General features: G+C 69.9%; 33 protein-coding genes (1 of these 33 cut by a window edge). 10 read left to right on the top strand and 23 right to left on the bottom strand.

The window, feature by feature from the left end; translation table 11 throughout:
- Positions 1–212 precede the first annotated feature (212 nt).
- The 16 genes from ACFHVL_RS14440 to ACFHVL_RS14365 form a co-directional block, all read right to left on the bottom strand.
- A complete protein-coding gene (locus ACFHVL_RS14440) occupies positions 213–974 on the bottom strand; it encodes a GntR family transcriptional regulator (protein WP_416551059.1) in 762 nt (253 codons plus the stop codon).
- 119 nt (positions 975–1,093) lie between these two features.
- The gene (locus ACFHVL_RS14435; RefSeq protein WP_416551060.1) at positions 1,094–2,107 is read right to left on the bottom strand and encodes a hydroxyacid dehydrogenase; all 1,014 of its coding nucleotides are present in this window, start codon (positions 2,105–2,107) and stop codon (positions 1,094–1,096) included.
- Entirely contained in the window at positions 2,104–3,144 is a 1,041-nt protein-coding gene (locus ACFHVL_RS14430; RefSeq protein WP_416551061.1) for an Ldh family oxidoreductase, read from the bottom strand. Before ACFHVL_RS14430 ends, ACFHVL_RS14435 begins: the two co-directional genes overlap by 4 nt.
- Before the next feature lie 63 nt (positions 3,145–3,207).
- The gene (locus ACFHVL_RS14425; RefSeq protein WP_416551062.1) at positions 3,208–3,984 is read right to left on the bottom strand and encodes a fumarylacetoacetate hydrolase family protein; all 777 of its coding nucleotides are present in this window, start codon (positions 3,982–3,984) and stop codon (positions 3,208–3,210) included.
- The gene (locus ACFHVL_RS14420) at positions 3,981–5,708 is read right to left on the bottom strand and encodes a thiamine pyrophosphate-binding protein (protein ID WP_416628284.1); all 1,728 of its coding nucleotides are present in this window, start codon (positions 5,706–5,708) and stop codon (positions 3,981–3,983) included. Before ACFHVL_RS14420 ends, ACFHVL_RS14425 begins: the two co-directional genes overlap by 4 nt.
- A gap of 83 nt (positions 5,709–5,791) precedes the next feature.
- Positions 5,792–7,315 carry a tripartite tricarboxylate transporter permease gene (locus tag ACFHVL_RS14415; RefSeq protein ID WP_416551064.1) on the bottom strand — a complete coding sequence of 508 codons (1,524 nt, stop codon included), beginning with the start codon at positions 7,313–7,315 and terminating at the stop codon, positions 5,792–5,794.
- Between the two features lie 2 nt (positions 7,316–7,317).
- Positions 7,318–8,010, bottom strand: coding sequence for a tripartite tricarboxylate transporter TctB family protein (locus ACFHVL_RS14410; protein WP_416628283.1), 693 nt, complete (start codon positions 8,008–8,010; stop codon positions 7,318–7,320).
- Positions 8,010–9,986 carry an aconitate hydratase gene (locus ACFHVL_RS14405; RefSeq protein ID WP_416628281.1) on the bottom strand — a complete coding sequence of 659 codons (1,977 nt, stop codon included), beginning with the start codon at positions 9,984–9,986 and terminating at the stop codon, positions 8,010–8,012. The genes ACFHVL_RS14410 and ACFHVL_RS14405 overlap by 1 nt, the downstream gene beginning before the upstream one ends.
- A 4-nt stretch (positions 9,987–9,990) precedes the next feature.
- Positions 9,991–11,541, bottom strand: a complete 1,551-nt coding sequence (tcuA, locus tag ACFHVL_RS14400) for an FAD-dependent tricarballylate dehydrogenase TcuA (RefSeq protein WP_416551069.1) — start codon at positions 11,539–11,541, stop codon at positions 9,991–9,993.
- Positions 11,542–11,654: 113 nt separating this feature from the next.
- Positions 11,655–12,653, bottom strand: a complete 999-nt coding sequence (locus tag ACFHVL_RS14395) for a Bug family tripartite tricarboxylate transporter substrate binding protein (protein ID WP_416551071.1) — start codon at positions 12,651–12,653, stop codon at positions 11,655–11,657.
- Between the two features lie 121 nt (positions 12,654–12,774).
- Positions 12,775–14,304 carry an FAD-dependent tricarballylate dehydrogenase TcuA gene (gene tcuA, locus ACFHVL_RS14390; RefSeq protein ID WP_416628280.1) on the bottom strand — a complete coding sequence of 510 codons (1,530 nt, stop codon included), beginning with the start codon at positions 14,302–14,304 and terminating at the stop codon, positions 12,775–12,777.
- Between the two features lie 37 nt (positions 14,305–14,341).
- Complete coding sequence (locus ACFHVL_RS14385) at positions 14,342–15,256, bottom strand: 5-dehydro-4-deoxyglucarate dehydratase (protein ID WP_416628279.1); 915 nt, start codon at positions 15,254–15,256, stop codon at positions 14,342–14,344.
- Between the two features lie 245 nt (positions 15,257–15,501).
- The gene (locus ACFHVL_RS14380; RefSeq protein WP_416628277.1) at positions 15,502–16,278 is read right to left on the bottom strand and encodes an IclR family transcriptional regulator; all 777 of its coding nucleotides are present in this window, start codon (positions 16,276–16,278) and stop codon (positions 15,502–15,504) included.
- A 71-nt stretch (positions 16,279–16,349) separates the two neighbouring features.
- Complete coding sequence (locus tag ACFHVL_RS14375) at positions 16,350–17,567, bottom strand: MFS transporter (protein ID WP_416628276.1); 1,218 nt, start codon at positions 17,565–17,567, stop codon at positions 16,350–16,352.
- Positions 17,564–20,494, bottom strand: a complete 2,931-nt coding sequence (locus ACFHVL_RS14370) for an FAD-binding and (Fe-S)-binding domain-containing protein (protein ID WP_416628275.1) — start codon at positions 20,492–20,494, stop codon at positions 17,564–17,566. The genes ACFHVL_RS14375 and ACFHVL_RS14370 overlap by 4 nt, the downstream gene beginning before the upstream one ends.
- Positions 20,495–20,561: 67 nt before the next feature.
- Positions 20,562–21,980, bottom strand: a complete 1,419-nt coding sequence (locus ACFHVL_RS14365; protein ID WP_416628274.1) for an aldehyde dehydrogenase family protein — start codon at positions 21,978–21,980, stop codon at positions 20,562–20,564.
- A 177-nt stretch (positions 21,981–22,157) separates the two neighbouring features.
- Between ACFHVL_RS14365 and ACFHVL_RS14360 the strand changes: the two genes are divergently transcribed.
- Positions 22,158–22,388: a hypothetical protein gene (locus tag ACFHVL_RS14360; RefSeq protein WP_416628273.1), complete on the top strand. Its 231-nt coding sequence runs from the start codon at positions 22,158–22,160 to the stop codon at positions 22,386–22,388.
- A gap of 279 nt (positions 22,389–22,667) precedes the next feature.
- On the opposite strand, the gene ACFHVL_RS14355 is transcribed toward ACFHVL_RS14360, so the two are convergent.
- Positions 22,668–23,900 (bottom strand): RCC1 domain-containing protein, encoded by a 1,233-nt coding sequence (locus ACFHVL_RS14355; RefSeq protein ID WP_416628272.1) that lies wholly within the window; start codon positions 23,898–23,900, stop codon positions 22,668–22,670.
- A gap of 299 nt (positions 23,901–24,199) precedes the next feature.
- Between ACFHVL_RS14355 and ACFHVL_RS14350 the strand changes: the two genes are divergently transcribed.
- Both ACFHVL_RS14350 and ACFHVL_RS14345 read left to right on the top strand, forming a co-directional pair.
- Positions 24,200–24,397: a hypothetical protein gene (locus ACFHVL_RS14350; protein ID WP_416628271.1), complete on the top strand. Its 198-nt coding sequence runs from the start codon at positions 24,200–24,202 to the stop codon at positions 24,395–24,397.
- Between the two features lie 244 nt (positions 24,398–24,641).
- Positions 24,642–25,322: a LysE family translocator gene (locus ACFHVL_RS14345; RefSeq protein ID WP_416628270.1), complete on the top strand. Its 681-nt coding sequence runs from the start codon at positions 24,642–24,644 to the stop codon at positions 25,320–25,322.
- A gap of 236 nt (positions 25,323–25,558) precedes the next feature.
- Here the strand turns inward: ACFHVL_RS14345 and ACFHVL_RS14340 are convergent, their stop codons facing one another.
- The 4 genes from ACFHVL_RS14340 to ACFHVL_RS14325 form a co-directional block, all read right to left on the bottom strand.
- Positions 25,559–27,601 carry an ABC transporter ATP-binding protein gene (locus ACFHVL_RS14340; RefSeq protein WP_416628269.1) on the bottom strand — a complete coding sequence of 681 codons (2,043 nt, stop codon included), beginning with the start codon at positions 27,599–27,601 and terminating at the stop codon, positions 25,559–25,561.
- A gap of 85 nt (positions 27,602–27,686) precedes the next feature.
- The gene (locus tag ACFHVL_RS14335) at positions 27,687–28,688 is read right to left on the bottom strand and encodes a serine/threonine-protein kinase (RefSeq protein ID WP_416628268.1); all 1,002 of its coding nucleotides are present in this window, start codon (positions 28,686–28,688) and stop codon (positions 27,687–27,689) included.
- 81 nt (positions 28,689–28,769) lie between these two features.
- Positions 28,770–29,621: a cytochrome c biogenesis CcdA family protein gene (locus ACFHVL_RS14330; protein WP_416628267.1), complete on the bottom strand. Its 852-nt coding sequence runs from the start codon at positions 29,619–29,621 to the stop codon at positions 28,770–28,772.
- 1 nt (position 29,622) lies between these two features.
- The gene (locus ACFHVL_RS14325) at positions 29,623–30,198 is read right to left on the bottom strand and encodes a redoxin domain-containing protein (protein ID WP_416628266.1); all 576 of its coding nucleotides are present in this window, start codon (positions 30,196–30,198) and stop codon (positions 29,623–29,625) included.
- A 97-nt stretch (positions 30,199–30,295) separates the two neighbouring features.
- On the opposite strand from ACFHVL_RS14325, the gene ACFHVL_RS14320 reads away from it, so the two are divergent.
- Positions 30,296–30,814 (top strand): hypothetical protein, encoded by a 519-nt coding sequence (locus ACFHVL_RS14320; protein WP_416628264.1) that lies wholly within the window; start codon positions 30,296–30,298, stop codon positions 30,812–30,814.
- Here the strand turns inward: ACFHVL_RS14320 and ACFHVL_RS14315 are convergent.
- On the bottom strand, positions 30,796–32,100 hold the full coding sequence (locus ACFHVL_RS14315; protein ID WP_416628262.1) for an NYN domain-containing protein: 1,305 nt from the start codon (positions 32,098–32,100) through the stop codon (positions 30,796–30,798). The two genes, ACFHVL_RS14320 and ACFHVL_RS14315, sit on opposite strands and share 19 nt — an antisense overlap.
- A 94-nt stretch (positions 32,101–32,194) precedes the next feature.
- On the opposite strand from ACFHVL_RS14315, the gene mltG reads away from it, so the two are divergent.
- The 4 genes from mltG to ACFHVL_RS14295 all read left to right on the top strand — a co-directional run bounded on the left by mltG (position 32,195) and on the right by ACFHVL_RS14295 (position 37,246).
- Complete coding sequence (gene mltG, locus ACFHVL_RS14310) at positions 32,195–33,478, top strand: endolytic transglycosylase MltG (protein ID WP_416628260.1); 1,284 nt, start codon at positions 32,195–32,197, stop codon at positions 33,476–33,478.
- Between the two features lie 109 nt (positions 33,479–33,587).
- Complete coding sequence (locus ACFHVL_RS14305) at positions 33,588–33,881, top strand: metal-sensitive transcriptional regulator (RefSeq protein WP_416628258.1); 294 nt, start codon at positions 33,588–33,590, stop codon at positions 33,879–33,881.
- Positions 33,882–33,987: 106 nt separating this feature from the next.
- The gene (locus tag ACFHVL_RS14300) at positions 33,988–34,896 is read left to right on the top strand and encodes a hypothetical protein (RefSeq protein ID WP_416628257.1); all 909 of its coding nucleotides are present in this window, start codon (positions 33,988–33,990) and stop codon (positions 34,894–34,896) included.
- Positions 34,897–34,906: 10 nt separating this feature from the next.
- Positions 34,907–37,246: a heavy metal translocating P-type ATPase gene (locus tag ACFHVL_RS14295; protein WP_416628255.1), complete on the top strand. Its 2,340-nt coding sequence runs from the start codon at positions 34,907–34,909 to the stop codon at positions 37,244–37,246.
- 68 nt (positions 37,247–37,314) lie between these two features.
- On the opposite strand, the gene ACFHVL_RS14290 is transcribed toward ACFHVL_RS14295, so the two are convergent.
- Positions 37,315–37,524, bottom strand: a complete 210-nt coding sequence (locus tag ACFHVL_RS14290; RefSeq protein WP_416628253.1) for a heavy-metal-associated domain-containing protein — start codon at positions 37,522–37,524, stop codon at positions 37,315–37,317.
- 263 nt (positions 37,525–37,787) lie between these two features.
- Here ACFHVL_RS14290 and ACFHVL_RS14285 point away from each other — a divergent pair, with 263 nt between their 5' ends.
- Together ACFHVL_RS14285 and ACFHVL_RS14280 are read left to right on the top strand one after the other, a co-directional pair.
- On the top strand, positions 37,788–39,668 hold the full coding sequence (locus ACFHVL_RS14285) for an adenylyl cyclase (RefSeq protein WP_416628252.1): 1,881 nt from the start codon (positions 37,788–37,790) through the stop codon (positions 39,666–39,668).
- A gap of 153 nt (positions 39,669–39,821) precedes the next feature.
- Positions 39,822–40,845: the 5' portion of a low temperature requirement protein A gene (locus ACFHVL_RS14280; protein ID WP_416628250.1), read on the top strand. It continues 293 nt past the right edge of the window; the window shows 1,024 of its 1,317 coding nt (coding positions 1–1,024); the start codon lies at positions 39,822–39,824; the stop codon falls past the right edge of the window.

Below are 40,845 nucleotides of genomic sequence, written 5' to 3'. Positions count from 1 at the left end.
GCGTCGGCGGGCGACCTACCCACCATTTTCACGCCTGCGCGGCGTCCTCCCCAAGGGGACCGGGTGACTTGTACGTCCCCGTGCCACCGATCTGGTCGCACAACACGGCGATCACGCGACCACTGTCGGCCATACCCATGACGATAAGCAGCAGGTCCCCGATCATCCGCTCGTGACGCAGACCCGACGGGGCATACAACGCCTCGGTCGCCTCACACGACGGTGGTTGCCTCGCTAGCCTGGGCAAGCACCCCGGCCGGCTCGACAACGTCGATCCCCAGGTGGACGAGGAGCGGGTCTGCCCAGGTCGTCGGCACCTGCTCGCCGCTGACCTCGGCCACCTGCCGCATCAGCAGGGTTCCGGTGCGGACGATGTGTCCACCCATCCGAGCGGCCGCCGCTGCCGGGTCCCCGGCGGCAAGCGCGTCGAGGATCGGCGCGTGCTCGCGTTCGATCTCCGCCAGGTCCCGGGAACGGTGCACGGTTGACGCGCCCCGCGCCTGAGTGGCGTCCCGCAGTGCGGCGACGCCGGCCGAGAGCCGCCGGTTGCCCAGCACTGAACTGATCGCGTCGTGCAGCGCCCGGTCATGCTTCATGAACCGGGCTTCGTCGTTGCCCCGCGCCGCCTCGTGCATCGCCGCGAGCTGCTCCCGGAGGGCTGCCTGGAGTTCCTCGCCGCCGTACACCGCCGCGTACGACGCCGCCGGAACCTCCATGATCAGACGGAGTTCGAAGACCTCCCGGATGTCGTCGACCGTGACGCCACGGATCCGGATGCCCCGGTTGCGCTCGACCCGGACCATGCCCGTGTCGGCCAGCCGCAGGACCGCTTCGCGGACCGGGGTACGGGAGACTCCGTAGGCGTCGGCGAGCTTGTAGACGGAGTGCAGCGATCCCGCCTTCAGTTCACCAGAGATGATCGACTCCCGCAGCATCGCGTGTACGCGATCCGTGGTGTTGACCCGATCAGCCATCACGTTCCCCCCCGGGATGAGGAGATCCCAGCGTCATCGTCTCTCCACTCGGCGTACCATCCTGGTGGGAGAATCCCCACGAGAAAGATACCGACCCGGCCTCCGCGGCATTGCATCGGCTAAGCCCCGCCCGGGCCGATTTCGGCCTCGTTGACCGCGCCCGCCGCGCCCGCACCCCCCAGAACGTCGACGATCCGGCGGACCGCCAGGTCTCCCTGTCGTCGGGTGGCGTCCCGGGTCCGCCCGGCCCGGTGTGGCGACAGGACCACGTTCGGCAGCGCGAAGAGAGGATCGTCATCCGGCGGCGGTTCCGCGGCAAAGACGTCGATACCGGCGCCGGCCAGACGCCCCGACGCGAGTGCCTCGTGGAGCGCCACCTCGTCAACCACACCACCGCGCGAGACATCGACCAGCACCGATCCCTCCCGCATGACGGCGAACTGCGCCGGGCCGAGCAGGTTGCGGGTGCCCGCCGACCGCGGCACGTGCAGGGAGACCACGTCACTGCGGCTCAGCAGGTCGGGCAGGCCGAGGGCCGCCTCGGCGCCCCGCTCGGTGATCCAGCTCGCCGGCCGGGTCGGGTGGTAGGCGAGCACCTCCATACCGAAACCGTGCCGGGCCGTACGGGCGACCTCGACTCCGATGTGGCCCAGGCCGACGATCCCCCACCGCTTCCCAGAGAGTTCACCACCGGGATCCTGTTCCCGGTCGGCGAACCGTCCCTCGCGTACGGCCCGGTCCCACCGCGGGATCTGCCGTAGCACCGCCAGCGCCAGGGCGAAGGTCAGCTCGGTCACTGATCGGGCGTTGGATCCGGCGGTGTTGAAGACCGGCACCCGAGCGGCACTGGCCGCCGCAACGTCCACATTATCCAATCCTACGCCGACCCGGCAGATCACCCGGAGCCGTCGGGCCCGGCGCAGCAGCGCCGCGTCCAGCTTCTCGGTCCGGATGAGCAACCCATCCACGCCCTCGATCACGTCGGCGAGCCGCTCGGCCGCCGATCCGAAGCCGAACCGGAGATCGGCCCGGCCGGCTAGCCAGGTCAGGGCCGTCTCGTCGATCGGCTGGGTGACGAAGACGGCTGGCCGGCCGGCGGGCGAAGGCGGCCGCGGAGTCGGCTGCTGCGTCATCGGGACAGACCGAGGTCGTCGAGCAGGCCGAATAGGCCCTGCCAGGTGGCGTCGTCGATCTCGATGCCCGACTCGCGGCGCCGCGCAGCGGTCCGGAGCTCCAACTCGCCCGGGTAGAGCACCTCGTCGAATCCCTCGGCGACCGGCGTCTGCTTGAGGTAGTCGATGAAGTCGGCGACGGAGCGCTGGAAGTCCGCCAGGTCCCGCAGGCGGGCGACGTCGAAGACGGCGATGAAGATCCCGTCGTTGTGCCGGCCCTTCGGGTCGATGCCGAACCCGAGTCCGGTCAGCAGACCGCAGAACATCTCCACTACGAAGGAGAGGCCGTAGCCCTTGTGCGCCTGGTCTCCGCCGAGCGGAAGCACGGTGCCGCCGTCGTAGTAGTCGTTCGGATCGGTGGTCGGCTTGCCGTCCTTGTCGAGGATCCAGCCGGTCGGGATCTGGTCACCCCGGCTGCGGGCCACGTGCAACTTGCCGATCGCGACCGCCGACGTCGCCATGTCCAGCAGAACCGGACCGTCGCCATCGCTGTTAGGCGCGGCGAAGCAGATCGGGTTGGTACCGAGCCGAGAGGTGCGTCCGCCAAAGGGCGCCACCGACTTCGGCCCGAGACCGGAGTCGGCCATCATCATGGCGATCATGCCCTCCTCGGCCGCCATCGTGGCGTAGCCGCCGAGCCGGCCGACGTGGCTCTGATGGTGAACGGTCGCCATCGCGACGCCGCTCTCGCGGGCCTTGCCGATCGTCTCCCGCATCGCCCGCTCGGTGACCACGAACCCGAAACCCCAGTTGCCGTTGATCACGGCCGACGTCGGGATCTCCCGCTCGATCTCGTACCTCGCGCCAGGAACGATGTGTCCCTTGTCGATCGCCGCCGCGTACGCCATGGTCCGGATGACCCCGTGCGAGTCGTGGCCGACCAGGTTCGCCTCCACCTGGTGCCGGGCGACCGTCGCCGCCTCCTGCGGCGTTGCCCCCTTGGCCTGGTAGATCTTCTCAAGGACGTCGCGTAGTTCCTGCTCGCTAAAGGTTGGCATTGTCGTCTCCTTCTCGGACTGGCTGCGCAATCGGGCGGTCCGGGTGACCACCCCGGGCGGCGGTCACGGCCGAGGGGAGGCGACGACGTGGTGGCGCAGCACGCCGACCCCACCGACCTCGATCTCTACCTCATCGCCGGGCACCAGCGCACCGGTGCCACCAGGCGAACCGGTCAGCAGGACGTCCCCGGGCAAAAGGGTCGTGAACTGCGAGATGTAGCTGACCAAGAACCGGACGCCGAACGTCATCTGGGTCGTCGACCCCTCCTGACGCAGGTCCCCGTTGACCCGGCACCGCACGTCGACACCGGTGTCGATGTCAATGTCGGTCCCGATCCAGGGGCCGATCGGGCAGAACGTGTCGAAACCCTTACCCCGGGTCGGGTGCGGGTCGGCGCGCTGCAGGTCCCGGGCGCTTACGTCGTTGGCGCAGGTATAGCCGAGGACATGATCAAGGGCGTCGGCCTCCGACACGAAACGGGCGGCCCGGCCGATCACGACGGCCAACTCCGCCTCGTGCTCGACGTGGGTGCTCATCGTCCGGGGCGGCAGTACCACCGCGTCGCCGGGACCGACCAGGGTGGTCGGCGGCTTCATGAAGATCGACGGCACACCTTCATTGGTGAACCCCATCTCGGCCCGGTGCGCCTCGTAGTTCTTGCCGAGGCAGAGCAGCTTTGACGGGGTGACCGGGGCGAGCAGTTGCGCCGCCGCGACCGCGACGACCTCACCGGTTTCCCGGTACTCCCGGTACGGGTCGGTGTCGATGTAGTGCAGGTTGTCGTCGCGGACGATGCCCCAGGCCGGACCGTCGGCACCACGTACGCGGGCGAATCTCATGCCTCTTCCTCTCGTGTCGCCGTCGCCGCCGCTCGTACGGCGCCGAGCCGGGTGTCCGGGGTCGACTGGTCGGCATCGGTGACCAACTCGATCAGAGCTGCCCGCCCGGCCTCGCGCGCCCTGCGCAGCGCGGCGGGGAAGTCCTCGGTCCGCCGCACCTGCTCGGCGTGCGCGCCGAACGAGTCGGCGAAGGCCACGAAGTCCGGGTTTCGGAGTTCGGTGCCGATCACCCGGCCGGGGTAACGCTTCTCCTGATGCAACCTGATCGTGCCGAACTGGTTGTTGTTGGCAACTATGACGATGACCCGCAGGTCGTACTGCATGGCCGTGGCCAGCTCCTGGCCGGTCATCATCAGGCAGCCGTCACCGGCGAAGGCGACCACGGTCCGGTCCGGAAAGACGATCTTCGCGGCGAGGGCGGCGGGCAGGCCGTACCCCATGGCACCGCTGGTCGGACCGAGCTGGGTCGGATGCTCGGTGAACTCGTAGAAACGGTGACACCAGGCTGTGTAGTTGCCGGCGCCGTTGGTGATGACGGTGTCCCCCGGCACAGTCCGGCTCAGGTGCGCGACCACCTGCGCCAGATCGACGGCGAGCGCCGACGGGCCGGGGGTCGAGCGCTCCAGGTGGGCGGCGCGGGCCTCCTCGCGCCAGGCCGCCCACGGTGGCGACCATGTCGTACGCGGTGGTCGCAGCGCGGCGAGCCGCGCGCTGAACTCACGCGGACCGGAGTTGATCGCCAGGTCCGGCTGGTAGACCCGCCCCAGCTCCTCCGGGCTGGCGTGCACGTGGATCAGCCGCTGCCGCGACCGTGGCGCCTCGACCAGCGAGTAACCCGCTGTCGTCATGTCGCCGAGCCGCGCGCCGACCACGACCAACAGGTCCGCCTCACTGATCCGGCGGCCGAGTTCCTGGCCGGCACCGGGGCCGAGGCTGCCGACGTAGCACTCCGAGCGGTGGTCGACGAGATCCTGTCGGCGAAACGAGGTCGCCGTCGGAATGTCCCACTCCCGCGCGAACCGGGTCACCTGGCCGGCCGCCGCCTCGTTCCAGCCGCCGCCGCCGACCACCAGCAGCGGGCGGCGCGCCGCGACGAGGGCATCGGTCAGGCTGGCCAGGTCCGAGCTGGCCGGGTTCGCCTGGACCCGCTGGTAGCGGCGCGCGTCCGGCACCCGGACCAGCGCCGAGAGGACGTTCTCCGGCAGCGCCACGACGACCGGGCCGGGCCGGCCCGAGGTCGCAGTCACGAAGGCCCGGTGCACGATCTCGGGCAGCCGACCGGGATCGTCGACCTGGGTGGCCCACTTCGCCAGGCCGGAGAAGACCTGCCGGTAGTCAAGCTCCTGGAACGCCTCCCGACCGATGTGCCCCAAGCTGACCTGGCCGACGAAGAGGATCATCGGCGTGGAGTCCTGCTGCGCGGTGTGCACCGCGATGCTGGCGTTGGTGGCTCCCGGCCCCCGGGTCACGAAGCAGATGCCCGGCTCGCCGGTGAGCTTGCCGTACGCCTCCGCCATTGTCGCCGCACCACCCTCGTGGCGGCCGACGTAGAGCGAGATGGCGTCACCGGCGTCGTAGATCGCGTTGGTGGCGGCGAGGTAGCTCTCGCCGGGTACGCAGAAGACGGTGTCGACACCGTGGAGCAGCAACTGATCGACGAGCACCTGCCCACCGGTCCGCTCCCCTGAGGCGACGGCCCCGGAGTTCTCCTCGGCGATGTTCATGTGCGTTCATTCCTTCCCGTTGAGCGGTCCGGTCACGAGTCCGTCGAGCGATCCGGTCACGGCCCCGTGCGGGTGTGATCCGGTCACGCCTCGACCCTGCTGTGCTGGCGAGCCCGGACGGTACGTACGGCCCGCTGGGTGAGCGGCAGCGTGGCGACGGCGAGGGCGAGCAGCATGATGACCCGGGAGGTCGGGGACCCGACGAAGATCGTCCAGTCACCCCGGGATGCGGTGAGTCCTCTGCCCCACTGCTCCTCCATCAACGGACCGAGCACCAATCCCAGGACGGCCGGTGCCAGCGGGAAGTCGCAGATCCGCAATACCAGCCCGACCATGGCGAATATGATCATCAATTTGAGATCGGTGGCGTTGCGGGCGAGGCTGAAGACGCCGACGGTGGAGACGACCAGGATCATCGGGTAGAGCAGTGCGGTCGGCACGCTCAGCAGCCGGACCCAGAGTCCGATCAGTGGGATGTTGAGGACGATCAGCATCAGGTTGCCGACGAGCATGCTGGCGATGACGGCCCAGACGAAGTCGGGGTTGTCGCGCAGCAGCAGCGGTCCGGTCTTGACCCCGAAGCCCTGCAACGCGCCGAGCATCACCGCCGTCGCCGCTGACCCCGGGATACCGAGCGCGAGCAACGGAACCAGGGAGCCGCCGGCCGCCGCGTTGTTCGCCGCCTCCGGACCGGCGAGCCCCTCGATCATTCCCTTGCCCCGGCCGAACATCTCCGGGGTCTTGCTGATGTTGCGCTCCACGCCGTACGACAGGTAAGAGGCGACCGTGGCGCCAGCACCGGGAAGCGAACCGACGGCGAAGCCGAGCGTGGCTCCCCGCAGCCACGGTCCGACGCAGCGGCGCCACTCCTGCGCCGTCATCAACAACTTGCCGACAAGCGCCCGGCCCCGGGATTTACCGGAGCGGCGGACCGCGCCGAGGACGAAGAGCACCTCGACGACGGCGAAGATCCCGATCGTGACGAGTTCGAAGTCGATGCCGTTGTAGATGGCGAGGACCCCATACGTGAACCGGTTGGTCCCGCTGACCGCGTGGATGCCGATCGTGCCGATCGCCAGGCCGAGCAGCGCGGAGAAGGCGGCCTTGAGCGGCCGGCCACCGAGCATGCTCGTCGTGGCCAGGGCGAGTACGGCAAACGCGAAGTACTCCGCTGGCCCGAAGGTGAGCGCCACCCGGGCCAGCGGTTCGGCAACCAGCGCCAAACCGAAGGTGGCGAGGATGCCGGCGACGAACGACCCCATGGCGGCGGCGAGCAACGCCGCCCCGGCCCGACCAGAGAGCGTCATCCGATAGCCGTCGAGGACCGTGACCACGGAGGAGGACTCCCCCGGGGTACTGAGCAGGATCGAAGTCGTCGCGCCGCCGTACATGGCGCCGTAGAAGATTCCGGCGAACATGATGATTGCACCGGTCGGATCGCCGAGGGCGAAGACGACGGGCAGCAGCAGGGCCATCGTGACCGACGGGCCGAGGCCCGGCAGCACGCCGACAGCCATCCCGATGGCGGCGCCGATCAGCGCGTAGAGCAGGTACTCCGGCTGCAGGACCGTGCCGAAGGCGGCGAAGAGGTTCCCGAAGGCGTCCATGATCAGATCAATCCGGTGAGGATGCCGGCGGGCAGCTGGACCCCGAGCAGCTCGGTGAAGATCAGGTGCACCGCGCCAGCGAAGAACACCGCGACGATGACGTTACGCGGCCACTTCTTCGGGGTCAGGTAGGTGGAAAGGCCGGCGAGGAAGAGCGCCGTCGAGACGAGGAAACCGAGCGTCGAGAAGAGCATGATGTAGGCGACCAGGGCTGCGACGGTGGCCCAGGCGTCCCGCCAGGAGGTGATCCGGTCCGTTTCGTCGTCCACGTCGTCGGCCACCTCCGTTCCGGCGGCGCGGGCCCGGCGGTCTCGATGAATCTTCAGGAGTTCGGTTCCTGCGATGGCCACCGTCACGATCACCATCAGTACGCCGAGCAGCGTCGGAAATCCCCGTGGCGAGACGATCAGGGTCCGGGCCGGCAGGGTGATCGTCATCGCCTGCCAGAGGTAGATCACCGAGAACGCAGGCAGGACACCAATCAGGCAGGCCCGCCGGATGATCGCCGCCACCGGCCCCAACGGCGGCAGCTTCTCGCCCGACGAGGTGTCCTTCAGCTGGTCGGCCGGGGCCGGGTCAGCCGGGGCCGGGTCAGCCGACGGACCGGTCACCGGCGCCAGATTCCGCCCCGGCACCGAGACCTGCGTCGGCGTCGTTCCGCCATCAGCGGCCTTGGGTTCGGGTTCTCCCCGCATCAGCTTTCCTCTGAGGTCTGTGGCTGGCTGGCCGTACGCACCACGTCGAGCAGACTGCCCGCGAGAACCATGGCGACCTGCTCGCCGTCGAGTCGATGCGTGGTCAGGAACGTGGTGGCGCGGGTGAGATTCTGGACCGTGATCGGTCCGCCCTCGGCGAGTGCCCGCCGGGGTTGGTCGAGGGCGAGCAGGTCACCCTCGGTGATGCCGTCGTGGTCACCGGCATCAACGAACTCGAGGGCGAGCACCCCGAAGTTCGCCAGGTTCCGCCAGTAGATCCGCGAGTAGCTCTTGGCGATCGTGACTCGTAGGCCGAGGTAGCGTGGCGCGAGGACGGCGTGCTCCCGCGAGGAGCCCTGCCCGAAGTTCTCCCCGGCGACGACGAGGTGCCCGCCGGCGGCGGCCCTGGCCCGGCCGACGTAACCGGGGTCGATCCGCTGGTAGGTGAATTCGGCGGTGGCCGGGATGTCGGAACGCAGCGGCAGCACCCGCTGACCGCCGGGGAGGATCTCGTCGGTGGAGACATCGTCGCCGAGTTTGAGCAGTACCAGCCCTTCAAAGGACTCCGGCAGGCCGGTGAAGACGGGCAGGGACTTGATGTTCGGCCCCTTCGTCAGCGATTCCCGTACCCCGCCGGGCGGCGGCGGCCGCAGGAGAACCTGGTCGTTGACGACGTAGCGCCCGGCGGGTGGTTCGACGTACCGGGGACAGTCGATACCGAGCAGATCGGGCAGTTCCCTCGGGTCGGTGATCCGCCCGATCAACGCCGAGGCGGTCGCCGTCTCCGGTGAAACCAGGTGGACCAGGTCGTCGCGGGTGCCGGAACGTCCCGCGAAGTTGCGGGGGGTGGTCCGCAGCGAGGGCAACCCGGAGGCCGGCGCCTGACCCATCCCGACGCAACCGTTGCAGCCGGCCTGGTGCAGCCGGGCGCCAGCCTGCAACAGCGGCGCCAGCAGACCCTCGCCGACGAGGGTCTGCAACGTCTGCCGGCTGGCCGGGTTGATGTCGAAGCTCACCCCGGCGGCGACCTGCCGGTCGCGGACCAGCAGCGCCGGCACGGCCAGGTCACGCAGCCCGGGATTCGCCGACGAGCCGAGGTACGCCTGCCCGATCGGCGCCCCGGCGACCTGGGCCACCGCGACCACGTTGCCGGGACTGGGCGGGAGGGCGATCAGCGGTTCGAGCTGGTCGAGCGCGATCCGCTCGTACGCGTCGTAGCCGGCGTCCGGATCGGCGCGCAGTTCGGTGTGGTCGGCCCCGCGTCCCTCCCGCTCCAGGAACCGGCGGACCTCCTCATCGGCGGGGAACACGCTGGTGACCGCGCCGAGCTCGGTGCCCATGTTCGCGATGACGTGCCGGTCCATGGCGGTGAGGGCGGTCAGGCCGGGGCCGTGATATTCGATCACCCGGCCTGCTGCGCCTGCCACACCGTGCCGGCGCAGCAGCTCCAGGATCACGTCCTTGGCGGAGACCCATTCCGGCAGCGCTCCGGTCAGCTCGACGCCCCAGACCTCGGGCATCCGCAGCGGCAAGGGTCGACCGGCGATCGCCAGCGCGACCTCGAGGCCGCCGACCCCGATCGCGAGCATGCCGAGGCTTCCCGCGGCGGGCGTGTGTGAGTCGGCGCCGACCAGGGTCCGGCCGGGTACGCCGAAGCGCTGCATGTGGACGGCGTGGCTGATCCCGTTCCCGGCCGGGGAGTACCAGAGACCGAAGTGCCGACAGGCGGACCGGAGAAACCGGTGGTCGTCGGCGCTGCGCTCGTCAATCTGCAGCAGATTGTGGTCGACGTAGACGGCTGAGAGCTCGGTTCGCGGGGCGACCAGCCCCATCGCCTCCAGCTCCAACATGACGGTGACCCCGGTCGTGTCGGGGCAGAGGGTCTGGTCGATGCGGAGCGTGATCAGGCTGCCCGGAATGGGCTCACCCGTCACGAGGTGGCCGGCGATCAGCTTCTGGGTCAGGTTCAGGCCCACTGGATCACACCGCCGCCGACTCCCGGGCCTCCGCGGTGCCCTCCGCCGAGGCACTCTCCACGGCAGTGCTCTCGACAGCAGCGGAGGTGCCGGCCCGGCGCCCGAAAACGGACCCTGCGGTGAGGCCGGTGCCGGCCGGGTAGTTGTGGTAGAAAAGCCCGCCCACCAGTTCGCCCGCGGCGAAGAGGCCGGGGATCGGCCGGGAACGCCGGTCCAGAACCCGCCCGCCATCGTCAATACGGAGCCCGCCGTAGGTGAAGGTGATCCCGCAGGTGACCTTGTAGCCGTAGAAGGGAGCGGTGTCCAGCGGCAGCGCCCAGTTCGACTTCGGCGGTTCCAACCCGACGGTGCCGAGACCGTCCTTGACTGCCGGGTCGAACGAGCCCTCGCGGGTGGCGGCGTTGTACTCCTCGACGGTCGCCTCCAGCGCGGCCGGATCGAGCCCGAGTTCTCCGGCCAGTTCGGCGATGGTCCGCGCCTCGAAGCCGGAGACCGAGGCGCCCTCGTACTGGTCGGCACGGAGTAACGGCCGGGTCTTGGCGTCGAAGAGCTGGAAGGCGAGCGCGCCTGGCTGGCGCAGGATCGCGCCGCCGTACTCGGCGTAGGTCAGACCGCGGAAGTCCGCGCCCTCGTCCAGGAAACGCCGGCCCCGGGTGTTCACCACGATGCCCAGCGGATACATGTGCTTGGTCAGCGAGTACGCGAGTTCCCGGTCGCCGCCGTCGGCCGGCGCGGCGGCGTCCCAGGCGACGGCGTGCGCGCCGCTCCAGTGGCCGTACGGCGCGGCGCCGAGGTCGAGCGCCATCCGCAGCCCGTCACCGGTGTTGAACGGCGTACCCCGGACCTTCGCCAGGTCCCATCCGGGGCCGAGGTACTCGGCTCGCATCCTCGGGTCGGCCTCGAAGCCGCCCGATGCCAGCACCACGGTGTTGCCGTCGATCTCGAACCGGCCGTCGGTTCCGGCGCACCGGACCCCGGTGACGCGTCCGGTCCCGTCGGTGCACAGCGCCTCGGCCTGGGTGTCGTAGCGGATCTCGATCCCGGCGGCCTCGGCCGCGGCGAGGTGCTGCCGGACCAGGCCCTTGCCACCGTCGACGGTGCCGAGGTAGAGGCCGCCCCAGAACTTGGCCCGACCGTCCTTCTGGAACGACTGGCCCTGGTACATCAGCGTCCAGCGGATTCCCTTGCCGTGCAGCCACCGGATGGTCTCGGCGGACTCCTCGACGAGGATCCGGGTGAGGGCCGGGTCGCAGCGCCCCTTGGTTTGGGTGTACATGTCCTTGAGGAACATCTCGGCGCTGTACGGCGGCAGGTCGGTGGCATTCGCGCGGTCGTCGTCGACCCCGTCCAGGATGGGCCGCAGCGACTCCAGACTCTCCACCACCGCCCGGAAACCGCCGACGGTGAAGTAGCTGTTGCCACCGGCCCACTCCGCTGGCGCCTTCTCAAGGACGACGACGCTGGCACCACGGTCGCGGGCGCCGTGCGCCGCTGAGAAGGCGGCGTTGCCGGCTCCGATGACGATGACGTCGTACTTCTCGCTCGTGCTCTTCACTGCACACCTCTCCCCGGCGTCAGGACGTCCACTGCGGCTTCTGCTCCTCGGGTGCGGAGTTGGCCGCGGGAGCTGACGCCGTTGTCAACTCCCGCGCCCGGCGGTGGCGGCTCCTAGGTGACGAGGCCGAGGTCGGTGAGGATTCGGCGCAGGTTCTCCTCCTCCTCGCTGAGGAAGGTGGAGAACTCCTCGCGGTTCAGGCCCGTGGTGTCCCAGACGTTCTGGTCCGCGATCGCCTGCCACTGCGGCGTCTCGACCATCTCCATGAGCTTGGTGCTCCAGTACTCCACGGCGTAGTCGGGCATGTTGGGCGGGCCGAACACGCCGCGCCAGTTGGCCTGGGTGACGTCGTAGCCGGACTCGATGATCGTCGGGATGCTCGCCACCCGCTCGACGGTGAGCCGCTCGGGTGCGCTCACCGCGAGCACCCGGGCGTCGCCGCTCTCCACCAGGTTCAGCAGGTCCGGTCCGCCGAAGGAGACGTCGATCTGGCCGCCGAGCAGGTTACTGGCGTTCTCGTCGCCGGGCAGCGGGATGTAGGCGAGGTCCTCGAACTTGACGCCCACGCCGCGGGCGAGTTCGGCGACGACGATGTTGTCCGCACTGCCGAGCGACGCTCCGCCGATAATGACACCACCAGCGTCGGCCTCAATTTCGGACACGATTTCGCCGAGCGACTGGAAGGGCGAGTCATTGCGAACGTATACATAGGTGTATTCGGCGTAGAGACCGGCCAGCGGTACCATTTCCGACAGCCCAACGTTCTGCGACTCCTGCACTGTTGCCGACAGGTTGCTGACGCTCGTCAACAGCAACGTGTCGTCAGCGCCGTCGTGGTTCGAGGCGAGCGTCGCGGTCGCCACCATGCCGGACCCGCCGGGCAGGTTGCTCAACCGCATCTGGGCGTCGACCAGGTCAGCCTCTTGCAGAGCCTGCATCACGCTGTTGATGGCGAGGTCGATGCCGCCGCCCGGCGGGAACGGGGAGTAGATCGTCATCTGGGATTCGGGGTAGGCCGAGCCGGCCTCCTCACCCTTCTCGGATCCGCCAGAGTTGCACGCTGAAAGAGCGAGCACGCACGCCCCAATTCCAGCTATCACTGCCTTGCGCATGTAGAAGCTCCTCGCCATACGTCGATGTTTGTGAGTAGCCAATAAGTATGTCGGACATGGCTGGCGAAATGAGTAGCACGCTACCGGGTGAGTAGCACGCTACCGCTGAACCCAAGCCTCGTCAACGGCCCGAGACGATTGTGTTACCCAGGCGTTTCCCGGCTTGGGGAACGCCCCGTGGCACCGCCGCCGCCGCTCCAGCGGTACGGCCCAGCACCGCACCGCTGGTGAGACCCGAGCCGCCGGGGTAGTTGTGGTAGAACAGCCCACCGACCAGCTCCCCCGCCGCGTAGAGCCCGTCGATCGGCCGATGCCCGGTGTCCAGGACCCGCCCATCGCCGTCGGTACGCAGCCCGCCGAAGGTGAAAGTCACCCCGCAGGTGACCGCGTACGCCTCGTAGGGCGGGCTGTCCAACGGGTTCGCCCAGTTGGACCGGGGTACCGGGAGTCCTGGTGCCCCCCGCCCGTCCCGGATATGCGGCAGGAAGGGCACCTCGGTCTGGACGGCGGCGTTGTACCGCTCGACCGTGCGCAGCAGCCCCGCCGGGTCGACCCCGACCATCCGGGCGGCGAGATCGTCGAGGTCCGCGGCCCGCACCCGGGTGACCTGGCGGATCCGGTACTCGTCGCGCAGCAGCGGGGCGGTGCGCTGGTCGAAGATCTGCCACGCCACCAGGCCGGGCTGGGCCAGGATCGCCCGGCCGTACGCGGCATAGGGGTAGTCGCGGTAGTCGGCGCCCTCGTCGACGAAGCGCTCACCCCGGGCGTTGACCATGATCCCGTACGGGTAGCTGCACTTTTTGAACTGGTCGCCGACGGCGAGCTCGCCGAACTCTGGCGCGTTCGCCTCCCAGGGCACCGCGTGGCAACCGGACCACTGGCCCCGAGGGCTGGCACCGATGGCGAGCGCCATCCGGATGCCGTCGCCGTTGTTGAATCGGGTGCCCCGCACCCGGGCCACGTCCCACCCCGCACCCAGATACCGGGTACGCCACTCCGCGTTGGACTCGAATCCACCCGAAGCCAGGATCACCGAATCCGCCGGCAGGACCAGATCACCGTCCGGCCCGAGCGCACGTACGCCGGTGACCCGGCCCCCCTGCCGGAGCAGCGCCTCGACCCGGGTCTCGTAGCTGATCCTGACACCGGCCCGCTCACAGGCGAGGACCAGGGCGTCGACAAGTCCGGGTCCACCGCCGGAGACCGCCACCAGGGGCGCGTTCACCGCCCCCTGCCCGGCACCGCCTGCCGAGGACGGCGGTGTCAGGACCGGGACGAACCTGACGCCAGCCGCCCGCATCCACCGGGCCGTGTCGAAGCTGCGCGACACGACCTGGTCGGTCAGGTCCGGGTCGCACTGGTAGTTGCTCATCCGGGCCAGGTCGTCGTAGAACTCCTCCGCTGGGTACGGCCGATTGTCGATCTGCTCGGCCTGCTCCGGCGGAAGGTCATCGACCAGGGTGCCGAGTTCGGCGCCTCCGGTGATCTCCACCCGCATCGTGCCTGCGGCGAAGGCGGTGTTGCCACCCCGGTCAGCTCGGGGCGCGCACTCCATGACGGTGACGTCGGCGCCGTGTTCCCGGGCCGAGAGCGCCGCGCAGAGTGCCGCGTTGCCGGCGCCGACAACGATCACCCGGATCGGGCCGCTCATCGGGACACCGCAGGGTGGCGTGGGCCGACAGTTTCGGTCATCGGGGGGCGCCGACGAGGTCGAGGCCGTGCGAGATCAGCTCCGCCAGCCGTTGCGTGTGCCCGGCGGAGGGCTCGGTCAGCGGCGGTCGGACCGAGCCGACCTGGCGGCCCCGGATCCGCAACCCGGCCTTGATCAGGGAGACCGCGTAGCCGCTGCCCTGGTCCCGCAGATCGGCGAAGGGCAGGTAGAACTCCCGCAACAGCAGGTCCCGCCGCTCCCGATCGTTGGCCTGGACGCTGCGGTGGAAGGCGACCGCGACCTCGGGAAGGAAGGCGAAGACCGCCGAGGAGTAGCTGGAGACCCCGAGCCCGGCGAAGGCCGCCTGGGAGAGTTCGGCGGTGGGCATGCCGTTGAAGTAGGCCCACCGGTCGCCGCCGGAGAGCCTGATCCGCTGGATCCGTTCCAGATTGCCCCGGCCGTCCTTAAGCCCCACGATGGTGTCGAGTTTGAGCAGCTCGGCGACGGTCTCGGTGGCTAGCTCCACCTGATCGCGGTGGTAGATGATCAACGGCAGTGGGCTGCTAACGGCCACCTGCGAGTAGTGGGCGAGCAGGCCGACCTGGCCGCCGACCACGCCCGGCGGCGGGAACAGCAGCGCCGCGTCAGCACCGGCCCGCTGTGCCCGGGCCAGGAACTCGGCGGCGAGCGCCGCGCCGTAGCCGAGTCCGGAGACCACCGGCACGGCACCTCCGACCACCTCGGTAGCCGTGGCGACCAGGCGTTCGTACTCGTCCAGACCGAGGGCGAAGAACTCTCCGGTGCCGCAGCCGACGAAGACGCCGCCTGGCGAGTGGGCAAGGCCGGCGGCCAGGTGTGCCCGGAAGGCCGGCAGGTCGAGCGCGCCGTGCTCGTCGAACGGGGTGACAGGAAAGAAGAGCAGAGCGTTCTCGCCGATCTCGGCGACAGACATCGACACAATGAATCCTCTCAGCGAGTTCATATATATGAACTAGTTTTCATATCTAGACGACAACGTAAGCGCAGCTCAGAGCCCCGTCAAGGAATGATCACATCGAAGAATGCCCACTTATGATGGATTCGGCCCGGCAGCTCACCGAGCGTCGGCGCATGGCCAGATGGGAGAGTGGAGCGGCGGCCGGCGCAGGAAAGACCGGTGCGGTGCGGGATCTGCAGCGGCGCGGCGCGGGACCGGGGTCAGACCAGCGGTCGGAGCCGGGCCAGCAGCGCCTGACGCGCCGCGAGCAGCGACCTAGTCGTGGCCCGCACCTTCGCCTCGTCCAGTCGGGCCACCGGCACCGAACAACTGATCGCCACCAGCGGGAGGTCGTCGTGGCACAGCGCCACCGCGAAGCAGCGCAGCCCGACCGTGCCCTCCTCGCCGTCGATCGCGAAGCCCCGTTCCCGGGTCTGCGCGAGATCCGCCAGAAGACGGTCGGCTGAGGTCAGGGTCTGCGGGGTCAGGGCGATGTACTCCGCCGGCAGGGACGCCTCAAGCTCCGGCACGGGCAGGGTCGCCAGCATCGCCTTACCCAGCGCCGTGACATGGGCCGGCATCCGTCGGCCGGGGCGGAAGTGCACCCCCAACGCGTGCCGGGAATACTTGGAAAGCAGGTATCGGACGTTCTCCTCCTCCAGCCGCGCCAGGTGGATAGTCTCGTTCAGGCTGTCCCGCAGGCCCTCCATGACATCCTCGGTCAGGCCGATTACGTCCGACTCGTCCAGTCCGGAGAGCCCCATCGCCCGGGCCCGATAGCCGAGGACGAAACCGCCCCGACGGTCGGTGGCCACCCAGCCCTGCCCACCCAGCGCCGCCAACATGGCGTGCAGACTGCTCTTGGGCATCCCGAGAGCTCGTTGCAGCTCCATGAAGGACTGCGGTTCCCGGCCGGTGAGCAACTCCAGCAGGCGCAGGGCGCGCTCGGCCGACTTGACCGACGGTGCCGCCCACGCGACCCTCTCCTCGCCGCCCACGTATCACCTCAGTCGCTCTCGTCGAGCCGTGCCCCCGGTCACCCGGCGTCGACCGATTGTCGATCGCGAGGCTACCGCCTCGGCGAGCCGGGTGGCTCCGGCTCCGCTGGGGGCGACCTCGGAACGCCCACCGCCGAGGCCACCAGGAGCAGACCGAGGAACGGGAAAGCCCAGGACGCGCCGGCGGCACCAGTCGCCACCCCGATCCCGGCCGGCACCAGGACCTGCCCGATCTTGTTGCCCATGATCCGGATCGACAGAGCCGCCCCCCGGGTCCGCGCCGGCACCGCCTGCACCACCAGCGCCATCGTCAGCGGCTGACCGATCCCGAGAAAGAAGCCTGCAGCGACGAGCACCAGCCCGAGCAGCCAGATCCGATTGGTAAGGGGCAACAACGCCATCAGCACCCCCGAGCCGAGAGTGCTCATCAGCAGCAGGCGGACCCGGCCCCACCGGGCCAGCATCGGTGGAATGAGCACCCGGGAGGCGACCGAGGCCGCAGCCCGCAGACTCAGCAGCGCCCCGATCGTCGCCGCACCGATGCCGCGTCGCTCACCGAGCAGCGGCAGGTACGCCACCAGCACATCCACCGCCGTCAGTAGCGCAAGACTCGCGAACATTCCGCCGAAGACGCCCGGCAATCGGAGAATCCGGATCGGTCCGGGCGCCACCTCGTCGCCAGGCGGTCCCGGTCGGGACCGCCGGTCCGAGTCTGCGAAGCCCCAACAGAAGATCAGCGCCACCGCGCTCAGCAGGGCCCCGATGACGAACGCCCGGGTCGTGGTCACCTCGCGGGCCGCCCCGCCACTCAACACCGCACCACCCAGGGTCGGCCCGATCATCTGCCCGACCGAAGCGGCGGCACTGATCAGACCGAAGTCCCGGTCCAGGCTGTGCTCGTCGGAGAGCGCTGCCACCAGGGTCTGCGCGCCGATCATGATCGCCATCGCGCCGAGGCCGAGAATGATCGTCGCGGCCACCAGGACGACCAGGTCGCTGGCGACGACCAGACCCGCGCAGCCCGCCACCAGCAGCAGAATCCCGCCGAGCAGCACCGGGGTGGAGCGCCGCCGGTCCGAGTAGCGCCCGATCGGGATGGCGACCAGCGCGGGCAGCAACGCGTACGCGGCCACCAACAGACCAACCTCCAGCTCGCCGCCGCCGAGGTCGATGACCCGGTAGGTGAGCACCGGTCGAACGACGAAGACCGCGACCTGGGTGATCAGCATGCAGAGCAGCAGCCGCCACAGCCAGCCGGGCAGCCCGGACCGGAGCCGGTCACGGATCATGACCAGGGGCGGGTAGACGGATCGGCGGCTCGGGGATCCGGCGGCGCCGACTCCGCCCCGACCGACCCTGTACCGCCCAGCGCCGACCGGATCACCTCGGCCAGGTGCAGCGCCTGCCGGTCGGTCGCCCCGGCGATCTGGGTCCGGCAGCTGAACCCGTCCGCGACGATCAGGGTCTCCTCGGTGGCGGCCCGGACCTCCGGCAGCAGGACCCGCTCACCGGCCGCCATGGATATCTCGTAGTGGCCCGCCTCGAAGCCGAAGTTCCCGGCCAGCCCGCAACAGCCGGAATCCAGCACCGCGTTGTCGAGTCCGAGATCGGCCATAAGCTTCCGCTCGTCCTGATCTCCGAGGACCGCATGCTGGTGACAGTGCGTCTGGGTGATGGCGGCGCCGGTGATCCGGGGCGGTCGCCAGCCCGGGGTACGGGCCAACAGCGCCGCGAGCGTCGTCGTCGCCTCGGCGGCCCGCTGGGCACGGGGGTCGTCGAGCAGCTCGGGCAGATCCGACCGGAACGCGGCGGCGCAGCTCGGCTCCAGTGCCACCATCGGCATCCCCGCCGCGATGAACGGATCGATCGCGTCGAGGCTGCGTCGGGCGACCCGACGCGCGACACCGAGTTGGCCGGTGCTGATCCAGGTCAGCCCGCAGCACTGGACCCCGGGCGCGACCCGGACGTCGTACCCGGCCGACTCCAGCACCTCGACGGCGGCCCGCCCCACCTCCGGGGAGAAGTGGTTGGTGAAGGTGTCCACCCAGAGCAGGACCGGCGTACGCCCCTTCTCGGGCCGGCCACGGCGTGCCCGGAACCAGCCGAGGAACGTCTGCCCGGTGAAGCGTGGGATCTGGCGCTGCGGAGCGATCCCCCCGAGCCGCTTGAGCAGCGGGGCGAGCAGCCGCGAACCGGTGGCCTGGTTGATCAGCACCGGTGCGACCCGGGCCAGCCTCGCCCAGAGCGGCAGGAACCCCATCGAGTAGTGCGACGTTGGTCGAAGCCGACGCTTGTAGTGGTGGTGGAGGAACTCCGCCTTGTACGTGGCGACGTCGACCCCGGTCGGGCAGTCGCTCTTGCAGCCCTTACAGGAGAGGCAGAGGTCGAGCGCGTCACGTACCTCGGTGGAACGCCAGCCGTCGGTGACCAGGTCACCCCGGCTCATCTCGAAGAGCAGGTGGGCGCGGCCTCGCGTCGAATGCAGCTCGTCCTTGGTCACCATATAGCTGGGGCACATCACCCCACTGGAGGTGTCCCGGCACTTCCCCACTCCGATGCAGCGCCGGGTCGCCTCGGCGAAGTCGCCGTGGTCGTCGGGGTACGAGAAGACGGTTGCCAGCGGTAGGGGGCGGTAGCCGCTGCCGAGCCGCAGGTTCTCGTCGACCCGGAACGGGCGCACGATCATGCCCGGGTTGAGCCGGTTGTCGGGATCCCAGACGCCCTTGAACCGGGCGAAGAGTTCGATCACCTCGGGGCTGTACATCCGGGACAGGAACTCGCCTCGGGCCTGGCCGTCACCGTGTTCCCCGGAGAGCGAACCGCCGTGCGCGGCGACCAGGTCGGCGGCCTCACCGACGAAGGACCGGAACCGCCGTACCCCCTCGTCGGAGAGAAGATCGAAGTCGAGCCGGACGTGGACACAGCCCTCGCCGAAGTGGCCGTAGGTGACGCCGTGCAACCCGTACTGGTCACGCAGTGCCTTGAATTCGCGCAGGTAGCCGGCCAACCGGGCCGGCGGAACCGCCGCGTCCTCCCAGCCGGGCCAGGCCTCGGCGGAGCCCGCCATCCGGGTGGCGATGCCGGCGCCGTCCTCCCGGATCCGCCAGAGCCGGCGCTGCTCGGCAGCCGGGACCACGACCTCGCGGCCGAGCGCGGCGCAGTCACCGGTGATCTTCGCGGCGGCCTGCCTGGCTGCGTCCAGGCTCGCCGCGCCGACCTCGACGAAGAGCCACGCCTGGCCCTCGGGGAGCAGTGACCAGAGTTCGTCGTCGCCGCCAGCCGGGTCCAGCGTGTTGACGAGTTCCCGGTCCAGTCCCTCGATCGTGAGCGGCTGGTGCGGTAACAGGTTCGCGACGTCCTCCGCCGCGGCGCAGTCGTCGTCGTAACCCAGGACCAGAAGCACCTTCGCCGCCGGTACCGGCACCAGTCGAACGGTCGCGCTGAGCACGATCGCGCACGTCCCCTCGGTACCGACCAGCGCGCGCGCCAGGTTGAACCGGTTCTCCGGCAGCAACTGGTCGAGCGGGTAGCCGGAGATCCGGCGGCTGAAGCCGGAGAGTTCCCGGCGCAGAATGGCGAGGTTCTCCTGCGAGAGTCGGCGCAGCTCACGGTAGATCTCGCCGGCTCGACCTGGCTGGGCGACGAGTTCATTGATCCGGGCGGGGTCGGCCTCGCCGACCGTCATCCGGGTCCCGTCGTAGAGCAGGATGTCCAACTCGACGACGTTCTCCGCGGTGGTGCCGTACGCCACCGAGTGGGAGCCGCAGGCGTTGTTGCCGATCATGCCGCCGATGGTGCAGCGGCCATGGGTGGAGGGATCCGGACCGAAGGTGAGTCCGTGTGGTGCGACCGTACGGCGCAGCGAATCCAACAGGACCCCAGGCTGAACCCGCGCGGTCCGGGCCACCGGGTCGACCGCCAGGATCCGGTCGAGGTAACGGGAGGTGTCGATCACGACACCGCCGCCGCAGGCCTGTCCCCCGAGGCTGGTCCCGCCGCCTCGGAGCACCACTGGGGCGCCGACATCCCGGCAGGCCACCACCGCCGAGATGAGTTCCTCCTCGGTCCGCGGCAGGACGACGCCGAGGGGCAGCTGTCGGTAGTTGGAGGCGTCCGAGGCGTACATCGCGCGGGCCGCCGTGTCGAACATGCCGCCGGGCAGAACCGCCTGCAGTCGCCGCCGCAGCTCTGCCGTCTCGGTCTCCGGGGCCGTCACCACTACCTCTTCCTCCCGGGTGGGTACCGCCGCTCGGGGGGTTCCCACCGCAGCCGATCGGATCCGGTCAGGCCCGCAGATAGGAGGTCCTGGTCGAGGTGTAGAAGTGGCGGGCGTGCTGGCCCTGTTCGCGGGGGCCGTAGCTGGATCCCTTGCTGCCGCCGAACGGGACGTGGACGTCCACCCCCGCCGTCGGCAGGTTGACCATCACCATGCCCGCCGCCGCGTTGTTCCGGAAATGTTCGGCGTGCCGTAGCGAGGTGGTACAGATGCCGGCGGTGAGGCCGAACTCGGTGTCGTTCGCCACCGCGAGCGCCTCGTCGTAGTCGGCCACCGGCAGGACCGCCGCGACCGGGCCGAAGATCTCCTCCCGGTTCACCCGGTGGTCGTTCGCCGCCCCGGTGATCAGGGCGGGGGCAAGGTAGTAGCCCGGAGTCGCCCGTCGCACCAGGTCGCCGCCGTACACCTCGGCGTCGGCGCGGGCCAGTTCGATGTACTCCAGGTCCGTCGCCAGCTGCCGCTCATCGACCACCGGGCCGATGTCGGTGCTCTCCGAGAGGGCGTCGCCGACGGTGAGGGTGCGCATCCGGTTCACCATCGCGGCGACGAACCGGTCTTGGATGGCCTCTTCCACGATGAGCCGGCTGGATGCGGTGCAGCGCTGGCCGGTCGAGAAGTACGCACCCTGGATCGCGCAGTCGACGGCGAGGTCGAGGTCGGCGTCGGCCATCACCACGAGCGGATTCTTGCCGCCCATCTCGAGCTGGACCCGGGCCAGGCGGCTCGCCGCGGCGACCGCGATGCCCCGGCCGACACCGACCGAGCCGGTGAAGGTGACCGCGTCCACCCCGGATGACTCGGTGATCGCCGAGCCCACCGTCGAGCCAGGCCCCATCACCAGGTTGAGTACGCCGGGCGGGAGTCCGGCCCGATGCAGGCAGTCGACGATCGCGTGGGCGCAGGCGGGGACCAGATCTGCCGGTTTGAAGACCACCGTGTTGCCGCACGCCAGTGCGGGGGCGATCTTCCAGGCCGGAATCGCCATCGGGAAGTTCCAGGGCGTAATGATGCCGACGACGCCGACAGGTTCCCGGATGATGTCGACGGTGACGCCGGGCCGGGTCGACGGGATGCGCTCGCCGCCCATCCGGAGTGCCTCGCCGCTGAAGAAGCGGAAGAGGTGACCGGCCCGGGTCGCCTCGGCGACCGCCTCACGGACCGGCTTGCCCTCCTCTCGAGCGAGTAGCCGGCCGAGTTCGTCGGCGCGTCCCAACAGCTCGGCGGCGACGGCTTCGAGGATGTCTGCGCGTAGCTGCGGCGAACTGCGGGCCCAACCGGGGGCGGCAGCGCGGGCCGCGGCGACGGCGTCGTCGACGGCAGCTCGCCCCGACTGCGGATAGAGCCCCACGAAATCTGCAGTGTTGGATGGATTCACGTCCGGACGGTGGTCGTCGGCCGCGACCCACTGGCCGTCAATGTAGTTCATCTCTGCCTGCACCGGGGAAGAGTAGCATGCCACTCTGTCGAGTTGGCCCGATGCTCCTGGTCAGGGGCGCTGCTCCTATGGATGTCAATCGGCGAGTTCAAGATCGTCTACCTCACCATGGACCTCGGCGAGCGAGCCTGTAGCGGGTCAAAACTCCGTTCTGGGCCAGGGCCCGGCATGTTGAAAATCGGCTCGGATCATGGACCTTCCTCCGCAACCAGGGCCAAGAGCCTGCTGGCCATCGACTTCTTCCACGTCGACACGATTGGGCTGCGACGCCTGTACCTCCTGGTGATCATGGAGGTCGCCACCCGCCGGGTCCACCTACTCGGCGTCACCGCCCACCCCACCCGGCAGTGGACCGCCCAGGCCGCCCGCAGTTGCCGCCTAACGCGATCACCAAAATGACTGGTCAAAGCCCAGAACAGAGTTTCTGACACGCTGAAGCCCCCGCGGACGGCTTGTTAGCCGCTCGGTCCACGACGGCCTGGGCTAACGTTGCGCACCTTGCGGTTGGAGTCCGCGACCAGCACGGCGGGTGCCTACAATCCTATCCGTGCTGGTCAATCGGCATACTCGTATTCGTAGAGGACTCCCCCGCAGAGCCGGCTGCAAGCGGGTGCGGCGCGGCCCTACGGGGGCGTCGTCGAGCAGGTGGTCCTGCAGCTCGGCGAGGATCCGGCCAGGTCAGCCCGGCAGCGCCGCCTGAGTCGGGGTCGACCGGTTGGTGGTGGTGCCGTCGCCGAGCTGCCCGAACGCGTTGTAGCCCCAGCACCACAGGCTGCCGTCGGTACGCACCGCGCAGGCGTGGTAGGACGCTCCGAAGCCCGCCGTCCAGGCGGTGGCGGTACCGACCTGGGTCGGGGTGGTCCGGTGGGTGGTGGTGCCGTCGCCGAGCTGCCCGGACGCGTTGTTGCCCCAGCACCACAGGCTGCCGTCGGTACGCGCCGCGCACGACGAGTCGACGCTCGCCTCGACGCTTGCCCAGGTGGTGGCGGTGCCGATCCGCAGCGGGGTGGCCTGCGAGCCGATGCCCCCGCCCACCTGGCCGTACCCGTCCTCGCCCCAGCACCACAGCGTCCCGTCGACGCGGACCGCGCAGGTGTGGACGAAGCCGGCCGTCGCACCGGCCCACGTGGTCGCGGTGCCCACCTGCGTCGGGGTCGCCCGGTAGCTCAGGATGCCGAGACCGAGCTGCCCGTCCGAACTGCTCCCCCAGCACCACAGGGTCCCGTCGGTCCGCACGGCGCAGGTGTGGGCGTAGCCGGTCGTGACGCTGGCCCAGGTGCTCGCCGTACCCACCTGCACCGGGGCGCTCGTCTTGTGGGGAGACAGGCCGATTCCGAGCTGGGCGTGGCGGTTCAGGCCCCAACACCACAGGGTACCGTCGGTCTGGACCGCGCAGGTGTGGTTGCTGCCGGCGCTGACACTGGCCCAGGTGGTGGCGGTGCCGACCTGCACGGGACTGGTCCGCCTGGTGTTCGTGCCGTCGCCGAGCTGCCCGCTGGCGTTGTTGCCCCAGCACCACAGCGTTCCGTCCGTGCGTACCGCGCAGGTGTTTCCGCTGCCGGCGTCGATCTGCGCCCAGGTGGTGGCGGTGCCGACCCGGACCGGACCGGTCCGGTTCGTGGTCGTCCCGTCGCCGAGCTGGCCGTAGAAGTTGTTGCCCCAGCACCACGGCGTTCCGTCGGTACGGATCACACAGGTGTGCAGATCGCCTGCGGCAACCTGGGTCACGGCCGCAGCGGTGACCGAGTCATTCGGCATGGTCGGGACAGCGGAGCTGACGCCCGCCCCGGCCGCGCCCGCCGTGAACCCGATGGCCAGCACGGTTATCCCGACGGAAGCCGCCGCCGCGCCGGCGATTCGGGCTGCCCACTGCCATCGTGTCCGCAGCCAGGCCTGCTGATTGTCGCTCATGTCCTGCTCTCCCAGACATCGTCGGTTCCGCGTGGTGGAGGCGGCGTTGCCCCAGCAGGTCACCAGCGACCCGCCACCACATGGTGAGGCGACTCTACATCGACACTCATCAACGTGAAACCAGAGCGCCACCACCGATGGCGCAGCTGATGCGGTGCCGAATGCCGACCGCCCTAGCCTGATCCGGTGCTCCGCGGCGAACCAGCCGCGCGCGGCATCGCGATCGGGCACCGACGACCTGACAGGTACCGGCAACGGTGGCACCGGCTCGATCCGAGACCGTTCGGACCAGGCGGCGGGTGGGCCGCCGGTCCCGGGCGGTGATGCAGGAGGTCGTCGTACAGCTTGATGAGTTCCGGCGCGGGGTCGAGACCGGCATCCTCCGCCAGCGCCCACCGAGCCTGCCGGAGAGCATCCAGCGCACCGGCGCTGAGCCGGGAGACCGGCACCAGATGGTGCCGGTCTCCCGGCGGCGACCAACCCGCTACTGCGGGTAGGTCAGTATGATTCTCGCCGGCGGGTCGGACGAACAACTAATCACCGGACCTTCGCCAGCTTTCCCCCTTTTGGGGATGCAACGGGCGGTGTAGGGTCATGTTGATCTTCCCGGTTGCGGTGCGGCAGCGGCACACATCCGGATGCGACCAATCGCCACGCGCACATCGATGCCTGCGTGGCCGCGTCCATCAGGAGGTACTCGACGATGCAACTGACACAGAAGCCCGATCGGTGCCACATTTGTTGAGCGGGGAACTCGTCACGTTCGCCGGCGTGGCGGCCGGGGCGGTCGTCCTTCCCGGAGCGGATTTCACCATGGTGGTCCGCAACGCACTCGCCAGCCGGAAGCTCGGTCTGGCTACCGCCGGTGGCGTCGTCAGTGGACTGATCCTGCACTCGTCACTGGCCGCATTCGGGATCGCGGCGCTGATGATGACATCGGCGACGGCGTACCGGGTGATCCAGTTCGTCGGCATGGGATATCTCCTCTATCTGGGCATCCGATTGTTGTGCAGTCCACCGCCATCCGACACCACTCTGGAGCAGAACGTCCACAGCGGAATGGATGTGCGCCGGCACCGAAGGACCAAGGATGGCGGTCACTGGCACGCCTACCGGCAAGGGCTGGTGACCGATCTGACCAATCCCAAAGTCTTCGTGTTCTTCGCCAGCCTGATTCCGCAATTCGTTCCCACGGGAGTGCCGGCCGGGCCCCGTACGGCGGTGCTGGCTCTGCTGATCGTGTTACTGGCCGTGGTTTGGTATCCCATACTCGCTGTGACGGTCGACCGGGCCAGTGGTTTCCTTCGGCGGCCGGGGGCGGCCCGTACGCTCAACGCACTCGCCGGTCTCACCCTGCTCGGACTGAGCCTGCACCTTGCCGCCGAACTGGCCGTGCTTCTCGGCTACGCGGACCCCATCTAGCATCTGGTGTCGAGTTGGCCGGCAGCACCCGGGCCTGGTCAGGCGACAGCCACCAGTTCGGTCGGCTGCGTCGCGTCCACCATGAGCAACGCGGCGGCCAGCCGGCCGACCGGCGTCGAAGACGGCGGACTGGCGCTAAAGGACACGACGCACCCCGTCCGCGGATCCCACACGGGCCGGTCCGGCCCACGGTGGCGATCGTCGCCGCTGCGGATCGGCATCTCATTGCCAGCTCGTCACCTTGGGTGCCGGCCGGCCCGCTGCGCCGGTGCGGGGGGCGGTTGCGCCAGCGGATCGCCGAGGTAGCCGGCTGCCTGCAGGTCGAACAGTTCACGGTAGAGGCCACCGGCGGCCATCAGTTCGTCGTGGGAGCCCTGCTGGACAAGGCGCCCGTCGCGCATGACGAAGATCTGGTCAGCGTGCCTGACGTTGGCCAGTCGGTGGGTGATCAGCACGATGAGCCGGTCGGGGTGTCGGCGCAGGTGCTGGAACATGGCGTGTTCGGCGCGCGCGTCGAGCGCCGCGGAGGGTTCGTCGCAGACCAGCAGGCTGGCGTCGCGGTAGAGGCTGCGGGCCGCGACGAGGCGCTGCCACTGCCCGCCGGAGAGGTCGTGCCCGTCCTTGAACTCCCGGTCGAGCAGCGTGTCGTAGCCACGGGGCAGGTCGAGGATCATGTCGTGGGCGGCGGCGGACCGGGCGGCGTCCTCCAGGCTCGGCCCGGCGGGTCGCCGGGCCCGGTCGTGGCGGCCGATCAGGATGTTCTGACCCGCGGTGAAGGGGAACTTCCACCAGTCCTGGGTCATCACCGACACGTGCGAACCGATGTCGTACGGGTCGAGGGCGGTCGTGTCGACGCCGTCCCAGCGCACCGCGCCGCCGGTGGGCCGGTAGAGGCCGGCGATGAGTTTCGCCAGGGTGGTCTTTCCGGAGCCGTTCTCCCCGACCAGCGCGACCACCTGTCCGCGCCGTAGGGTCAGGCTGACCTGGTCGACGGCCGGCGAGTCGGTGTCGGGGTACCGCAGGCTGACCTGGTCCAGTTCGATGGTGTCGAATCCCCCTACCGGCTGGCCACCGTCGGGCCGGGTACGCCCGTCGGCGCGGGCCAGGAAGTCCCGGTAGTCCTGGTAGTACAGTGCGTCCTCGTACAGGGAGTTGGTGGCGTGGACCGCGACCCCGAGGCTGGAGTGGGCCGTCTGCAGGGCGATCAACGCGGTTGCGGCGGCGGCGAGGGCCACCCAGCCGCTTAGCAGCAGCCCGCCGAGGACCGCGTACACGGCGAAGCTGGCCAGCCCGGCCCCGGCGGCGCCGATGGTACGGGTGGCGGTCTGCGATCGGACGAGATCGAGATCGGCCCGGGCTTCGACGGACATCAACCTGCGGTACTCACCGAGCAGAAAGCCGCCCATCTGGTACGAGCGGACCTCGGACGCGGTGTGCCGGTTGGCCATCAGGCCGGCCAGCATCCACATTCGACGCCGGCGGGTGATCCGGGCCAGCAGGTTGAGATACTTCCGGCGGGCAATCTTCACGGTGGTGGCCGCCTGGGGTACGGCGGCCAGCAGCAGGCAGGGCAGCAGAATCGGCTGGATGACGGTGACCGCGGCGGCGGTGGCGAGGACCCCGATGATGCCGGTGATCAGGTCGACGGTGTGGTTCACGATGGAGGCGGCCTCGCGCATGCCCCGGTCGCGGGCCCTGTCCATCTCCTCGGCGAATCCGGCGTCGTCGAACGCCGCGAGGTCGACCGCGGTGGTCGCCTCGAACAACCGCAACTCGACCCGGTAGTTGATCTGCGGCATCAGCCGGGCCTGCGCCCAGCCGGCGGCGATCGTCAGGCCGCCCTTGGCGACCAGCGCGGCGGCGGCCAGCGCGAGCGCGGGCAGGGCGGCCTGGACCCGTTCGGGGGTGGGGCCGGCGGCGAACAGTCTGGTCAGCACGCTGGTGGTGGCCAGCAGTCCGAAGGTGGTCATCACGCCGGCCAGCGCGTTGAGCCCGATCGAGGCGATCGTGTCCCGCCGGCTGGTTTCCCAGGCCACGCCGATCGCCTCCCGGGTGAGGTGCGGCAGCCGGCGGGCGACCGACCAGAAACTTGTCTGGGTGACCTGTCGGGCGTGGTGCATCCAGTCAGGGTCGGTCAACTCGGGCAGCGACAGTTCGTCGAGCTGCTTCGTCGCGGCGGCGTCCGGGTCGGCAGTCGCGACGGGAGCGGCTTCGGGAGTCGGCTCGCCGGCGTCGGCGGAAGCGGGCGTGTCTGCGTTGCGAGGAATGCGGGAACCCACGCCCGGAGAGTACGTTCAGTTAAGAGATCGAGTCACTCGGTCACCGGCGTGTCGAACGCGTGTCCAAATCGCTGGTCAGGTGCCGTCAGGTGCCCAACCGATCCGGCGCGACCGCGACGTCGGTGGCCGAGTGGACATCGGTGGCGGCATCCGCCGCCTGCTCGTTCCACGCGGGCACCACCCGGCGCCGCTGCTGCGGCAGTGCCGCCGGCTCGTGCCACGGCGGTGCCCGCACCGGCTCGGGCCGAGACGCCGGGACGTCCGCGATCGGCACGTACACCCGGGCGTCCACCGCCTCGGACCACAGCAGGGCTGTCACCACGCTGCTCGGCCGTTGGGCCGGATCCCGGGCCAACGAACGCAGGCACAACTCCACCACGTCGGCCGGAAGTCCGTCGATCGGCGGCAGCGGCTCCGGGGCGGCATGCGGGTGCGGACGCTTCCAACCCGGCTCCATCGGCCACGGCAGCCGTCCGGCCAGGCAGAGGTAGAGCAGCACGCCGGTGGCATAGCTGTCACTGGCCGGGGTGGCACGTCCGCCGTCCCACCGTTCCGGTGCGACGAAGGCCGGCGTACCGGGCAGGCTCCCGTCGCGATCGAGTTCGACCCAGCCGGCGACCGCGGCGATCCCGAAGTCGAGCACCTTCGCGCCGGACGGGGTGAGCACGACGTTCGCCGGTTTGACGTCGCGGTGCACGATGCCGTGCGCGTGCGCGGCGGCCAGCGCGGCACTGACCTCCGCGCAGACCCGTACGGCGATCCGCCAGTCGAGTCCACCGGCCAACAGGTGCGCGGCGAGGGTCTGCCCCTCGACGAGTTCCATCACGATGTACGGCTCGGGGTCACCGGTCGGGCCGGCGGCCACACCGAAGTCGTGAACGCTGGCCACGTTGGGGTGGGCCAACCGGGCTGCCGCCCGCGCCTCCCAACGGACCTGCTCCAGTCGTACGTCGTCGACCAGATGGGGGGCGATCAGTTTCACCGCCACCGGCCGGTCGAGCACCTCGTCGTGGGCACGCCACACCTCGGACATCCCACCCACGCCGATCCGCAGGTCCAGCCGATACCGGCCACCCAGACTACGCATGCCCGCTTCCCGTTGCCGTCGTGCCACGGATCGACGAGCGATACCGCCGATTCCCCTGCCGCCGCCTAGGTACCCCGCTTCTCACGTGCGAAAACGCCGGAGAAGCCAGGTCAGTGCGGCGATGGCGAGCAGCGCGACGAAGACAACGGTCAGCACGGTGGGACCGGCCTGGTCCAACGTGGCGGCCAGCCAGCGCTGGGCCACCGCGGCGCCGTCGATGATCGGATCAGCGGCGTCGGCGCCGCCCAGCAGCCGGACCTCGTACCAGCCGTACCAGGCGACGTAGCCGCCGGCACCGACGAGCAGCACGCCACCGAGGCGGGACAGCAGCGGTGCCGCCCGGCGCACCCGGCGCAACAACCCGTCCCGCGCCAGGGCGACCGCGACGGCGGCGACCGCCACGGTCAGTCCCATGCCGGCGGCGTAGGCAACGAACAACGCGACCCCGGACGTGAGGGAACCAGCCCGCAGGCTGGTCACGACGATCGCCAGGAACGGGGCGATCGTGCAGGACAGCGAGGCCGCCGCGTACGCCATCCCGAACACGACCATGGACAGCGCCGACCGGCCGGTGTCCGGGGCCCGCGACACACCCACGCCGAGCCCGGGTAGCTGCCGGCCGGCCAGCAGCACCGCGCCCAGCACGACGAGCAGCAGGCCGATGCCGATGGTGACCCACGGCAGTTGGCGTTGGACGGCTCCGGCCAGGGGTGCCACGACCAGCCCGAACACGCCGAACACGGCGACGAAGCCGGCGGTCATCGCCGCGGTCGCGGCCAACGCCCGACCGACTGCGGCCCCCCGGCCGGCACCGGTCGCACCGTCCCCGACCACCAGGATCGACAGGTACGCCGGCAGCAACGCGAACCCGCACGGGTTGACCGCAGCGAGCATGCCCGCCGCCAGGGCCAAGGCCAGCGGCGCGTCGGTCACGTCAGTCCACCAGCAGCCGGTCGAGGGTTGCGGGCAGCTCGTCGACGTCGACGTGGCCTCGGGCCGCGACGGCACCGGCGGAGTCGAGAACGACGAAGGTGCTCTGCGCGGTGATGCCGAACTTCTTCCACACCACGCCCTGCTCGTCGGAGAGCTGCGCGAAGCCGGTCAGCTCTGCCATCTCGACGAAGTCACGCATCGCCGGTTCGCCGTCCAGCCCGGCGACGCCCAGCACGGTGGCGTCGTCGGCGTAGTCGGCGGCGAGGGCGTTGACCCGCTTCGCCTGACCGAGGCAGGTGGAACACCACGGTGCCCAGAACCACAGCACCGCTGGTCTGCCGGCCAGGCTGCTGCCGTCGAACCTGCTGCCGTCCAGCGTGTCGACGGTGAAGTCGTAGCTTTCCGCGGCCGGGTCGGTCGACGCGGCCGGGTCGGTCGACGCGGCGGTGCCCGGCTGTGCGGCGGTGGTCGTGGCTGCGGCCGCTGGCGCGGTGCCGTCGGCGGTGGTGTCGCCGCAGCCGGTCAACGCCAGCGCGCCGACGGCGATCAGGGCTGTGAGCCGGTGCCGTACGTCCATCCATCGCTCCTACGTCCGTCGGGCCTGCCAGCGTATACCGAGGGCCCTGGCCGCAGTCCGGACCGACCGGTTGCACCGTCCGCCTAGGTTTGACTTTGTGCCGGTTGAGACCCTGACGAACCTGACGGCGATCGTGATCTCGGTCGTTTCGCTCGCTGTGTCAGGTCTGCTGGCGATCCGGCAGAACCGGACGGCGTCCGCCGGGTACGCCCTGCCGGTCGTCCTCGAGATCTTCGACCAGTTCCGGTCCGAGGAGTTCTTCGACGCCCGCCGGTACGTCTTCGACCGGCTGAACAAGGACTTCGTCTCTCCGGTGGCGTACACGGATCTCCCGAAGGAGGTGCGGACCAAGATCCGCATCGTTGCCGGTCGGTACGACGACCTCGGCAAGCTGGTGGCCCACGGCATCGTCGACGAGGGGTTGATCATCGGATCGAACGGCACCTCGATCCGTCGGGTCTGGGAGTCGGTGGCGCCCTTCGTCCTCGACGAGCGCCGCAAGTCCGGCCAGCAGACCTGGCGGTACCTGGAGGACCTCGCCTGCCGCGCGACCCGTACGCCGCCCTCGGCGGTGTACGCCAGGCTCGGGCTTCGCCGCTACCCGGGCGGCGGCTGACCGGGGTCGGCGGCGTTCGGTCGAGGCACCCCCAACCAGTCGTGGACCACGGCGGTCTCCTGGTGGTCGAAGGCGATCCCGGCCGCGTCCGCCCGGTTGAGCACGTTCGCGACGAAGGCCGCACCCACCTCGGTGCCGCTCGGCGGTGGTTGACCGTGCAGTGGCCGGCCACCGTAGGAGGTGCCGCGTACCACGAACGCTACGGCGCCGCGGCTGACCGGGACGCCCTGATCGTGGAGTTGGTCCCGGGCCCAACTCGTGCACTGGGTCAGGTTGAACTGGTGGGTGCCGGCGTAGTCGGCGAGCGTCTGGTAGACCGGCGGCCACCACTCCGGTGGGATGCGGGGCAGGTTGAGCAACTCGGCGAGCCGTTCGACAGGTTCGGGCAGGGTGCCGCCGTGGGCGGTGGTCGCGGCCGGCTCGGGCGGGGTGTGCCGGGCGTCGTCCCAGATCAGGTGCTGCGACATCCGCAGGTTGGGCAGGTCCAGGCTCTCCAGCGCGCGGGCGAAGCTGCCGAAACCGAACCAGTTGGTCACGGTGATCGGCCGATCCAGCTCACTGCGCAGCCGCTGAGCGAGCGCGGCCATGTTGATCGGCGTGCTGGCGGCGTCGTACTCGGCCAGGACGATCGCCCGCAGCGTCGCGTACGCCTCGTCCCGGGCCTGATCCCGGGCCGTCGGGCCGCCGTTGAAACCGGTGTCCGGTGTCTCGTCGGCGTCGCCGTCAAGGTTCATCGGGTCGCCTTGGACGAGGGCGAGTAGTTGTTCACTGTCGAGCACACGGTCGGCCATCGCGACGAAGGCGTCGGCGGCGTCGGCCGGGGACACGATCATGGTCCGCCGGTCGGATCGGCGTAGTCGCTGCAGCAGCGGTGTCATGTCGGAGTCGCCGGAGGCGATGACGAACTCCTCGTAGTGGGTGTCCGCGGTCAGCGCGTCGATGGCGTCGATGACGATCCGGATGTCCGCACCGTTCTTGGTGGCGTTGTAGCGCGGGCAGTCGATCACCTCGAAGCCGGCCCGGACGAACGATGGCCGGAACCGGGAGAAGAACAGGCGTTCCTGCTCGCCGGTGGGGCTGCGGTTGCCTACCCAGCCGGACGGGTTGAGGTAGCAGCGCAGGATCAGCCATCGGCGTACCCCGTCGGTCGCGGAGATCGACGACAGGCGGCCGAGCCAGGCGCCCGGGTTGCTCGCGAACTGGATCGCCACCGCCGGGTCCAGCTTGAACAGGCCGATGAACACGTTGTCGAAGTCGAGGTAGAGCGCGGCCCGAGTGTGATTCACGAAGCCAACCTAGCAACCCGGGCAATTGCATCGATATCTATCACTACAATATCCTGTCGCGGCGGACGGTGCCGCGGAGACAGGAAGGTTGTCGTTGACCGACGAACTGGACCTCACCTTCGACGAGCGCCGACCGACCGGTCGCCGACAAGCCGGCCGACGAGGAACCGGCCGACGAGGAACCGACCGGCGCCGCGGCGCGGGCACAGGCACAGGCGCGGACCGACGTACCGACAGCGACAGCCGTTCGGGCCAACGCCGGCGCGGCACCCGGCGCCGGGGCGGCAGTCGCGGCCCGATCCTCATGCTGGCCGTGGTGGTGGTCCTGCTGGCCGGTCTGAGCGGCGCCTACCGTTACGGGCCGGACCGCATCCAGAGCATGCTCTTCGCTCCCGACTACAGCGGCACCGGCACCGGTGCGGTGACCATCGAGGTCGGTGCCGGCGAGACCGCGACCGACATCGCCGCCACCCTGGTCGATGCCGGAGTGGTCCGCAGCGCCGCCGCCTTCGTCGACGCCGCCCGGGCGGATTCCCGCAGTCAGTCCATCCAGCCAGGGCGATACACCCTGCGAGCCCAGATGAAGGCCGACGCCGCCCTGACGATGCTGCTCGACCTCGGCAACAAGATCTCCAACCAGGTGACCATCCCGGAGGGGCGCAGCACCAGGCAGACCCTCAACCTGCTGGCTGAGGCGAGCGGGCTGCCGGTCGCCCAGTTCCAGGAGGCGGCGGCCGACCCGATCGCGCTCGGCGTACCGGACTGGTGGTTCGAGCGCACCGACGGCCAGCAGCCGTCCCGCTCCGTGGAGGGATTCCTCTACCCGGACACCTACGCGCTCGAGCCGGACATGACCGCCGAACAGATCCTGCAGACGATGGTCGGCCATTTCCTCACTGTCACCGAGGAGTTGGACTTCGCCGACCGGGTCACCGCCAAACGGGGCATCTCCCCGTACGAGGCGCTGATCGCCGCGTCGTTGGCGCAGTCGGAGGCCGGCACCCCGGAGGACCTGGGCAAGGTCGCCCGGGTCGCCTACAACCGGGTGTACGGCGATTTCCCGTGTGGCTGTCTGGAGATGGACGTCACCGTGAACTACTGGCTGGAGGCGACCGGCCAACCGACCAAGACCTCCAGTGAGATGACCCAGGACGAACTGATCGGCGTGGACAACCCGTACAGCCGCAAGTTGCGCGGCATGGTCCCGACTCCGATCAACAACCCCGGCCGGTTGGCACTGGAGGGTGCCATGGACCCGCCGGCCGGCGGCTGGCTCTTCTTCGTCGCCATCGACAAGCAGGGCCGCTCGGCCTTCGCCGAGACGTACCCGGAACACTTGGAGAACGAGGCCACTGCGCGGGCGAACGGGATCCTCTGACCGCGCGTGTCCGTACGCCGCACGGCGGCGGCCACTGAGAAGCCGGCATGGCCTACGGGACGACGACGGGCTGGGCCTGATACCCCCTGGGGGTTGCTAACCTGGGGCAATGACCAGCCAACCAGTTCGCGGCTACACCGCCTCGAAGGACCAGCTGCAGGCCCGGTTGCGCCGCATCGAGGGGCAGGTGCGCGGCATCGAGCGCATGGTCGATGAGGATCGCTACTGCATCGACGTGCTGACCCAGATCTCGGCCATCCAGGCCGCCCTGGACAAGGTCGCCCTCGGCCTGCTCGACGGGCATGCCCGGCACTGCATGCAGGAAGGGTCCGCCGAGGGCCGGGCGCAGGAGATGGCCACCGAGATGATGGCCGCCGTGGGGCGGCTGATGAAGCGCGGCTGACCCGTAAATACCCCCCGAGGGTATGGTAGGTTGCTCCAGGAAACCCTACCGGGGTATGCCGGCAAGCGAGCAGAACGGGCAAGCGACCACAAGGCGGTACGCAGCGATGACCTCCACACCCGTACGGTTGGGTCTGTACGGACTCGCGCTGGCCGGTGTCTTCGTCAGCGCGATCGGTCTCGGCAAGCTGACCGGGGCCTCGGTCGAGCCGGCGGCCGCCGGGGGCCACGAGAGCCACCCGACCACCGCCGGGGGCCACCCGACCACCGACCCAGCCGCGGCCGGGCTGCTGGCCGGTGCCGCCGGATACCGACTGGTCCCCCAGACCAGCGCGGTGCCGGCCGACACACCGACCGAGTACCGGTTCCACATCGCCGGGCCCGACGGTCGACCGGTCACCAACTTCTCGACCACCCACGAACGTGACCTGCACCTGATCGTGGTACGCCGCGACCTCAGCGGCTTCCAGCACCTGCACCCCGAACTCGACCCGGCCGGCACCTGGTCGCAGTCACTGACCCTCCCCGAGGCCGGGCAGTACCGGGTCTTCGCCGACTTCCAGCCCGCCGCACTGGACCACGGGCTCACCCTGGGCGTGGACCTGGCCGTCGCCGGCAACTACCAACCACGCCCGTTGCCGGCACCGACGCCAGCCGTCGAGGTCGACGGGTACCGCGTCGAGTGGACCGGTGACCTCCTCCCTGGCGGATCGAGCCGGCTCACCATGCGGATCAGCCGCGCCGGCGCCCCGGTCGGCGACCTGCAACCGCACCTCGGCGCGTACGGGCACCTCGTCGTGCTGCGCGAGGCGGACCTGGCGTACCTGCACGTACATCCCGACGGCGCCCCCGACGACGGGCGGACAGCGGCCGGGCCCGAGCTCACCTTCCACGCCGACGTACCGGACGCCGGTCGCTACCGACTCTTCCTGGAGTTCCGGCACGCCGACTCGGTGCGTTCGGTGGAGCTCACCGCAGCCGCCGACGGGCCCGACCAGACCCACGACCATGGCTGAGGAGCGACTCATGCACGGCACCGAAGCGGGCAGTCCCGCCGTCGGGACCCGGATCGAGCTGGTCATCGGCGGGATGACCTGCGCCTCCTGCGCCGCCCGGATCGAGAAGAAGCTCAACCGGGTCGACGGGGTGACCGCCACGGTCAACTACGCGACGGAGAAGGCCACCGTGACCGTCGCCGACCCGGCGGTGACCCCGGACGAGCTGATCGCCGTCGTCGAACGCACCGGCTACACCGCCACGTTGCCACCCGTACCGCAGGCGTCCGCCACCGAGGCGGACGGACGATCCACCCGAGCCGACGGTCCGGCTGACCCGGACGAGTTGACTCCACTGCTCACCCGGGTCCGGGTGTCGGTGGCGCTGAGCATCCCGGTGATCTTCCTGGCGATGGTGCCGGCCTGGCAGTTCACCTACTGGCAGTGGGCTTCGCTGGCGCTGGCCGCCCCGGTCGTGGTGTACGGCGGCCTGCCGCTGCACCGGGCCGCGTGGACCAATCTGCGGCACGGTGCGGCGACGATGGACACACTGGTGTCGATAGGCACGCTCGCCGCCCTCGGCTGGTCGCTGTGGGCGCTGTTCCTCGGCGACGCCGGGGTCCCGGGGATGACCCACCCGTTCAGCCTCACCGTCGACCGGAGCATGGGTGCCGCGAACATCTACCTCGAGGTGGCCGCCGGGGTGACCTCGTTCATCCTGCTCGGGCGCTACGTCGAGGCCCGCGCGAAGCGGCGTGCCGGGGCGGCGCTGCGGGCGCTGCTGGAGCTCGGTGCCAAGGAGGTCACCGTGCTGCGCGACGGCCGGGAGACCCGGACGCCGATCGACCGGCTCGTCGTCGGTGACCAGTTCGTCGTCCGCCCCGGCGAGAAGATCGCCACCGACGGCACGGTCAGCAGTGGGTCTTCGGCGGTCGATGCCAGCATGGTCACCGGTGAGTCCGTCCCGGTCGAGGTGGCGCCGGGAGATCCGGTGATCGGCGCGACGGTAAACGCCGGCGGTCGGTTGGTGGTGACCGCCACCCGGGTCGGCACCGACACCCAGCTCGCCCAGATGGCCCGCCTCGTCGAGCAGGCACAGACCGGCAAGGCGGCCGTCCAACGGCTCGCCGACCGGATCTCGGGCGTGTTCGTGCCCATCGTCATCGCGCTGGCGGTCGGTACCCTCGGGTACTGGCTGGGCACCGGCAGCGGGCCCACCGTCGCGTTCACCGCAGCGGTCGCCGTACTGATCATCGCCTGCCCGTGCGCCCTCGGTCTGGCCACGCCGACCGCGTTGCTCGTCGGCACCGGGCGCGGTGCCCAGCTCGGCATCCTGATCAGGGGTCCGGAGATTCTCGAGTCCAGCCGGCGGGTCGACACCGTCCTGCTGGACAAGACCGGCACCGTGACCGCCGGTCGGATGACCCTGGTCGACGTCGTACCCGCCGCCGGCACCGACCGCGACGAGCTGCTGCGGCTCGTCGGGGCGGTGGAGGCGGCCTCGGAGCATCCGATCGCCCGGGCGATCGCACTCGCCGCCGAGGATCGGGCCAACGAGTTGCCGGCCAACGACGTGCCGGGCGGCGAGGAGCGGGCCGGTGTGCTGCCGGCGGTGACCGGGTTCGCCAACCTGGCCGGGCTCGGCGTCCGTGGCACGGCCGACGGCCGTACGGTGCTGGCCGGCCGGCCGGGCCTGCTGACCGACGAGGGCCTGAGCATGCCGGCCGGTCTCGCCGACGCGATCGCACACGCCGAGGCGGCCGGGCGGACCGCGATCGCCGCCAGCTGGGACGGGCAGGTACGTGGCGTGTTGGCCGTCGCCGACGTGGTGAAGCCGACCAGCCGCCAGGCGGTCGCCGCACTGCGCCGCCTCGGTCTCACTCCGGTCCTGCTGACCGGCGACAACGCCACGGTCGCCGGCAAGGTCGCCGAAGCGGTGGGCATCGACGAGGTGATCGCCGGCGTGCTGCCCGCCGGGAAGGTCGATGCCGTGCGGCAGTTGCAGGCCGACGGCAAGGTCGTCGCCATGGTCGGCGACGGGGTCAACGACGCCGCCGCCCTCGCCCAGGCCGATCTCGGTCTGGCGATGGGCACCGGGACCGACGCGGCGATCGAGGCGGCCGACGTCACCGTGGTACGCGGTGACGTGCTGGCCGTCGGCGACGCGATCCGGCTGTCGCGCCGTACGCTGCGTACCATCCGGGGGAACCTGTTCTGGGCTTTCGCCTACAACGTCGCCGGCCTGCCGTTGGCCGCCGCCGGGTTGCTCAACCCGATGATCGCCGGTGCGGCGATGGCCCTGTCGTCGATCTTCGTGGTGACCAACAGTTTGCGGCTACGCCGGTTCCAGCCGGCAGACCCGGTCGACTGACGCGCGGCTGACAGACAGTCGGCGTACGAGCGGCGTGCAGCTCAGCCGGCGTACGAGCGGCGTGCAGCTCAGCCGGCGACGACCTGGTAGCCGGCCTCCTCGACCGCTTCGGCGACTGCTTCGTCGCTCACCGCCGGTTCGCTGCGCACGGTGAGCTGCCCGCCGGCGAGGTCGACCGAGACCCCGGTGACCCCGGCGATCTTGCCGACCTCAGCGGTGACCGATGCGACGCAGTGCGCGCAGGTCATTCCCTCGACGGCATAGCTACTGACAGACATCGTCGCCTCCTCGCGCTCGCAGCTCGGGTACGAATGGTACCCCTACCCCGATGTGGTATATGCAACGGTGCACTCGGGTTCGAGTCCGACGAGCCGGCGAGCAGCCATGGCCAAAGACTGATTCACAGGGTAGAAACAGGGCAACCCGAGATCGCCTGTGGTCGTTTCGGCCACCAAACGGGAGAGCGCTCTCACGCCCCACCCATCCACTCCACCGCGCTGCCTCCCGGCCGACCCGGGGCGCAGTGGGAAGGACGAGCGGCATGTTCCGACGACACCACGCCCGACATGACACGACCCGCCGGGCGGTCACCCTCGGTCTGACGCTGGCGACCATCGCCGCCACCGTCGCCAGCACCTCCGCCTCCGCCGGCCCGCCGAACCGGCCCGGCAGGACCGACCTCGGTTCGCAGGTCACGATCTTCCATCCCGGCATGCCGGTGAGTCGGATCCAGGCCAGTCTGGACGCCGTACACGCCGACCAGGTCGACAACGAGATGGGCCGGCAGCGGTACGCGTTCCTCTTCCTGCCCGGCAGCTACGGCACCGCCGAGCAGCCGTTGCACATCAAGGTCGGCTACTACACCGAGATCGCCGGGCTGGGCGCCACACCCACCGACGTCGTGATCAACGGCAAGATCGAGGCCTACAACCGCTGCCTGACCGAGGGTGGCACCGCCAACTGCATCGCGCTGGTCAACTTCTGGCGTACGTTGTCGAACCTGTCGCTGCGCGTCGACGCGACCGGCCAGGACGAATGCCGCTCGTCGGCGAACTTCTGGGCGGTCTCGCAGGCGGTGTCGATGCGCCGCGTCGATGTCAGCGGCGGCGGATTGTCGCTGATGGACTACTGCACGGCCGGCCCACAGTACGCCAGCGGCGGATTCATCGCCGACTCCCGGCTGCCGGCGACCACCAACGGATCCCAGCAGCAGTGGCTGACCCGCAACAGCGAGATCGAGAGCTGGTCCAACGGCGTCTGGAACCAGGTCTTCGCCGGGGTCGTCGGCGCGCCGGCCGACACGGCGTTCCCCGACCCGCCGTACACCACGCTGGAGACGACGCCGCTACGCCGGGAGAAGCCCTACCTGTTCGTCGACTCCAGGGGCGCCTACCAGGTCCGGGTGCCCGCCGTGCAGCGCGACAGCCGGGGCATCTCGTGGGGCGACGGGATGACACCGGGGCGGACGATCCCGGTCCGTGACTTCTTCGTGGCCACCCCGGCCGACCCGGTCCATGTGATCAACAGGCAACTCGCCCGCGGCCGGCACCTGCTGCTCACCCCGGGGGTGTACGACATCGAACGCAGCATCGCGGTCCGGCGACCCGACACGGTCGTCCTCGGCATCGGCCACGCCACGCTGACCGCCCGCCACGGTGCCGTCCCGCTCGACGTCGCCGCAGTGCCTGGCGTCGTGGTGGCCGGGGTGACGATCGACGCTGGCGAGCGCGAGTCCCCGGTGCTGCTGCGGGTCGGTGCCAAGCATGGCCGCAGCAGCAGCACCGCCCGCAACCCGATCACCCTGTCGGATGTGTACTTCCGGGTCGGCGGACCCCACGTCGGTCGGACCGACATCGCGCTGGAGATCAACAGTGATCATGTGCTGATCGATCACACCTGGGTGTGGCGGGCCGACCACGGCGTCGAGGGCTTCACCGAGGGCGTCAACGGCGACACCGACCGCTGGCACACCAACACCGGCCGGTACGGAGTGGTGGTCAACGGCGACCACGTCACCGCGACCGGGCTGTTCGTCGAGCATTTCCAGCGGTACAACACGGTGTGGAACGGCGAGCACGGCCGGACGGTCCTGTATCAGAACGAGTTGCCCTACGACCCGCCGGCACAGGCAGACTGGATGAACGGCGAAAGCCCCGGCTGGGCCGGCTACAAGGTGGGCGATCACGTACGGCACCACACGCTGCACGGCGGCGGGGTGTACGTGTTCAACCAGAACGACCCGTCGATCCGCACCCGCAACGGGTTCGAGGTGCCGGTTCGACCGGGCGTGCGCCTGCACCACATCATGACCGTCAACCTCAGCGCCGGAGTGATCGACCACGTGGTCAACGGCGTCGGCGAGGCAGCGGACATGGCCCGGGTCGGGTCACCGGTCTACCTGGTCGAGTACCCGGTGCGGTGATCGACCCGCCCTGCTCTTCCGGCCGGCGGCGGAAGCTCCGCCGCCGGCCGGCAGGCAGTGCTCCGGACCGAGCGCGACCTCGGCCCGAAGGGCAGAAGTTGACATTCCTGGTGTAATAACCGCAGAAGACCAGCTAATCCGCATAATTAGGTCGTGAGCGGCGAAGGCGCAGCGGCGGTCCGCGTCCAGCCAGCAGCACCCGGGGCAAAGGTCACCAGGTTGGAGCTCTTCTTCGACCTGGTGTTCGTCTTCGCCTTCATCCACCTCAACACGCTCACCGTCGAGAGCCTGGACGTGGGTGGGCTACTCGGCATCTTCTTCCTGCTCGCCGTGCTCTGGCTGGTCTGGTCCCGGTTCGCCGTGCTCGGCAACAACCTGCGCGCCGACCAGGGCATCATGCCGATCCTCGGATTCGCGATCATGACCGCGATCTTCGTGTCCGTGGCGATCCTGCCCGAATCCAGCGACGACGCCGCTTCGCCACCGCCGAGCGTGGCATGGTCCGTACCCAGTGAACTCGTCTTCCCGGCGTGCTACTGCCTGATCTGGGTGCTGGAGATCCTCGCGCTGCGGTACGCCGCCCAAAGGCTGCCGTCGCTGCGGTCCATCTGGTGGCGCACCACTCCGGCGTTGCTGTTCAGCACCGTACTGCTGGTGCTGGCCGCCCTGCTGCCACCGCGCCTGGGCGGCGATGCCGAACTCGCCGCGTTCATCTGCCTCTGGGTGGCGGCCATCGCCATCGCCTACCTGGCGGTACTGCCCACGAAGGTACTCACCATGGTCTCGGCCGGGCACTGGGCCGAACGCCACGCCCAGATCGTCCTGATCGCCCTCGGCGAATCGGTCATCTCCCTCGGCATCGGTGCCGACCTGCTGGGCGGCGCGCCACTGATGGTGCCGCTGATCGGCGCGGCCGTCCTCGGCATCGCCCTCATCTGCGCGCTCTGGTGGACCTACTTCGATGCCCGGTCGATCGCGGCCGAACAGATCCTGCACCGTACGCACGGCGTCGCCCGGCTCCGGCTGGCCCGCGACGCGTACACCCTGCTGCACTTCCCGATGGTCTTCGGCATCATCCTGCTCGCCCTCGGCATCAAACAGGTGCTCGCCCACCTGGCCAGCCTCTCCAACAACGCGGAACCAGCCGTGCTCGAACCGATCCACCTTCGGGTGCTGT

Source organism: Micromonospora sp. LOL_023, from assembly GCF_048060115.1.
Lineage (GTDB): Bacteria > Actinomycetota > Actinomycetes > Mycobacteriales > Micromonosporaceae > Micromonospora_E.
This window is presented reverse-complemented; position numbering and strand designations above follow the sequence as displayed.

What these genes read in the sequence shown, in the direction of transcription:
- ACFHVL_RS14440 (WP_416551059.1), bottom strand. Translation starts at nt 974, where the DNA reads ATGGCTGATCGGGTCAACACCACGGATCGCGTACACGCGATGCTGCGG.
- ACFHVL_RS14435 (WP_416551060.1), bottom strand. Translation starts at nt 2,107, where the DNA reads ATGACGCAGCAGCCGACTCCGCGGCCGCCTTCGCCCGCCGGCCGGCCA.
- ACFHVL_RS14430 (WP_416551061.1), bottom strand. Translation starts at nt 3,144, where the DNA reads ATGCCAACCTTTAGCGAGCAGGAACTACGCGACGTCCTTGAGAAGATC.
- ACFHVL_RS14425 (WP_416551062.1), bottom strand. Translation starts at nt 3,984, where the DNA reads ATGAGATTCGCCCGCGTACGTGGTGCCGACGGTCCGGCCTGGGGCATC.
- ACFHVL_RS14420 (WP_416628284.1), bottom strand. Translation starts at nt 5,708, where the DNA reads ATGAACATCGCCGAGGAGAACTCCGGGGCCGTCGCCTCAGGGGAGCGG.
- ACFHVL_RS14415 (WP_416551064.1), bottom strand. Translation starts at nt 7,315, where the DNA reads ATGGACGCCTTCGGGAACCTCTTCGCCGCCTTCGGCACGGTCCTGCAG.
- ACFHVL_RS14410 (WP_416628283.1), bottom strand. Translation starts at nt 8,010, where the DNA reads ATGCGGGGAGAACCCGAACCCAAGGCCGCTGATGGCGGAACGACGCCG.
- ACFHVL_RS14395 (WP_416551071.1), bottom strand. Translation starts at nt 12,653, where the DNA reads ATGCGCAAGGCAGTGATAGCTGGAATTGGGGCGTGCGTGCTCGCTCTT.
- tcuA (WP_416628280.1), bottom strand. Translation starts at nt 14,304, where the DNA reads ATGAGCGGCCCGATCCGGGTGATCGTTGTCGGCGCCGGCAACGCGGCA.
- ACFHVL_RS14385 (WP_416628279.1), bottom strand. Translation starts at nt 15,256, where the DNA reads ATGTCTGTCGCCGAGATCGGCGAGAACGCTCTGCTCTTCTTTCCTGTC.
- ACFHVL_RS14375 (WP_416628276.1), bottom strand. Translation starts at nt 17,567, where the DNA reads ATGATCCGTGACCGGCTCCGGTCCGGGCTGCCCGGCTGGCTGTGGCGG.
- ACFHVL_RS14365 (WP_416628274.1), bottom strand. Translation starts at nt 21,980, where the DNA reads ATGAACTACATTGACGGCCAGTGGGTCGCGGCCGACGACCACCGTCCG.
- ACFHVL_RS14360 (WP_416628273.1), top strand. Translation starts at nt 22,158, where the DNA reads ATGTTGAAAATCGGCTCGGATCATGGACCTTCCTCCGCAACCAGGGCC.
- ACFHVL_RS14355 (WP_416628272.1), bottom strand. Translation starts at nt 23,900, where the DNA reads ATGAGCGACAATCAGCAGGCCTGGCTGCGGACACGATGGCAGTGGGCA.
- ACFHVL_RS14335 (WP_416628268.1), bottom strand. Translation starts at nt 28,688, where the DNA reads ATGCGTAGTCTGGGTGGCCGGTATCGGCTGGACCTGCGGATCGGCGTG.
- ACFHVL_RS14325 (WP_416628266.1), bottom strand. Translation starts at nt 30,198, where the DNA reads ATGGACGTACGGCACCGGCTCACAGCCCTGATCGCCGTCGGCGCGCTG.
- ACFHVL_RS14305 (WP_416628258.1), top strand. Translation starts at nt 33,588, where the DNA reads ATGACCAGCCAACCAGTTCGCGGCTACACCGCCTCGAAGGACCAGCTG.
- ACFHVL_RS14300 (WP_416628257.1), top strand. Translation starts at nt 33,988, where the DNA reads ATGACCTCCACACCCGTACGGTTGGGTCTGTACGGACTCGCGCTGGCC.
- ACFHVL_RS14295 (WP_416628255.1), top strand. Translation starts at nt 34,907, where the DNA reads ATGCACGGCACCGAAGCGGGCAGTCCCGCCGTCGGGACCCGGATCGAG.
- ACFHVL_RS14290 (WP_416628253.1), bottom strand. Translation starts at nt 37,524, where the DNA reads ATGTCTGTCAGTAGCTATGCCGTCGAGGGAATGACCTGCGCGCACTGC.
- ACFHVL_RS14285 (WP_416628252.1), top strand. Translation starts at nt 37,788, where the DNA reads ATGTTCCGACGACACCACGCCCGACATGACACGACCCGCCGGGCGGTC.